Source organism: Klebsiella sp. 28 (assembly GCF_018223905.1).
GTDB classification, from domain to species: Bacteria; Pseudomonadota; Gammaproteobacteria; order Enterobacterales; family Enterobacteriaceae; genus Klebsiella; species Klebsiella pneumoniae.
In genome coordinates this window covers 1-57,671 of the sequence record NZ_JAGRQY010000002.1, presented here as the reverse complement: position 1 = coordinate 57,671, position 57,671 = coordinate 1, and the positions used below count along the sequence as shown (strand labels likewise).

The 57,671-nt window shown below is 56.3% G+C and carries 52 protein-coding genes, 7 tRNA genes and 1 pseudogene (1 of these 60 running past the window's edge); 49 read left to right on the top strand and 11 right to left on the bottom strand.

Translation table 11 applies throughout. The features are described from left to right. On the top strand, positions 1-257 hold the 3' portion of the coding sequence (locus KHQ28_RS00380) for a hypothetical protein (RefSeq protein WP_004176868.1). 52 nt of this gene lie to the left of the window's left edge; only the last 257 of its 309 coding nucleotides appear in the window; its start codon lies beyond the left edge, outside the window; it ends in the stop codon at positions 255-257. Positions 258-311: 54 nt separating this feature from the next. Here the strand turns inward: KHQ28_RS00380 and glnS are convergent, their stop codons facing one another. Both glnS and nagE read right to left on the bottom strand, forming a co-directional pair. Continuing rightward, on the bottom strand, positions 312-1,979 hold the full coding sequence (gene glnS / locus KHQ28_RS00375; protein WP_032419216.1) for a glutamine--tRNA ligase: 1,668 nt from the start codon (positions 1,977-1,979) through the stop codon (positions 312-314). Positions 1,980-2,157: 178 nt separating this feature from the next. Continuing rightward, on the bottom strand, positions 2,158-4,113 hold the full coding sequence (nagE, locus tag KHQ28_RS00370; protein ID WP_004147599.1) for a PTS N-acetyl glucosamine transporter subunit IIABC: 1,956 nt from the start codon (positions 4,111-4,113) through the stop codon (positions 2,158-2,160). 314 nt (positions 4,114-4,427) lie between these two features. Between nagE and nagB the strand changes: the two genes are divergently transcribed. The 12 genes from nagB (at position 4,428) to KHQ28_RS00310 (ending at position 11,519) form a co-directional block, all read left to right on the top strand. Further along, positions 4,428-5,228, top strand: a complete 801-nt coding sequence (nagB, locus tag KHQ28_RS00365; protein WP_002894749.1) for a glucosamine-6-phosphate deaminase — start codon at positions 4,428-4,430, stop codon at positions 5,226-5,228. Positions 5,229-5,341: 113 nt separating this feature from the next. Continuing rightward, on the top strand, positions 5,342-6,490 hold the full coding sequence (gene nagA, locus KHQ28_RS00360; protein ID WP_004223668.1) for an N-acetylglucosamine-6-phosphate deacetylase: 1,149 nt from the start codon (positions 5,342-5,344) through the stop codon (positions 6,488-6,490). 8 nt (positions 6,491-6,498) lie between these two features. Beyond that, positions 6,499-7,719 (top strand): N-acetylglucosamine repressor, encoded by a 1,221-nt coding sequence (locus KHQ28_RS00355; RefSeq protein ID WP_002894742.1) that lies wholly within the window; start codon positions 6,499-6,501, stop codon positions 7,717-7,719. 116 nt (positions 7,720-7,835) lie between these two features. Beyond that, positions 7,836-8,588, top strand: coding sequence for an HAD-IIA family hydrolase (locus tag KHQ28_RS00350; protein WP_002894738.1), 753 nt, complete (start codon positions 7,836-7,838; stop codon positions 8,586-8,588). Positions 8,589-8,866: 278 nt separating this feature from the next. Next, positions 8,867-10,531, top strand: a complete 1,665-nt coding sequence (asnB, locus tag KHQ28_RS00345; protein ID WP_002894734.1) for an asparagine synthase B — start codon at positions 8,867-8,869, stop codon at positions 10,529-10,531. 237 nt (positions 10,532-10,768) lie between these two features. Further along, positions 10,769-10,845, top strand: a tRNA-Met gene (locus KHQ28_RS00340). Positions 10,846-10,853: 8 nt separating this feature from the next. Next, positions 10,854-10,938, top strand: a tRNA-Leu gene (locus KHQ28_RS00335). 23 nt (positions 10,939-10,961) lie between these two features. Further along, positions 10,962-11,033, top strand: a tRNA-Gln gene (locus tag KHQ28_RS00330). 39 nt (positions 11,034-11,072) lie between these two features. Then, positions 11,073-11,147: transfer RNA gene (locus KHQ28_RS00325), tRNA-Gln, on the top strand. A gap of 23 nt (positions 11,148-11,170) precedes the next feature. Next, positions 11,171-11,247: transfer RNA gene (locus KHQ28_RS00320), tRNA-Met, on the top strand. A 47-nt stretch (positions 11,248-11,294) separates the two neighbouring features. After that, positions 11,295-11,369: transfer RNA gene (locus tag KHQ28_RS00315), tRNA-Gln, on the top strand. A 75-nt stretch (positions 11,370-11,444) separates the two neighbouring features. Further along, positions 11,445-11,519: transfer RNA gene (locus KHQ28_RS00310), tRNA-Gln, on the top strand. 119 nt (positions 11,520-11,638) lie between these two features. On the opposite strand, the gene ubiF is transcribed toward KHQ28_RS00310, so the two are convergent. After that, a complete protein-coding gene (gene ubiF, locus KHQ28_RS00305) occupies positions 11,639-12,814 on the bottom strand; it encodes a 3-demethoxyubiquinol 3-hydroxylase (RefSeq protein WP_032419217.1) in 1,176 nt (391 codons plus the stop codon). A gap of 179 nt (positions 12,815-12,993) precedes the next feature. Between ubiF and miaB the strand changes: the two genes are divergently transcribed. The 11 genes from miaB (at position 12,994) to KHQ28_RS00250 (ending at position 26,251) form a co-directional block, all read left to right on the top strand. Then, the gene (miaB, locus tag KHQ28_RS00300; RefSeq protein ID WP_002894730.1) at positions 12,994-14,418 is read left to right on the top strand and encodes a tRNA (N6-isopentenyl adenosine(37)-C2)-methylthiotransferase MiaB; all 1,425 of its coding nucleotides are present in this window, start codon (positions 12,994-12,996) and stop codon (positions 14,416-14,418) included. A 153-nt stretch (positions 14,419-14,571) separates the two neighbouring features. Further along, a complete protein-coding gene (locus KHQ28_RS00295) occupies positions 14,572-15,618 on the top strand; it encodes a PhoH family protein (protein ID WP_004176871.1) in 1,047 nt (348 codons plus the stop codon). After that, the gene (ybeY, locus tag KHQ28_RS00290) at positions 15,615-16,088 is read left to right on the top strand and encodes an rRNA maturation RNase YbeY (RefSeq protein ID WP_002894722.1); all 474 of its coding nucleotides are present in this window, start codon (positions 15,615-15,617) and stop codon (positions 16,086-16,088) included. The genes KHQ28_RS00295 and ybeY overlap by 4 nt, the downstream gene beginning before the upstream one ends. Before the next feature lie 147 nt (positions 16,089-16,235). Continuing rightward, positions 16,236-17,114, top strand: a complete 879-nt coding sequence (gene corC / locus KHQ28_RS00285) for a CNNM family magnesium/cobalt transport protein CorC (RefSeq protein WP_004197606.1) — start codon at positions 16,236-16,238, stop codon at positions 17,112-17,114. Positions 17,115-17,239: 125 nt separating this feature from the next. Next, positions 17,240-18,778, top strand: coding sequence for an apolipoprotein N-acyltransferase (gene lnt, locus KHQ28_RS00280; RefSeq protein WP_004147589.1), 1,539 nt, complete (start codon positions 17,240-17,242; stop codon positions 18,776-18,778). A gap of 354 nt (positions 18,779-19,132) precedes the next feature. Further along, positions 19,133-20,044 (top strand): amino acid ABC transporter substrate-binding protein, encoded by a 912-nt coding sequence (locus KHQ28_RS00275; protein WP_002894712.1) that lies wholly within the window; start codon positions 19,133-19,135, stop codon positions 20,042-20,044. 164 nt (positions 20,045-20,208) lie between these two features. Then, positions 20,209-20,949: an amino acid ABC transporter permease gene (locus tag KHQ28_RS00270; RefSeq protein ID WP_002894709.1), complete on the top strand. Its 741-nt coding sequence runs from the start codon at positions 20,209-20,211 to the stop codon at positions 20,947-20,949. Further along, positions 20,949-21,623: a glutamate/aspartate ABC transporter permease GltK gene (gene gltK, locus KHQ28_RS00265; protein ID WP_002894707.1), complete on the top strand. Its 675-nt coding sequence runs from the start codon at positions 20,949-20,951 to the stop codon at positions 21,621-21,623. Before KHQ28_RS00270 ends, gltK begins: the two co-directional genes overlap by 1 nt. Next, the gene (locus KHQ28_RS00260) at positions 21,623-22,348 is read left to right on the top strand and encodes an amino acid ABC transporter ATP-binding protein (RefSeq protein WP_002894706.1); all 726 of its coding nucleotides are present in this window, start codon (positions 21,623-21,625) and stop codon (positions 22,346-22,348) included. The genes gltK and KHQ28_RS00260 overlap by 1 nt, the downstream gene beginning before the upstream one ends. A 373-nt stretch (positions 22,349-22,721) precedes the next feature. After that, entirely contained in the window at positions 22,722-24,392 is a 1,671-nt protein-coding gene (locus tag KHQ28_RS00255) for a ShlB/FhaC/HecB family hemolysin secretion/activation protein (protein WP_032419218.1), read from the top strand. A 65-nt stretch (positions 24,393-24,457) separates the two neighbouring features. Continuing rightward, positions 24,458-26,251, top strand: a complete 1,794-nt coding sequence (locus KHQ28_RS00250) for a filamentous hemagglutinin N-terminal domain-containing protein (RefSeq protein WP_032419219.1) — start codon at positions 24,458-24,460, stop codon at positions 26,249-26,251. Positions 26,252-26,296: 45 nt separating this feature from the next. On the opposite strand, the gene KHQ28_RS00245 is transcribed toward KHQ28_RS00250, so the two are convergent. Further along, complete coding sequence (locus KHQ28_RS00245; RefSeq protein WP_002894699.1) at positions 26,297-26,779, bottom strand: zinc ribbon-containing protein; 483 nt, start codon at positions 26,777-26,779, stop codon at positions 26,297-26,299. Between the two features lie 226 nt (positions 26,780-27,005). On the opposite strand from KHQ28_RS00245, the gene leuS reads away from it, so the two are divergent. The 15 genes from leuS to lipA all read left to right on the top strand — a co-directional run bounded on the left by leuS (position 27,006) and on the right by lipA (position 42,480). Next, positions 27,006-29,588, top strand: a complete 2,583-nt coding sequence (gene leuS, locus KHQ28_RS00240; RefSeq protein WP_004176877.1) for a leucine--tRNA ligase — start codon at positions 27,006-27,008, stop codon at positions 29,586-29,588. Between the two features lie 14 nt (positions 29,589-29,602). Then, a complete protein-coding gene (gene lptE / locus KHQ28_RS00235) occupies positions 29,603-30,193 on the top strand; it encodes an LPS assembly lipoprotein LptE (protein ID WP_002894693.1) in 591 nt (196 codons plus the stop codon). Then, positions 30,193-31,224, top strand: coding sequence for a DNA polymerase III subunit delta (holA, locus tag KHQ28_RS00230; RefSeq protein WP_002894692.1), 1,032 nt, complete (start codon positions 30,193-30,195; stop codon positions 31,222-31,224). The genes lptE and holA overlap by 1 nt, the downstream gene beginning before the upstream one ends. Continuing rightward, positions 31,217-31,867 (top strand): nicotinate-nucleotide adenylyltransferase, encoded by a 651-nt coding sequence (nadD, locus tag KHQ28_RS00225; RefSeq protein WP_004176879.1) that lies wholly within the window; start codon positions 31,217-31,219, stop codon positions 31,865-31,867. The genes holA and nadD overlap by 8 nt, the downstream gene beginning before the upstream one ends. 72 nt (positions 31,868-31,939) lie before the next feature. Beyond that, positions 31,940-32,569 (top strand): adenosylcobalamin/alpha-ribazole phosphatase, encoded by a 630-nt coding sequence (locus KHQ28_RS00220; protein ID WP_032419220.1) that lies wholly within the window; start codon positions 31,940-31,942, stop codon positions 32,567-32,569. Positions 32,570-32,791: 222 nt separating this feature from the next. Then, a complete protein-coding gene (gene rsfS / locus KHQ28_RS00215; RefSeq protein ID WP_002894623.1) occupies positions 32,792-33,109 on the top strand; it encodes a ribosome silencing factor in 318 nt (105 codons plus the stop codon). 3 nt (positions 33,110-33,112) lie between these two features. Continuing rightward, positions 33,113-33,580 (top strand): 23S rRNA (pseudouridine(1915)-N(3))-methyltransferase RlmH, encoded by a 468-nt coding sequence (gene rlmH, locus KHQ28_RS00210; protein ID WP_002894620.1) that lies wholly within the window; start codon positions 33,113-33,115, stop codon positions 33,578-33,580. Between the two features lie 27 nt (positions 33,581-33,607). Then, positions 33,608-35,509, top strand: coding sequence for a peptidoglycan DD-transpeptidase MrdA (mrdA, locus tag KHQ28_RS00205; protein ID WP_002894617.1), 1,902 nt, complete (start codon positions 33,608-33,610; stop codon positions 35,507-35,509). Continuing rightward, complete coding sequence (gene mrdB / locus KHQ28_RS00200) at positions 35,509-36,621, top strand: peptidoglycan glycosyltransferase MrdB (RefSeq protein WP_002894613.1); 1,113 nt, start codon at positions 35,509-35,511, stop codon at positions 36,619-36,621. Before mrdA ends, mrdB begins: the two co-directional genes overlap by 1 nt. Positions 36,622-36,632: 11 nt before the next feature. Beyond that, positions 36,633-37,781, top strand: coding sequence for an endolytic peptidoglycan transglycosylase RlpA (gene rlpA / locus KHQ28_RS00195; protein WP_004176882.1), 1,149 nt, complete (start codon positions 36,633-36,635; stop codon positions 37,779-37,781). A gap of 138 nt (positions 37,782-37,919) precedes the next feature. Then, positions 37,920-39,119, top strand: coding sequence for a D-alanyl-D-alanine carboxypeptidase DacA (gene dacA / locus KHQ28_RS00190; protein WP_002894539.1), 1,200 nt, complete (start codon positions 37,920-37,922; stop codon positions 39,117-39,119). A 112-nt stretch (positions 39,120-39,231) separates the two neighbouring features. Beyond that, positions 39,232-39,495, top strand: coding sequence for a DUF493 family protein YbeD (gene ybeD / locus KHQ28_RS00185; RefSeq protein WP_002894474.1), 264 nt, complete (start codon positions 39,232-39,234; stop codon positions 39,493-39,495). A gap of 104 nt (positions 39,496-39,599) precedes the next feature. Beyond that, positions 39,600-40,244, top strand: coding sequence for a lipoyl(octanoyl) transferase LipB (gene lipB / locus KHQ28_RS00180; RefSeq protein WP_002894472.1), 645 nt, complete (start codon positions 39,600-39,602; stop codon positions 40,242-40,244). Positions 40,245-40,374: 130 nt separating this feature from the next. Further along, entirely contained in the window at positions 40,375-41,334 is a 960-nt protein-coding gene (locus tag KHQ28_RS00175; protein ID WP_020803604.1) for a YbeF family transcriptional regulator, read from the top strand. 180 nt (positions 41,335-41,514) lie between these two features. Continuing rightward, positions 41,515-42,480, top strand: a complete 966-nt coding sequence (gene lipA / locus KHQ28_RS00170; protein ID WP_002894467.1) for a lipoyl synthase — start codon at positions 41,515-41,517, stop codon at positions 42,478-42,480. 190 nt (positions 42,481-42,670) lie between these two features. Here lipA and tatE read toward each other — a convergent pair whose 3' ends face one another. Next, entirely contained in the window at positions 42,671-42,877 is a 207-nt protein-coding gene (tatE, locus tag KHQ28_RS00165; RefSeq protein WP_002894464.1) for a twin-arginine translocase subunit TatE, read from the bottom strand. A gap of 242 nt (positions 42,878-43,119) precedes the next feature. Then, the gene (locus KHQ28_RS00160) at positions 43,120-43,908 is read right to left on the bottom strand and encodes a deaminated glutathione amidase (protein WP_002894461.1); all 789 of its coding nucleotides are present in this window, start codon (positions 43,906-43,908) and stop codon (positions 43,120-43,122) included. A gap of 89 nt (positions 43,909-43,997) precedes the next feature. Here KHQ28_RS00160 and crcB point away from each other — a divergent pair, with 89 nt between their 5' ends. After that, positions 43,998-44,381 (top strand): fluoride efflux transporter CrcB, encoded by a 384-nt coding sequence (crcB, locus tag KHQ28_RS00155; RefSeq protein ID WP_004223642.1) that lies wholly within the window; start codon positions 43,998-44,000, stop codon positions 44,379-44,381. A 67-nt stretch (positions 44,382-44,448) separates the two neighbouring features. Here crcB and cspE read toward each other — a convergent pair whose 3' ends face one another. Continuing rightward, entirely contained in the window at positions 44,449-44,658 is a 210-nt protein-coding gene (cspE, locus tag KHQ28_RS00150) for a transcription antiterminator/RNA stability regulator CspE (RefSeq protein ID WP_002439184.1), read from the bottom strand. Positions 44,659-44,852: 194 nt separating this feature from the next. Beyond that, positions 44,853-45,371 (bottom strand): lipid IV(A) palmitoyltransferase PagP, encoded by a 519-nt coding sequence (gene pagP / locus KHQ28_RS00145; RefSeq protein ID WP_002894414.1) that lies wholly within the window; start codon positions 45,369-45,371, stop codon positions 44,853-44,855. A 338-nt stretch (positions 45,372-45,709) separates the two neighbouring features. Here pagP and dcuC point away from each other — a divergent pair, with 338 nt between their 5' ends. The 4 genes from dcuC (at position 45,710) to uspG (ending at position 49,177) form a co-directional block, all read left to right on the top strand. After that, positions 45,710-47,083, top strand: a complete 1,374-nt coding sequence (gene dcuC / locus KHQ28_RS00140; RefSeq protein ID WP_032419222.1) for an anaerobic C4-dicarboxylate transporter DcuC — start codon at positions 45,710-45,712, stop codon at positions 47,081-47,083. A gap of 92 nt (positions 47,084-47,175) precedes the next feature. After that, on the top strand, positions 47,176-47,973 hold the full coding sequence (gene rna / locus KHQ28_RS00135) for a ribonuclease I (protein WP_032419224.1): 798 nt from the start codon (positions 47,176-47,178) through the stop codon (positions 47,971-47,973). 178 nt (positions 47,974-48,151) lie between these two features. Further along, a complete protein-coding gene (gene rnk / locus KHQ28_RS00130; RefSeq protein ID WP_002894404.1) occupies positions 48,152-48,562 on the top strand; it encodes a nucleoside diphosphate kinase regulator in 411 nt (136 codons plus the stop codon). A gap of 186 nt (positions 48,563-48,748) precedes the next feature. Then, entirely contained in the window at positions 48,749-49,177 is a 429-nt protein-coding gene (gene uspG / locus KHQ28_RS00125; RefSeq protein WP_002894401.1) for a universal stress protein UspG, read from the top strand. 76 nt (positions 49,178-49,253) lie between these two features. Here the strand turns inward: uspG and ahpF are convergent. Further along, a pseudogene (ahpF, locus tag KHQ28_RS00120) lies at positions 49,254-50,829 on the bottom strand (alkyl hydroperoxide reductase subunit F). Positions 50,830-51,016: 187 nt separating this feature from the next. Then, positions 51,017-51,580: an alkyl hydroperoxide reductase subunit C gene (ahpC, locus tag KHQ28_RS00115; protein ID WP_002894394.1), complete on the bottom strand. Its 564-nt coding sequence runs from the start codon at positions 51,578-51,580 to the stop codon at positions 51,017-51,019. A 411-nt stretch (positions 51,581-51,991) separates the two neighbouring features. On the opposite strand from ahpC, the gene dsbG reads away from it, so the two are divergent. The 4 genes from dsbG to KHQ28_RS00095 all read left to right on the top strand — a co-directional run bounded on the left by dsbG (position 51,992) and on the right by KHQ28_RS00095 (position 55,799). Further along, positions 51,992-52,741, top strand: a complete 750-nt coding sequence (dsbG, locus tag KHQ28_RS00110; RefSeq protein ID WP_002894375.1) for a thiol:disulfide interchange protein DsbG — start codon at positions 51,992-51,994, stop codon at positions 52,739-52,741. Between the two features lie 180 nt (positions 52,742-52,921). Then, positions 52,922-53,854 (top strand): LysR family transcriptional regulator, encoded by a 933-nt coding sequence (locus KHQ28_RS00105; protein ID WP_002894372.1) that lies wholly within the window; start codon positions 52,922-52,924, stop codon positions 53,852-53,854. A 110-nt stretch (positions 53,855-53,964) separates the two neighbouring features. After that, positions 53,965-55,188, top strand: a complete 1,224-nt coding sequence (locus KHQ28_RS00100; RefSeq protein WP_002894369.1) for a phosphoadenosine phosphosulfate reductase — start codon at positions 53,965-53,967, stop codon at positions 55,186-55,188. Further along, a complete protein-coding gene (locus KHQ28_RS00095; protein ID WP_004151651.1) occupies positions 55,173-55,799 on the top strand; it encodes a ParB/RepB/Spo0J family partition protein in 627 nt (208 codons plus the stop codon). The genes KHQ28_RS00100 and KHQ28_RS00095 overlap by 16 nt, the downstream gene beginning before the upstream one ends. Here the strand turns inward: KHQ28_RS00095 and KHQ28_RS00090 are convergent, their stop codons facing one another. Continuing rightward, entirely contained in the window at positions 55,800-56,945 is a 1,146-nt protein-coding gene (locus tag KHQ28_RS00090; protein ID WP_072198273.1) for a pyridoxal phosphate-dependent aminotransferase, read from the bottom strand. 141 nt (positions 56,946-57,086) lie between these two features. On the opposite strand from KHQ28_RS00090, the gene mtnC reads away from it, so the two are divergent. After that, on the top strand, positions 57,087-57,671 hold a 585-nt coding region (gene mtnC, locus KHQ28_RS00085; protein WP_211777544.1), incomplete at its 3' end, for an acireductone synthase.

The window sequence follows — 57,671 nt, the reverse complement described above, 5'->3', positions numbered from 1 at the left end:
TGGCGCGAATTATCAATGTTTTTCGTGAGGCAAAGCTTAAGATTATGACAAAGCGCACATATTTTATGTCGTTTTGTTACAGTCTTATCTCTGATGATTTTGTTATGGAAGTCATTGCAAAATCAGGGAAAAACGCAATCATTGAAAGCGATTACATTGGTTTTTTGTATGTGACAGGAAACATCAGAAGCGCTATTTATTACCACGCAGAAACAGAATTAATTCGCATCGCGAAAATGAAAAGTTTAATTAGCTGATTCTGAAACAAAAAAAAGCGCCGCTGGGAGCGACGCTTTGACAGAAAAGAAATGTTATTCGCCCGCTTTCGCCCAGGTATCACGCAGCCCGACGGTGCGGTTGAACACCAGACTGGTTGCGGTTGCATAGCGGCTGTCGAGGCAGAAATAGCCTTCACGCTCAAACTGGTAAGCTTTACCGGCTTCGGCCTGCGCCAGGCTCGGCTCCGCGTACCCCTGTTTGATCACCAGCGATTCCGGGTTGATCACTGCGAGGAAATCGTCCGCCGCGCCCGGGTTTGGCACGCTGAACAGACGATCGTAGAGACGGATCTCTACCGGCAGCGCATGCGCCGCGCTTACCCAATGGATCACGCCTTTGACCTTGCGGCCGTCGGCCGGGTCTTTGCTCAGGGTGTCGGCATCGTAGGTGCAGAAGATGGTGGTAATATTGCCTTCGGCATCTTTCTCCACGCGTTCCGCTTTGATGACGTAGGCGTTGCGCAGACGCACTTCTTTACCCAGCACCAGACGCTTGTACTGTTTGTTGGCTTCTTCGCGGAAGTCCGCGCGATCGATCCAGATTTCGGCGCTGAACGGCACTTCACGACTGCCCATTTCCGGCTTGTTCGGATGGTTCGGCATCATCACCATTTCGCTTTCGCCCTGCGGATAGTTCTCGATAACCAGTTTCACCGGATCGATCACCGCCATCGCGCGCGGGGCGTTTTCGTTCAGATCTTCACGAATGCAGGACTCCAGCGACGCCATCTCGATGGTGTTGTCCTGCTTGGTCACGCCGATGCGCTTGCAGAACTCGCGGATGGATTCGGCGGTGTAGCCGCGACGACGCAGACCGGAGATGGTCGGCATACGCGGGTCGTCCCAGCCTTCCACGTGCTTCTCAGTCACCAGCTGGTTCAGCTTACGCTTGGACATCACGGTGTATTCGAGATTCAGGCGCGAGAATTCGTACTGACGCGGATGCACCGGGATGCTGATGTTGTCCAGCACCCAATCGTACAGGCGGCGGTTGTCCTGGAACTCCAGGGTACACAGCGAGTGGGTAATGCCTTCCAGCGCATCGCTGATGCAGTGGGTGAAGTCGTACATCGGGTAGATGCACCACTTGTTGCCAGTCTGATGATGCTCAGCGAACTTAATGCGGTACAGCACCGGATCGCGCATCACGATAAACGGCGACGCCATATCGATCTTCGCGCGCAGGCAGGCTTTGCCTTCTTCGAAGCCGCCGCTGCGCATTTTTTCAAACAGCGCCAGGTTCTCTTCCACGCTGCGGTCGCGATACGGGCTGTTTTTACCCGGCGCTTTCAGGGTGCCGCGGTATTCGCGAATTTCATCAGGAGAGAGTTCATCAACATAGGCCAGACCTTTGTTGATCAGCTCAACCGCATACTGATGCAGCTGATCGAAATAATCAGACGAGTAGCATACGTCCCCGGACCAGTGGAAACCTAACCACTGCACGTCGTTTTTAATCGACTCAACGTATTCGATATCTTCTTTCACCGGGTTGGTGTCATCGAAACGCAGGTTGCATTGGCCCTGATAATCCTGGGCGATGCCGAAGTTCAGGCAGATGGATTTTGCATGGCCAATGTGCAGATAACCGTTCGGCTCCGGCGGGAAGCGAGTGTGAACGGTGGTATGTTTACCGGTAGCCAGATCTTCATCAATAATCTGACGGATAAAGTTAGTCGGGCGGGCTTCTGCCTCACTCATCACGGGTTCCTCAAAGCGTAAACAACGTATAACGGCACATGATCTTACAAGCAGGGCGTAGTGACAACTATTAGTTACGTAAAATAGGTATCAGAAGAGGATTATGGGGCCGATTGCTGGAAAAAAAAGCGGCGAAGGTTTCCCTTCGCCGCTGAGGCAAAAACTCGACTCAGGAGCCTTACTTGCCTTTAATCTCATACAGCGGCGTCTGGCCAGCAACGACCTTACCGCTCGCCAGTATCACCAGCGCGCTGTAGTCATCGCTGTTGCTGCAGACGACCGGACTGATCATTGAGCGCGCGTTGGCGTTGAGGAAGTCCAGATCCATTTCCAGAATCGGCTCACCCGCCTTCACGTCCGTGCCCTCTTCAACCAGACGTTTGAAGCCCTTGCCTTCCAGCGCCACGGTGTCGATACCCATGTGAACGACGATTTCCGCACCGTTGTTGGTTTCGAGGCAGAACGCGTGGTTAGTGTTGAAAATTTTCACCACGGTACCGGCGGCCGGGGCCACCACGATGTTGCTGGTCGGTTTCACCGCGATCCCGTCGCCGACGGCTTTGCTGGCGAAGGCTTCGTCCGGCACCTGCTCGAGGGCCACCACGTCACCGGTAATCGGCGAAACCAGCGACTCAACGGTCTTCGCGTTCGCTACCGCCTGCGGTTTAGCCGCAGGCGCTGCGGTGGCGACGTTGCCAGCCGGTGCGGCTGCCGCTGCCGCTACCGGGCCGCGGGTAACCACTTTTTTCATCTCATCGCCGATAGACTCTGCTTTCGCACCGACGATAACCTGAATGGTTTGCTTATTCAGTTTCACCACCCCGGACGCGCCGAGACGTTTACAGGCGGCGTCGTTCACCTTCGCCGAATCGCCCACGGTCAGACGCAGACGGGTGATACAGGCGTCAATGGCTTTCAGGTTGTCCGTTCCGCCCACCGCGGCGATATAGCTGGTCGCCAGCTGGGTCAGCCCCTCTTCAGTGTTGCTGTTGGCTTCTTCCGTTACCACGTCAGCGGCTTTGTCTTCACGACCCGGCGTTTTCAGGTTGAACATGCGGATCACCGCGCTGAACAGCAGGAAGTAGACGAAGAAGAACACCACGCCCATCACCAGCAGCATCCAGACGTTTTTGCTGGCGGCCGGCAGGCTGTACATCAGCACGTAGTCAATTGCACCTGCGGAGAAGGAGAAGCCCGCATGGATCCCGAGCGCCGTTGCGATGAACAGGCTGATACCGGTCAGCACCGCATGCAGGAGGTACAGCAGCGGAGCCAGGAACATGAACAGGAATTCCAGCGGCTCGGTTACCCCGGTCAGGAACGCGGTGATGGCCACGGACAGCAGCATACCGCCTACCATCGGACGACGCGCTTTCGGCGCCGCCAGATACATCGCCAGCGCCGCACCCGGCAGACCAAACATCATGATTGGGAAGAAGCCGGACATGAACATCCCCGCGGTGCCGTCGCCGGCGTAGAAGCGGTTGATGTCGCCGTGGAACACAGCGCCAGCGGCGTTAGTGAACTCACCAATCTGGAACCAGGCGATGGTGTTCAGCACCTGATGCAGACCGGTTGGGATCAGCAGACGGTTGATGAAACCAAAGATACCGGAACCCAGCGCCCCTGCGGAGACGATCCATTCGCCGCCAGAGTGGATAGCGTGCTGCACCGGCGGCCAGACGTAGCCGAAGATCGCCGCGAGGATCAGACAGAAGAAGCCAGTGGCGATCGGCACGAAGCGTTTGCCGCCGAAGAAGCTCAGGAAGTCCGGCAGCTTGATGCCGGCCCAGCGGTTGTATACCGCCCCTGCCACCAGACCGGTAATGATACCGGCCAGCACGCCCATATTGATTTCCGGGTTGATGGTGACCATCGCTTTGGTCATCACGAAATACCCTACCGCACCGGCCAGCGCCGCAGAACCGGCGTTATCCTTGGACCAGCTTGATGCCACACCAATTGCGAAGATCAGCGCCAGATTATCGAAGATCGCCCCACCCGCTTGCGCGATGAAGGGTACATTCAACAGGTCTGGTTGCCCGAAACGCAGCAGCAATGCCGCGACCGGCAGCACTGCGATAGGGAGCTGCAACGCCCTACCCAGTCGCTGAAAGAAACCTAAAATATTCATCTTATTCCCCCTATGAGACCCCGATGAGGCTCATTTCAAAGCCACTTTTTTATTGTGTAACAAGGTCGGTTTTATCACTTACCGGCAAAGTGTGTGAAAAATTAATTCGTATCGCAAATTAAACGGGTATTTTTTGTGATAATTATCACCAAATATCGTATTCCCTCCTCCCTTGCACTGGCTAACAACGAAAACTTATTTTATCATTAAAAAAATCAACACGGATTGACCCCGGTCGGCGCAGTTGCTGCAATACTCTCCTTAGAGTGCTGGCGCCAATCCGCCAGAATCTACTTTGACTATAGAGGTGAAGAATGAGACTGATTCCCCTGGTAACCGCTGAGCAGGTCGGTAAATGGGCTGCCCGCCATATCGTTAACCGCATTAATGCATTTAAACCAACCGCGGACCGTCCGTTCGTCCTGGGTCTGCCAACCGGTGGTACCCCGCTGACCGCCTACAAGGCGTTGGTTGAAATGCATAAAGCAGGCCAGGTTAGCTTCAAGCACGTCGTCACCTTTAACATGGATGAATACGTTGGCCTGCCGAAAGAGCATCCGGAAAGCTATCATAGCTTTATGCACCGTAATTTCTTTGACCACGTTGATATTCCGGCAGAAAATATCAACCTGCTGAATGGTAACGCGCCGGACATCGATGCGGAATGCCGTCGCTATGAAGAAAAAATTCGTTCCTACGGTAAAATCCACCTGTTCATGGGCGGCGTGGGCAACGATGGTCATATCGCGTTTAACGAACCGGCCTCTTCTCTGGCGTCCCGCACCCGTATTAAGACCCTGACCCATGAAACCCGCGTAGCGAACTCCCGCTTCTTCGACGGCGATGTGGATCTGGTGCCGAAATATGCGCTGACCGTCGGCGTGGGCACCCTGCTGGACGCAGAAGAAGTGATGATTCTGGTGCTGGGTCATCAGAAAGCGCTGGCGCTGCAGGCGGCGGTAGAAGGTAACGTCAACCACATGTGGACTATTACCTGTCTGCAGCTGCATCCGAAGGCGGTGATCGTCTGCGACGAACCGTCCACCATGGAGCTGAAAGTGAAGACGCTGAAATATTTCAACGAATTAGAAGCTGAAAATATTAAAGGTCTGTAATGTAGTCCTTCCCGCGCCCTGGCGCGGGATCATCTTTTTCTTTGTACGCACCATCATGCCGGCGGCAAACGAACGAACGCTGACCTGATGAGGCGTATATACCGGGGGTCGTAATGTATGCATTAACCCAGGGCCGGGTTTATACCGGTCATGAAATTCTCGATGACCATGCGGTTGTTATCGCTGATGGCTTTATCGAACGTCTTTGTCCGCTGGCAGATTTGCCGTCTGACATCGAGCAGCGCTCAGTCAACGGCGCAATAATCGCCCCCGGTTTTATCGACGTCCAGCTCAACGGCTGCGGCGGCGTGCAGTTTAACGACAGCCCAGAGGCGGTCACTGTCGAAACGCTGGAGATCATGCAGAAGGCCAACGAACGCTCAGGCTGCACCAGCTTCCTGCCGACGCTGATTACCTCCAGCGACGATCTGATGAAGCAAGGCGTGCGCGTGATGCGCGAATATCTGCAAAAACATCCGAACCAGGCGCTGGGCCTGCATCTCGAAGGGCCGTGGCTGAATATCGTTAAGAAAGGCACCCACAATCCGGACTACGTGCGTAAACCGGACGCGGCGCTGGTCGATTTCCTGTGCGACAACGCCGATGTGATCACCAAAGTGACCCTCGCCCCTGAGCGCGTTGAGCCAGAAGTGATCCGCAAACTGGTCGCCGCCGGGATCGTTGTCTCCGCGGGCCACTCCAACGCCACGCTGAAAGAGGCGAAAGTCGGCTTCCGCGCGGGCATTACCTTCGCCACCCACCTGTATAATGCGATGCCGTACATTACCGGCCGCGAACCGGGTCTTGCCGGGGCGATTTTTGACGAGCCGGATGTCTACTGCGGTATCATCGTCGACGGGATGCACGTCGATTACGCCAACGTGCGCAACGCCAAGCGCCTGAAAGGCGACAAGCTGTGCCTGGTCACCGACGCCACCGCGCCGGCGGGGGCGAATATTGACCAGTTCATTTTTGCCGGGAAAACAATATACTACCGCAATGGGCTGTGCGTAGATGAAAACGGCACCCTCAGCGGATCTTCGCTGACCATGATTGAAGGGGTGCGTAATCTGGTTGAGCATTGCGGCGTGGCACTGGACGAAGTATTGCGCATGGCGACGCTCTATCCTGCGCGCGCTATCGGCGTGGACAAGCAGCTCGGCAGCATTGCGCCGGGCATGGTCGCTAACCTGACCGCCTTTACACGCGATTATAAAATCACCAAGACCATCGTTAATGGTAACGAGGTCGTCACTGAGTAAGTAAAAGTATGACAGCAGGCGGACAAGCTCAAATTGGTAACGTTGACCTCGTAAAACAACTGAACAGCGCGGCCGTGTACCGCCTGATTGACCAGCATGGGCCCATCTCGCGCATTCAGATAGCCGAACAAAGCCAGCTTGCCCCTGCCAGCGTGACCAAAATCACGCGTCAGCTTATTGAGCGCGGCCTGATCAAAGAAGTCGATCAGCAGGCCTCCACCGGTGGCCGCCGCGCTATCTCTATCATTGCAGAAACCCGCAACTTCAACGCCATCGGCGTGCGGCTTGGCCGCTATGACGCCACTCTGACCCTGTATGATTTAAGCAGCAAGACCCTGGAAGAGGAGCACTTCCCGCTGCCCGAGCGCACCCAGGAAACGCTGGAACACGCCCTGCTGAATATCATCGCCACCTTTATCGAAAACTGTCAGCGCAAAATTCGCGAGCTGATCGCTATCTCAGTGATCCTGCCGGGCCTCGTCGACCCGGAAAGCGGCGTGATCCGCTATATGCCGCACATTGCGGTGGAAAACTGGGGCCTGGTCGGGGCGCTGGAGAAACGCTTCAACGTTACCTGCTTTGTTGGCCACGATATCCGCAGCCTGGCGCTGGCCGAGCACTATTTTGGCGCAAGCCAGGATTGCGAAGACTCCATTCTGGTGCGCGTGCACCGCGGTACCGGGGCGGGGATTATCTCCAACGGGCGCATTTTTATCGGCCGCAACGGCAACGTCGGCGAAATTGGCCATATTCAGGTCGACCCGCTGGGCGAACGCTGCCACTGCGGCAACTTCGGCTGTCTGGAGACCGTCGCGGCCAATGCCGCCATTGAACAGCGGGTTCGCCACCTGCTGGAGCAGGGCTACCAGAGCCGTCTGACGCCGGATGACTGCACGATCAAAACTATCTGCAAAGCGGCCAACAAGGGCGATGCCCTGGCCTGCGAGGTGATTGAGTACGTGGGGCGCCACCTCGGGAAAACGATCGCCATCGCCATTAACCTGTTCAACCCACAAAAAATCGTCGTCGCCGGCGAAATAGTGGAAGCTGAAAAGGTCCTTCTTCCGGCCATCGAAGGCTGCATTAACGCCCAGGCGCTTAAGGCGTTTCGTAAGAACCTGCCGGTGGTGCGCTCCACCCTCGATCACCGCTCTGCAATCGGCGCCTTCGCGCTGGTCAAACGCGCCATGCTTAATGGCACGCTGCTGCAGCGTTTGCTTGAGAGCTAATCGCCCCTTTTCTGATAGCGCGTCACCTTGATACGGGCGGGCCTCGCCCGTCAGAGGTGTGAAACCTCATCGATGACGCGTATAGTTTCGTCTTTGTTAATGATTCTGGACCCACCATGACCATTCAAAACATAATTTGTGATATTGACGGCGTACTGATGCACGATAACGTCGCCGTTCCCGGCGCAGCCGAGTTTATCAAGCGCATCCTCGATAAAGGCATGCCGCTGGTAATGCTGACCAACTACCCGTCGCAAACCGGCCAGGATCTGGCGAACCGTTTCGCCACCGCTGGAATTGATGTTCCGGATAGCGCCTTTTACACCTCAGCGATGGCCACCGCCGATTTTCTGCGTCGCCAGGAAGGCAAAAAAGCCTACGTGGTGGGAGAAGGGGCGCTGATCCACGAGCTGTACAAAGCCGGCTTTACCATTACCGATGTGAACCCGGATTTTGTCATCGTCGGAGAAACTCGCTCCTTTAACTGGGAAATGATGCATAAGGCCGCCTTCTTCGTCGCCAACGGCGCCCGCTTCATTGCCACTAACCCGGATACGCACGGTCGCGGCTTCTACCCTGCCTGCGGCGCGCTGTGCGCCGGGATCGAGAAGATCTCCGGCCGTAAGCCGTTTTACGTCGGCAAACCCAGCCCGTGGATCATCCGTTCAGCACTGAATAAAATGCAGGCTCACTCCGAGCAGACGGTGATCGTCGGCGATAACCTGCGCACCGATATACTGGCCGGTTTCCAGGCGGGGCTGGAGACTATTCTGGTGCTCTCCGGCGTCTCCACCCTCGACGATATCGACAGCATGCCGTTCCGCCCGTCGTGGATTTACCCTTCCGTCGCGGAAATCGATATTTTCTGATGCCAACCACGTCGCAGGACGTGGTTTTTCATTTCTAGCGCCCTTCAGAATTACCCCATCTAATAAAAACGGCCTATAAATACGAATTCCTCAATAAAGCCGTTCAAAAGATACTCTTTTTTCACTGTTCAACAATCACGGTTGCGTTTTTTCTTTTTCCGGCCGCAAAACCCTTGCGCCTGCTCCCCCTTTACGGCATTTTCTTAAGCACGCACTCAGGCTTCGCCACGAGACGAAGCCAGCACAACATCAAACACGACAGGGTAATGGAGAAGGCTATGTGTTCTATTTTTGGCGTACTGGATATTAAAACTGACGCAGGCGAGCTGCGTAAAAAGGCGTTGGAGCTTTCCCGCCTGATGCGCCACCGCGGTCCGGACTGGTCTGGCGTATATGCCAGCGACAAAGCGATTCTGGCGCACGAGCGCCTGTCGATTGTCGACGTCAACGCCGGGGCCCAGCCGCTGTACAACGCCGAAAAAACCCATGCGCTGGCCGTTAACGGCGAGATCTACAACCACCAGGCGCTGCGCGCGGAGTATGGCGATCGCTACCAGTTCCAGACCGGTTCCGACTGCGAAGTGATCCTCGCGCTGTATCAGGAAAAAGGCCCGGAGTTCCTCGACGACCTGCAGGGAATGTTCGCCTTCGCCCTGTACGACAGCGAAAAAGACGCGTACTTAATTGGCCGCGACCATATCGGCATTATCCCGCTGTATATGGGCCATGACGAACACGGCAACTTCTATGTCGCCTCCGAAATGAAAGCGCTGGTGCCGGTATGCCGCACCATTAAAGAGTTCCCAGCGGGCAGCTACCTGTGGAGCAAAGACGGCGAAATTCGCCAGTACTATCAGCGCGACTGGTTTGATTACGACGCGGTGAAAGACAACGTTACCGATAAGAACGAGCTGCGCCAGGCGCTGGAAGAGTCGGTGAAAAGCCACCTGATGTCCGACGTGCCTTACGGCGTGCTGCTCTCCGGCGGTCTTGATTCATCGGTCATCTCGGCTATCACCAAGAAATTCGCCGCCCGTCGCGTCGAAGATCAGGAGCGTAGCGAAGCCTGGTGGCCACAGCTGCACTCTTTCGCGGTCGGTCTGGAAGGCTCTCCTGACCTGAAAGCGGCGCAGGAGGTGGCCAACCACCTCGGCACCGTGCACCACGAAATTCACTTTACCGTCCAGGAAGGGCTGGATGCCATCCGCGACGTTATCTATCACATCGAAACCTACGATGTGACCACTATTCGCGCCTCGACGCCGATGTACCTGATGTCGCGGAAAATTAAAGCCATGGGCATCAAAATGGTGCTTTCCGGCGAAGGTTCGGACGAAGTGTTCGGCGGCTACCTCTACTTCCATAAGGCGCCGAACGCCAAAGAACTGCACGAAGAGACGGTGCGTAAGCTGCAGGCGCTGCATATGTTTGACTGCGCCCGCGCCAACAAAGCGATGTCCGCCTGGGGCGTGGAGGCCCGCGTGCCGTTCCTCGACAAGAAGTTCCTCGACGTCGCGATGCGCATTAACCCGCAGGATAAGATGTGCGGCAACGGCAAAATGGAAAAACACATTCTGCGCGAATGCTTTGAATCCTACCTGCCGGCCAGCGTCGCCTGGCGCCAGAAGGAGCAGTTCTCTGACGGCGTCGGCTACAGCTGGATCGATACCCTGAAAGAAGTGGCCGCCAAACAGATCAGCGACCAGCAACTGGAAACCGCAAGCTTCCGCTTCCCGTACAACACGCCGACCTCCAAAGAAGGCTATCTGTACCGCGAGATCTTCGAAGAGCTGTTCCCGTTGCCGAGCGCGGCGGAGTGCGTCCCTGGCGGTCCGTCGGTGGCCTGCTCTTCAGCGAAAGCCATTGAGTGGGATGAAGCGTTCAAAACCATGAACGATCCATCAGGCCGCGCGGTCGGTGTCCACCAGTCGGCCTACAAATAAGCCCAGACGGGCGGTGAAACGCAAAACGGACCCTCCGGGGTCCGTTTTCTTTTTGCCGGATTTATACCGCTGAAAAACGATAAATAACCAATAATTGCCGAATATTCCAGCGAGCTGTTCGCAACCTAACCAAACAGTCACATTACAACGATTTTCCTTGAAAAAGAGGTTGACGCTCGCAGGCCCAATACGCATAATGCGCCCCGCAACGCCGATAAGGTTACGCGAAAAAAAGATGGCTACGTAGCTCAGCTGGTTAGAGCACATCACTCATAATGATGGGGTCACAGGTTCGAATCCCGTCGTAGCCACCATCTTTTTTGCGGGAGTGGCGAAATTGGTAGACGCACCAGATTTAGGTTCTGGCGCCGCAAGGTGTGCGAGTTCAAGTCTCGCCTCCCGCACCATTCACCAGTTAGCGTTGTACGGATGGGGTATCGCCAAGCGGTAAGGCACCGGTTTTTGATACCGGCATTCCCTGGTTCGAATCCAGGTACCCCAGTCATATTTCTTCGATATTTGCGGTTCACCGCGACGGTATTGGGGTATCGCCAAGCGGTAAGGCACCGGTTTTTGATACCGGCATTCCCTGGTTCGAATCCAGGTACCCCAGCCATCGAAGAAGCAGTAAGACAATTAGGCTACGTAGCTCAGCTGGTTAGAGCACATCACTCATAATGATGGGGTCACAGGTTCGAATCCCGTCGTAGCCACCAAATTCTGGACGTATCGATACGCATCGATAAATCCGCAAACAATTTGTTGGGGTATCGCCAAGCGGTAAGGCACCGGATTCTGATTCCGGCATTCCGAGGTTCGAATCCTCGTACCCCAGCCAAATTTAAAAGTCGTTCAGCAGTGAACGCACTGTTGCCCTCAACCGGCGTAGTTACGGTCAAGCGCAACAGACAATTGGGGTATCGCCAAGCGGTAAGGCACCGGATTCTGATTCCGGCATTCCGAGGTTCGAATCCTCGTACCCCAGCCATTTCAATGCAAAAAAGCTCACTTCGGTGGGCTTTTTTGCTATTGGCGTCCTGACATGCTTACTCCGTACTGACTGCCGGGCAGGCGCTCTCCGCTACGCTCCTGCCCGGGAAGCCGGTTTTACAAGCCTAAGGCATACTTCAGCGCCTGACGCTTCAGCACCCCGGCGCGTTCAGCCGCCATCAGGCCAATATTACGCAGCATCCGCACCGGCGCCAGGTCATTGCTGAAACCGGCATAAAAGAGGTCCATCCCCGACTGCATGATAAAATTATCCGCTCGCCGCCACGCCTGGTAGCGCTTCAGCACCGGCAGGCTGGCCCAGTCTTCGCCGCGGCCGCGCGCTTCCGCCAGGATCTCCAGCAGGGCATCGACATCACGATAGCCAAGATTAACCCCCTGCCCCGCCAGTGGATGAATGGTGTGCGCCGCATCGCCCACCAGCGCCAGGCCGGGCTGAACATACTGCAGCGCATGACGCCGGGTGAGCGGGAAGGCGCCGGCCGCCTGCGGCGTCACCCGTCCCAGCCGCGCCGGAAAGTGACTGGCGATCTCCTGCTGGAGCTGCGCCATGGTCATGCTCTGCAGCTGACGGATCCGCGCCGGGGCGTCGTACCAGACCAGCGAGGCCCAGTGGTCGAACAGCGGCAGGAAGGCGCGTGGGCCGCTGGGAGTAAACTGCTGCCAGGTGCTGTCGCCGGGATCGTCGGCGCATTCGACGCTGATCAGCATACAGGACTGCTGATATTGCCAGGCGTGCACGCCGATGCCGGCCATCTCCCGCACCTGGGAGTTAGCGCCGTCGGCGCCGATAACCAGCCGGGCGTGGATCGTCTCCCCCTCGCGCAAATGCAACGCCGTCTGCGTCTCGCCGCGCTGCATCGTTTTCAGTTCGCTACCGACGCGCAGGGTAACCGCCTCATGCGCCGCCAGCGCTTGCCACAGGCCCCATTGCAGAACCTTGTTCTCGACCATATAGCCCAGCTCCGGCAGCTTGAGCTCCGCGGCGTCGAAGGCGACGTGCGCGCTCTCCCACTCCCAGGTCTCCAGACGGCGATAAGCATGGACGCGCATCGCCCGTATGGCATCCCAGACGCCGAGACTCTTCAGCAGGCCGACCGAAGCCGCGCTGATCGCCGAGATCCGCACATCCGGGGCGGATGCCGGATCGAACGCCGGTGGCGCCGCTTTCTCAAGCACCGTCACGGTAAATCCCTGTTGCGCCAGCCCTAACGCCAGGGCGCCGCCGACCATGCCGCCGCCCACGATGGCGACATCTGTTACGTGAATTGTCATGGCTATTATCCTTAAAGCAGAATCCGTTAAGTTTACCGGATTTTTCGCCCTCTTGCGGCGATAACGCTCGCACTGGTCAGGGGGCGACCAAAGCATTACAATACGCGCCCTGGAATGCGAAATTCACCCTGTATATATCCCCGCGTTTTGGATATCTATTACTGAGCATGAGCAAGTCAATGACAAAAAAACTCCATATTAAAACCTGGGGCTGTCAGATGAACGAGTATGATTCATCAAAGATGGCCGATCTGCTGGATGCGACACATGGGTATCAACTGACCGAGGTGGCGGAAGAAGCAGATGTGCTGTTGCTCAATACCTGCTCAATTCGTGAGAAGGCCCAGGAAAAAGTTTTCCATCAGCTTGGCCGCTGGAAGCTGCTGAAAGAGAAGAACCCGGACCTGATTATTGGCGTCGGCGGCTGCGTGGCTTCCCAGGAAGGCGACCATATTCGCCAGCGCGCGCACTATGTCGATATTATTTTCGGGCCGCAAACCCTGCACCGCCTGCCGGAGATGATTAACTCCGTGCGCGGCAACCGCAGTCCGGTAGTTGATATCAGCTTCCCGGAAATTGAAAAATTCGATCGCCTGCCAGAGCCGCGCGCTGAAGGGCCGACCGCCTTTGTCTCGATTATGGAAGGTTGCAATAAATACTGCACCTACTGCGTGGTGCCGTATACCCGCGGAGAAGAAGTTAGCCGTCCGTGCGACGATATCCTGTTTGAAATCGCCCAGCTGGCGGCGCAGGGCGTGCGTGAGGTCAATCTGCTGGGGCAGAACGTTAACGCCTGGCGCGGTGAGAATTACGACGGCACCACCGGCAGCTTTGCCGACCTGCTGCGCCTGGTCGCCGCCATCGACGGCATCGACCGCATTCGCTTCACCACCAGCCACCCGATCGAATTTACCGACGATATCATCGACGTTTATCGCGATACGCCGGAGCTGGTGAGCTTCCTGCACCTGCCGGTGCAGAGTGGCTCCGACCGTGTGCTGAACCTGATGGGACGCACCCATACCGCGCTGGAGTATAAAGCGATTATTCGCAAGCTGCGTGAAGCGCGCCCGGATATTCAGATAAGCTCCGACTTTATCGTCGGCTTCCCGGGCGAAACCACGGAAGATTTCGAAAAGACCATGAAGCTCATCGCCGACGTCAATTTCGATATGAGCTACAGCTTTATCTTCTCCGCTCGCCCGGGCACCCCGGCGGCCGATATGGTCGACGACGTGCCGGAGGCGGACAAAAAACAGCGTCTGTATATCCTGCAGGAACGCATTAACCAGCAGGCGATGGCCTGGAGCCGTCGCATGCTCGGCACGGTACAGCGCATCCTGGTGGAAGGCACCTCGCGTAAGAACATCATGGAACTCTCCGGACGTACGGAGAATAACCGGGTGGTCAACTTCGAAGGTACCCCGGACCTCGTCGGTAAGTTTGTCGATGTCGAAATCGTCGATGTATACACCAACTCGCTGCGCGGTAAAATCGTGCGCACCGAAGCGGAGATGGGTCTGCGTATCGCTGAATCACCCGAATCAGTGATTGCCCGCACCCGTAAAGAGAACGATCTTGGCGTGGGAATTTACCAGCCATGATCCCTTCAGGCCTGTCGGTTCCGGCAGGCCTTGTAATTCCTCTCTCCGTCCCTATATCTACAGCAATGCTTGCGCCATTTTCCTGTGACGTAAATAATTTCCTGATTAGCCGGCCACGCGCCGCGTCCGGCCACCTGCGTAAAGAGGAATAGTTTGAACATAGACACTCGTGAGATTACCCTGGAGCCAGCGGATAACGCACGCCTGTTAGCCCTGTGCGGCCCGTTTGACGACAACATTAAACAGCTGGAGCGTCGGTTAGGCATTGAGATCAACCGCCGTGACAATCACTTTAAGCTGACCGGTCGCGCCCTGTGCGTGCACGCTGCCGCCGATATTCTGCGCAGCCTGTATGTCGACACAGCGCCAATGCGCGGTCAGATTCAGGATATTGAACCAGAGCAGATCCACCTGGCGATCAAGGAAGCGCGCGTACTGGAGCAGAGCGCCGAAAGCGTGCCTGAGTACGGTAAAGCCGTCAATATCAAGACCAAGCGCGGGGTAATCAAACCGCGTACGCCGAACCAGGCGCAGTACATCGCCAATATCCTCGATCACGACATCACTTTCGGCGTGGGTCCGGCGGGTACGGGTAAAACCTATCTGGCGGTGGCGGCGGCGGTCGATGCGCTGGAGCGCCAGGAGATCCGCCGTATTCTGCTGACCCGTCCGGCCGTCGAGGCAGGCGAAAAGCTCGGCTTCCTGCCCGGCGATCTGAGCCAGAAGGTCGACCCGTATCTGCGCCCGCTGTATGACGCGCTGTTTGAGATGCTCGGCTTTGAGAAAGTGGAGAAGCTGATTGAGCGTAACGTCATCGAAGTGGCCCCGCTGGCCTATATGCGCGGACGGACGCTGAATGACGCCTTTATCATTCTTGATGAAAGCCAGAACACCACCATCGAACAGATGAAGATGTTCCTGACCCGCATCGGCTTTAACTCCAAGGCGGTGATCACCGGCGACATCACGCAGATTGACCTGCCACGCAGCACCAAATCCGGTCTGCGCCATGCCATCGAAGTGCTGGCGGAAGTCGATGAGATCAGCTTTAACTTCTTCCATAGCGAAGACGTGGTGCGCCATCCGGTGGTCGCCCGCATCGTGAACGCCTATGAGGCATGGGAAGCCGCAGACCAGAAACGTAAAGCAGAGCTGGCCGCCGAGCGCAAACGCGAAGCCCAGGAACAGGAGCAAAAATGAGTCAGGTGATCCTCGATTTACAGCTGGCCTGCGAAGAGACCAGCGGCCTGCCGGACGAAGCCCTTTTCCAACGCTGGGTCGACGCCGTCATTCCGCCGTTTCAGGAGGAGTCAGAGTTAACGATTCGTCTGGTCGACGTTGCAGAAAGCCATGAGCTGAACCTGACCTATCGCGGCAAGGATAAGCCGACCAACGTCCTCTCCTTCCCGTTTGAAGCGCCGCCGGGAATTGAAATGCCGCTGCTCGGCGATCTGATCATCTGCCGTCAGGTGGTAGAGCAGGAAGCCAGCGAGCAAGGTAAGCCGCTGGAGGCGCACTGGGCGCATATGGTGGTGCACGGTAGCCTGCATCTGCTGGGCTACGATCATATCGAAGACGACGAAGCGGAAGAGATGGAAGGCCTTGAAACAGAGATAATGCTTGCTCTGGGCTATGAGGACCCGTACATTTCCGAGAAGATTGCGGAATAGCGCCCAGCCGGATGGCGGTGCTTGCGCCTCATCCGGCCGCTGTTTCTGCGTTTTACCTGCCAGAAAGTCAGGCAACCCATGCCGTCCGGCGCTGAGTTTACGCGCGACGAGCGACAGTTAAATCAACATGAGAACCCAAACGACGCCATGAGCGACGACAATTCACACAGTAGTGACACAGTAAACAGCAAAAAGGGATTTTTCTCCCTGTTACTCAGCCAGCTTTTTCACGGGGAACCGAAAAACCGCGATGAACTGCTGGCGCTGATCCGTGATTCCGGGCAAAACGACCTTATCGATGAAGATACGCGTGACATGCTCGAAGGGGTAATGGATATCGCCGACCAGCGGGTCCGCGACATTATGATCCCCCGTTCACAAATGATAACCCTGAAACGCAACCAGACGCTGGACGAGTGCCTGGATGTCATCATCGAATCCGCCCACTCGCGTTTCCCGGTCATCAGTGAAGATAAAGATCACATCGAAGGGATTCTGATGGCCAAGGATCTGCTGCCATTTATGCGCAGCGACGCCGAAGCCTTCAGCATGGAAAAAGTGTTACGGCCGGCGGTTGTCGTCCCGGAAAGCAAGCGGGTCGACCGCATGCTGAAAGAGTTTCGCTCACAGCGCTATCATATGGCGATCGTTATTGACGAATTCGGCGGCGTCTCTGGCCTGGTGACCATCGAGGATATCCTTGAGCTCATCGTCGGGGAAATTGAAGACGAGTACGACGAAGAAGAAGATATCGATTTCCGCCAGCTGAGCCGCCACACCTGGACGGTGCGCGCCCTGGCCTCCATCGAAGACTTCAACGACGCCTTCGACACGCACTTTAGCGATGAAGAAGTGGATACCATTGGCGGGCTGGTGATGCAGGCCTTCGGCCATCTGCCGGCCCGCGGCGAATCTATCGACATTGATGGTTACCAATTCAAGGTAGCAATGGCAGATAGTCGTCGTATCATTCAGGTGCATGTAAAGCTGCCCGATGACGCTCCCCAGCCGAAGCTGGAAGAGTAAGCGGTAGCGCTGAAATGGCCAGCCGGGAGACCGCGAGTCATACACGGTTGTAGGTGCCCCGCGTCCGGCTGGCAAAAAGAATAGCCTGTAGCAGCAGGCGTTAATTAACGGGACGATTAACCTAAATGGTATTTGCCTCTCTTCTTGAACGCCAGCGCATACGTCTGTTGCTGGCGCTGTTGTTTGGAGCCAGCGGAACGCTGGCTTTTTCACCTTATGACTTCTGGCCAGCGGCTATCGTTTCGCTGATCGGTCTGCAGGCGTTAACCCTCAACCGACGCCCGCTGCAAAGCGCCGGGATCGGCTATTTCTGGGGACTCGGGCTGTTCGGCACGGGTATCAACTGGGTCTATGTCAGCATCGCGCAGTTTGGCGGAATGCCCGGCCCGGTTAACGTCTTCCTCGTCGTTCTGCTGGCGGCCTATCTCTCGCTCTACACCGGCCTGTTTGCCGGCCTGCTCGCCCGTCTGTGGCCTAAAACTAACTGGATACGGATGGCTATCGCTGCCCCTGTCGTCTGGCAAATCACCGAGTTCCTGCGCGGCTGGGTGCTGACCGGCTTTCCGTGGCTACAGTTCGGCTACAGCCAGATTGACGGCCCGCTGAAAGGCCTCGCGCCGGTGATGGGCGTCGAGGCGATTAACTTCTTGCTGATGGTAGTCAGCGGCCTGCTGGCCCTGGCCCTCGTCCAGCGCAACTGGAAGCCGCTGGCGATTGCCGCGCTGCTGTTCGCCCTGCCGTTCCCGCTGCGCTATATCCAGTGGTATCAGCTGCTGCCGGCGCGCGCGACCCAGGTCTCGCTGGTGCAAGGCGATATCCCACAGGCCATGAAATGGGACGAAAAGCAGCTGGTCAATACCCTGAAAACCTACCTGGCGCTGACCCAGCCGCATATCGGCCACTCGCAGCTGATTATCTGGCCTGAATCGGCGATCCCGGACCTGGAGATCAACCAGCAGCAGTTCCTCAGCATGATGGACGATCTGCTGCGCGCAAAAGACAGCTCGCTGATCACCGGCATTGTCGATGCGCGTCTCAACAAGCAGAACCGTTACGATACCTACAACACCATCATTACTCTCGGCAAAGATAACCCGTACCGCTACGACTCGACCAACCGCTACAACAAGAACCATCTGGTGCCGTTCGGCGAGTTTGTACCGCTGGAGTCGATTCTGCGCCCGCTGGCGCCGTTCTTTGACCTGCCGATGTCCTCCTTCAGCCGCGGTCCCTACGTGCAGCCGCAGCTGATGGCACATAACCTGAAGCTGACCGCGGCCATCTGCTACGAGATAATCCTCGGGGAACAGGTGCGGGATAACTTCCGGCCGGACACCGACTTCCTGCTGACCATCTCCAACGACGCCTGGTTCGGCAAGTCCATCGGCCCGTGGCAACACTTCCAGATGGCGCGAATGCGCGCCCTGGAGCTGGCCCGCCCGCTGCTGCGCAGCACCAACAACGGCATTACTGCGGTGATCGGCCCGCGCGGCGAGATCCAGAAGATGATCCCGCAGTTTACCCGCGAGGTGTTGACCACCACCGTGACCCCCACCAGCGGCTTAACCCCTTACGCCCGCACCGGCAACTGGCCGCTATGGGCGCTGACGGCGCTGTTTGGTTTCGCCGCGCTGCTGATGAGCCTGCGCCAGCGTCGCCGATAAGTTTCTTCGCCGGCGACGCCCGTCGCCGGCTTTTTCTTCCCATCATCTGCCACTCTGGCACAGTCATTGCTTGATTTAACCTGGTAGCGGCATCGTCCGACCCAGTACAACCGGGTTGCACCAGAAACGATCGGTGGTCGCGCTATTTTGGTGCAATGGAAGATATTTGCCTCCGATTGGTGCGGAGCGCTTCGCAAAAATAAACAATAAAGCAGCAAAATCTTTACATTAAGCCAAACTAAATGCTAACAAACACATACAAATGCGGCACGTGGACGCGTGCCCCTAATAACAACACACACAATCACAATGGGTATCAATAGCGTCGCTGACGCTGCGGATAAGGAGTTGGATATGCAATTACGTAAACTGGCCACGGCAATGCTGGTAATGGGAATGACCGCTGGTCTGGCGCAGGCGGAAGATGCTGCCCCGGCGGCTGGCCAGAACACCCTGGATAAGATCGCCAAAAACGGGGTTATCGTTGTCGGCCATCGTGAATCTTCGGTCCCGTTCTCTTACTACGATAACCAGCAGAAGGTTGTGGGCTACTCTCAGGATTATTCCAACGCCATCGTCGATGCCATCAAGAAAAAACTGAACAAACCCGATCTGCAGGTCAAACTGATCCCGGTCACCTCGCAGAACCGTATCCCGTTGCTGCAGAATGGCACCTTTGATTTCGAGTGCGGCTCAACCACCAACAACCTTGAGCGCCAGAAACAGGCGGCCTTCTCCGATACCATCTTCGTGGTCGGTACCCGTCTGCTGGTGAAGAAAGGCGGCCCGATCAAAGATTTCCCGGACCTGAAGGATAAAGCGGTCGTCGTCACCTCCGGAACCACCTCAGAGATCCTGCTGCATAAGCTGAACGATGAGAAAAAAATGAATATGCGCATTATCAGCGCCAAAGATCATGGCGACTCTTTCCGCACCCTGGAGAGCGGACGCGCCGTGGCCTTTATGATGGATGATGCCCTGCTGGCTGGCGAACGCGCCAAGGCGAAGAAACCGGATAACTGGGAAATCGTCGGCACCCCGCAGTCGAAGGAAGCCTATGGCTGCATGCTGCGGAAGGACGATCCGACGTTCAAGGCGCTGGTTGATGAAACCGTCGCCCAGGCTCAGACCTCTGGCGAAGCGGAGAAGTGGTTTGACAAATGGTTCAAAAACCCGATTCCGCCAAAAAATCTTAACCTCAACTTCGAGCTGTCGGACGACATGAAAGCGCTGTTCAAATCACCTAACGACAAAGCACTGAACTAATTATAACAACCAGGGGCGGGATATCCTGCCCTCCCGATGATTGTCACAGCACGGACAGACTATACGGCGGCTGATCGTTCCCCAGCCGCCGCGAATACCGAAACAAGCTGGACAACCGTCTTCGAGGGTAGCACTGGCTACCCTTTTTTTTCCAGGAGTCATGTATGTCAATAGACTGGAACTGGGGGATATTCCTGCAACAGGCCCCCTTCGGCAACACTACCTACCTGGGCTGGCTGTGGAGCGGTTTTCAAATCACCGTCGCCCTCTCCATCTCGGCCTGGATCATCGCTTTTCTCGTCGGCTCACTGTTCGGCATTTTACGCACGGTACCCAATCGCTTCCTCTCGGGCATTGGCACCTGCTATGTCGAACTGTTTCGCAACGTGCCGCTGATCGTGCAGTTCTTTACCTGGTACCTGGTGGTGCCGGAGTTCCTGCCGGAAAATATCGGCATGTGGTTTAAATCGGAGCTGGACCCAAACATTCAATTCTTTGTCTCCTCCATGCTGTGCCTGGGGCTGTTTACCGCCGCTCGCGTCTGCGAGCAGGTACGCGCCGCCATCCAGTCGCTGCCGCGCGGGCAGAAGAACGCCGGCCTGGCGATGGGCCTGACCCTGCCGCAAACCTACCGCTACGTGCTGCTGCCGAACGCCTACCGCGTTATCGTGCCGCCGATGACCTCGGAGATGATGAACCTGGTGAAAAACTCGGCCATCGCCTCCACCATCGGTCTGGCCGATATGGCCGCGCAGGCGGGCAAACTGCTGGACTACTCCGCTCATGCCTGGGAGTCTTTTACCGCCATCACCCTGGCCTATGTTTTCATCAACGCGGTGATTATGCTGATTATGTATGTGGTCGAGCGTAAGGTTCGCCTGCCTGGCAATATGGGAGGCAAATAATGTACGATTTTGACTGGAGTTCGATCGTTCCCTCCATGCCCTATCTGCTGGCAGGGCTGGTGATCACCCTGAAGATTACGGTGATCGCCATCGTGGTCGGCATCGTCTGGGGCACCCTGCTGGCGGTTATGCGCCTGTCCAGCTTTCTGCCGCTGGCCTGGTTTGCTAAATCCTACGTCAACGTATTCCGCTCAATCCCACTGGTGATGGTCCTGCTGTGGTTCTACCTGATTGTCCCGGGCTTCCTGCAGAACGTGCTGGGACTGTCGCCGAAAACGGATATTCGCCTGATCTCGGCGATGGTGGCGTTTTCGATGTTCGAAGCCGCCTACTATTCAGAGATTATCCGCGCCGGCATTCAGAGCATCTCCCGCGGCCAGTCCAGCGCCGCGCTGGCGTTGGGGATGACCCACTGGCAGTCAATGCGGCTGGTGATCCTGCCGCAGGCCTTCCGCGCCATGGTGCCGCTGCTGCTAACCCAGGGGATCGTCCTGTTCCAGGATACCTCGCTGGTGTATGTATTGAGTCTCGCCGACTTCTTCCGTACCGCCTCCACCATTGGCGAGCGTGACGGAACCCAGGTCGAAATGATCCTGTTCGCGGGCGGCGTCTATTTTGTGATTAGCCTCAGCGCCTCGCTGTTGGTCAGCTGGTTGAAGAAAAGGACTGTGTAATGATTACCCTGAAAAACGTTTCAAAATGGTATGGTCACTTTCAGGTGCTGACCGATTGCTCCACGGAAGTGAAAAAAGGCGAAGTCGTGGTGGTCTGCGGGCCGTCAGGCTCCGGTAAATCCACGCTGATTAAGACTGTGAACGGCCTTGAGCCGGTACAGCAGGGGCAGATTATTGTCGATGGCACCGTGGTTAACGATAAAAAGACCAACCTGGCTAAACTGCGCTCGCACGTCGGCATGGTGTTTCAGCATTTTGAACTGTTCCCGCATCTGTCGATTATCGACAACCTGACGCTGGCGCAGGTCAAAGTGCTTAACCGCGATAAAGCCTCAGCGCGCAAGAAAGGCCTCAAGTTGCTGGAGCGCGTTGGCCTGGCGGCGCATGCGGAAAAATACCCGGCGCAACTCTCCGGCGGCCAGCAGCAGCGCGTGGCCATTGCCCGAGCCCTGTGTATGGACCCGATCGCCATGCTGTTTGATGAGCCTACCTCAGCGCTTGACCCGGAGATGATTAACGAGGTGCTGGACGTTATGGTCGAACTGGCCAACGAGGGGATGACCATGATGGTCGTGACCCATGAGATGGGCTTTGCCCGCAAGGTGGCGAACCGGGTGATCTTTATGGATGAAGGGAAGATTGTCGAGGATGCCGATAAAGAGGCCTTCTTTGCCAATCCGCAATCCGAGCGTGCCAAAGATTTCCTCGCCAAAATACTTCATTAATGGTTTTTCTCTGCGCATACCGCCCGGTATGCGCAGTTAATCTTTTCCGCCATATTATTCGCCAATGTTATTTATGCGGTAGATGATCGCTACTATCATTTACGTACCCAATAAACCTGGGCGATAAAAGCTGAACTTATTTATTAAATCGATCAATTCATAAAGAATTCAATAATGAATTCGTGGACCGGCATTGCCACCGCCGCTAGCATATAACGCCTCGTAACAGGTTCGTCGCATGATTATTTTATTAATTGAATATAATATTCTTGCCTGACCTCGCCTGCGCCGAAATAAAGGCCATCAATATTCTCTGCCGCTCGCAGAATAATGGATGCGCCACCAAACCAATGAAACAAATGGATATTGCTTCATGTTAATTCGATCTCGCACGCTCACCGGGCTGCTGTTTATCACGCTGGCGGGCACCTCAGCCGCCGGGGCCGCGCCATTGACCTCTTCTACTCACCAGACGGAGCAGGATAAAGCCCGCCAGGAGGCGCTGGCGCCGCAGCAACAGGATTTTCAGTCTTCACAACAGCGCGTGGCGCCGCAGGGTATCCCTTTTCCTGAGGAAACGCATTGCAAATTGATCAACCGGGTCGATATCGACTCCGATAACCAGGCGCTCACCCGGAAATTACTGGCGAAAACCGCGCGGCAGGCGCAGGGACGCTGCCTGGGCAGCGAAGGCATTCGCCTGCTGGCCTATACCTTGCAAAATGAGCTGATCGCGCAAGGCTACATCACCTCGCTGATTGATGTGCCCTCCCAGTCGCTGGAGCACGGCATACTCAGGTTCACGCTGCACTATGGCAAAGTGGGCGCTATCGACTATGCCGACGGCTCGGACACCACCCGCCTGTGGAATTCCCTGCCCACCTCTTCCGGTACTATCCTGCGCTTAAGCGACCTTGAGCAAGGGATGGCCAACCTGCAGCGTCTGCCCGGCGCCACCGCGCACATGAAACTGCTGCCGGGCCAACACGAGGGAGAAAGCGATATCCAGATCGCCCGCAGCCTGGCGAAAAAATGGCAGCTTGGCGCCTGGCTTGACGACGCCGGCAGCAAAGCCAGCGGACGCTACCAGGCCGGCGGGGCCCTCTATCTCTATGACCTGACCACCCTCAACGATATCCTGTACCTTTCCGGCGGGGGCGATATTGAATTCAATCAGCATAACGACGGCAACCACAACGGCAGCCTGTATTACTCCATTCCCTTTGGCTACTGGACACTAAGCGCCTACGGGGCATACAGCCAGTATCGTCAGCAGTTTAACGGCAACTGGTCGACGATGGATTATAAGAGTAAAAATCGCTACTACAGCGCCACGCTGAGTCGTCTGCTCTCCCACACCCGGCAGCAAAAAACTACCGCCGACCTGCGGATCGCCAAGAGTACCTCGCATTATTACTTCGGCGGCAGTGAGCTACTGGTGATGCGCAAGCAGAACCCCTCATGGGAATTCACCCTCAACCACCAGCACTACTTTAACAAAAAGATTGTTGATGCCAGCATCGGCATCCAGCGCAGCCTGCCGTGGCTCAGCTCGACAGCAACGCCGGAAGAGCAGGCCGGGCTGTATAGCCCGCTGTCGCGGATTGTGCATGGTAATCTGCAGGCAATGATGAAATTTGACGCCACCGGCGACAAATTTACCTGGGCTCCCCGCCTCAGCGCCCAGTTCAGCCCGGACAAACTCGCTTCCGATAATAAATTCAATATTGGCAGCCGCTGGAGCGTGCGCGGTTTTGACGGTGAAAACAGCCTGTCCAGCAATCAGGGATGGTACTGGCGCAACGATTTTATCTGGGATCTGGCCACCCACGAGCGGCAATTCTATTTGGGCGCGGATATAGGCCGCCTTATCGGCGCCGATCTATATCAAAAAGGCAAAGTGCTCTCCGGCGCCGTCAGCGGGCTGCGCGGTCAGCTATGGTCAACGCAGTACGATCTGTTTATTAGTACCCCGCTGAGTAAACCGGATAAGTTTCATAGCGACGCCCTGAATATGGGCTTTTCATTACAGTGGAGGTATTAATTCGCACATTATTGACTCGTCATATTTACATTATTTATTAATCATTATTTAAAGGAATAAAGAAAATGTTTAAGTTCAAGGCTTCTTATGTCGCACTGGCGGCAGTATTAACCTCGTCGGTAGTTTATGCCGACCCCACAAGCTATACGCACTCTTCCGGCGCCACGGTTATCGATATTGAAAAGCCGAACGCCGCCGGTGTCTCCCATAACCTGTACCGCGACTTCAACGTCGGCGCCAATGGCACCATCCTCAATAACAGCGGCGATGATGTCAGCCACAGCACATTTGGCAATATCGCCCGCAACAATAATCTGACCGCCGGCAGCGCTTCGGTGATTTTGAACGAGGTGACCTCCAAAAACGCCAGTAGCCTGAAGGGCTTTATCGAAGTCAACGGTCAGAAAGCGGATGTGGTAATCGCCAACCCGAACGGCATCACCTGTTCCGGCTGTAGCTTTGTTAATACCAACAAGGCTATCCTGACCACCGGCAAGGTTAATATGACCGACGATGGCGCCATCGGCAGCTATACCGTAACGGGCGGCACCCTCACCATCGGCGAAAATGGCATGAATGCCGCCAACGGCTATGCGGTTCTGCTCGCCGACGCGATTAAGATTAACGGTAAAGTGCAGGCCAACAACGCCCTGGTCAGCGCGGGCAACTTCACCATGGATAACAGCTCTGGCTCGGTGACCTCCGCTGGTAAAAAGGCCACCCTGATCCAGATGACGGTTAACCCGCAGTACAGCATCGACGTCAGCAGCCTTGGCGGCATTGAGGCCAACAGCATCAGCATGGTCGGCAATAACATCGGCTTTGGCGTACGCAATAAAGGCTCTATCGTCGCGAATAGTTCGCTGCAGCTCACCAGCAACGGTAATCTGCTGAACAAAGGCACGATCAAAAGCAACGGTCTGCTGAGTCAGGTCGCCACCGCCTCGGGCATCACCAATGACGGTAGCATCGCCGGCGCCTATTATTTAATGCTCTCCAGTGGCGATTATATCGTTAACACCGGTTCTCTCTCCGGCGGCCAGCTGATTGCCACCGCCAACGGCAACATCACCAACGGCGACTCAGGCACGATGACCGGCACCAGTGGATTAAGCCTGACCAGCGGCGGGAAAATCCGCAACGAAGAAAAAGCCTCCCTGCTGTCAAATAACCAGATTGCCGCCACGGCAATCGGTGATTTCCTCAATGAAGGCAAAATCAGCGCCAAAAACACCAGCCTGACGTTTGTCGGCGACAGCTTTAAAAACACCGGCAATATTAACTCTACTGGCCAAACAACCATTCAGTCGCTTAAACAGGACGGCAGCGCCAATACGGGCGAAATCTATAACCTCGGCAATATCACCGGCGAAAATATCAATCTGCAGACCAACGGCACGCTGGCGCAAAGCAGCAGTGGTCATATTGAGGCAACCAACGCCATTACCGCCCACAGCTACTGGCTGAACCAAAATGGTTATATGAAAGCCGCCGATATCACCACCGATCACGGCGTAGTGAATAATTATGGCAATATTACTGCCAAAAATATTTCAATCACGACCTACTCAGATATCACCAACGAAGGGCAGATCAGCAGCACCGGCGACCTGACCTTAAATACCAAAAATAAAGGCGCGATCTACAATTATTCAACCCTCAGCGCGGGCGGCAACATGACGTTAACCGCCACCAAAGTGGTCAATGGTGGTAAAAGTTGCGGCATCCTGGGCCTGGCGAAATGCGGCGTCGGGACGTTAACTGCTGACAAGCTGGTACTGAACTCATCGCAGAAATATGTTAGCGACATGGGTGGAAAACAGTATTTCAAGAGCACCGAAGTCAACACAGTGAAATAAGACAGAACACGATGCGCGAAGCCTCGCGCATCGTTTTTCGCACGCTTAGGGCTCGAAGGGCCGACGCTGGAACTGATCGTGGCCACATTTTGGACAGCGCGGCAGCACGTCCGGGGTGTATACCGCCAGGTGATAGTGGCACTTCTCGCAGACCAGGTTGCCCAGACCGACCACTTCGCCGCTGTGGTACACGCCGTGATGATTCAGATCCTGAAAGACTTCCCGCCACTCGAGCTGGGTTTTGTCGGTGATATCAGCCAGCTCCTGCCACAGGCTCTCTTTGATCACCCGCATAAACACGCTGTCGCTCTCGTCTTCGTGACTCTCTTCGTAGCTGCGGGCAAACTCCTCGAGGTCGCGCTTGACCGCCGCAATCACCGACTCGATCTCGCTCTGCGTCAGATCGCCGGCGCGGACGATTTTTTCCCGCGCCTGCGTCACCAGCGCGTCGATATCGCGCTCTCCATGGCGGAGCCGTTCGCTGAGCGAGGAGACCAGTTCACGGTAATATTGAGCAACCTTGTTCATCATTTCGCCTCCGGTGGGGTTAACGTCTTCTGATAATAGACCTTATTCCTCTCCCGCTGTGTCTGACAAGCCACAGAGTCGCGAAATAATCTGCGCAGCTTTTGCCGATGTTGATGTGCGAAAAGCTGTTTTGACGTGGGCGTTTGGGCTATGCTATGCCGATCTGAAATAACACATCCATTGGCTACACTTTGTAGCTGTATTGAAAACAGGACCACTGGCTGCCATGCAAGAGCAATACCGCCCGGAAGAGATAGAATCGAAAGTCCAGCTTCACTGGGACGAAAATCGTACATTTGAAGTAACTGAAGACGAGAGCAAAGAGAAGTATTACTGCCTGTCGATGCTTCCTTATCCTTCTGGTCGACTACACATGGGTCACGTGCGTAACTACACCATCGGCGACGTGATTGCCCGCTACCAGCGCATGCTGGGCAAAAACGTCCTGCAGCCGATCGGCTGGGATGCGTTCGGTCTGCCGGCAGAAGGGGCGGCGGTGAAAAACAACACCGCGCCAGCGCCGTGGACCTACGACAACATCGCCTACATGAAAAACCAGCTCAAAATGCTGGGCTTCGGCTATGACTGGAGCCGCGAGCTGGCGACCTGCACCCCGGAATACTACCGCTGGGAGCAGAAGTTCTTCACCGAGCTGTACAAAAAAGGCCTGGTGTACAAAAAAACCTCCGCAGTGAACTGGTGCCCGAATGACCAGACCGTGCTGGCCAACGAACAGGTTATCGACGGCTGCTGCTGGCGCTGCGATACCAAGGTCGAGCGTAAAGAGATCCCGCAGTGGTTTATTAAAATCACCGCCTACGCCGATGAACTGCTGAACGATCTGGATAAGCTGGACCACTGGCCGGACACCGTGAAGACCATGCAGCGCAACTGGATCGGCCGTTCGGAAGGGGTAGAAATCTCCTTTGACGTCAACGACTACGCTGACAAACTGACTGTCTACACCACCCGTCCGGACACCTTTATGGGTTGTACCTACCTGGCCGTCGCGGCGGGCCACCCGCTGGCGCAGCAGGCTGCGGCGAACAATCCGGCGCTGGCCGCCTTTATCGACGAGTGCCGCAATACCAAAGTGGCCGAAGCCGACATGGCGACGATGGAGAAAAAAGGCGTCGATACCGGCTTTAAAGCCATTCATCCGCTGACCGGTGAAGAAATTCCAGTCTGGGCGGCAAACTTTGTGCTGATGGAATACGGCACCGGCGCGGTAATGGCCGTTCCGGGTCACGACCAGCGCGACTACGAGTTCGCCAGCAAGTACGGTCTGAACATTAAGCCGGTTATCCTCGCTGCCGACGGCTCCGAGCCGGATCTCTCCGAGCAGGCGCTGACCGAGAAAGGCGTCCTGTTTAACTCCGGCGAGTTCAGCGGTCTTGATTATGAAGCGGGCTTCAACGCCATTGCCGACAAACTGGCTGCCATGGGCGTGGGCGAGCGTAAAGTTAACTACCGTCTGCGCGACTGGGGCGTATCCCGTCAGCGCTACTGGGGCGCGCCGATCCCGATGGTGACCCTGGAAGATGGCACCGTGCTGCCGACTCCGGAAGATCAGCTGCCGGTGATCCTGCCGGAAGACGTGGTCATGGACGGCATCACCAGTCCGATCAAAGCCGATCCTGAATGGGCCAAGACCACCGTCAACGGCCAGCCGGCGCTGCGCGAAACCGACACCTTTGACACCTTTATGGAATCCTCCTGGTACTATGCGCGCTACACCTGCCCGCAGTATCAGGAAGGAATGCTGGATTCGAAAGCGGCCAACTACTGGCTGCCGGTAGATATCTACATCGGCGGTATCGAACACGCCATCATGCACCTGCTCTACTTCCGCTTCTTCCATAAGCTGATGCGCGACGCGGGCATGGTGAACTCCGATGAGCCGGCGAAACAGCTGCTGTGCCAGGGCATGGTGCTGGCTGACGCGTTCTACTATGTGGGCGAAAACGGCGAACGTAACTGGGTTTCCCCGGTTGACGCCATCGTTGAGCGCGACGAAAAAGGCCGCATCGTGAAGGCCAAAGACGCGGCGGGCCACGAGCTGGTGTACACCGGCATGAGCAAGATGTCCAAGTCGAAAAACAACGGCATCGACCCGCAGGTGATGGTTGAGCGCTACGGCGCGGATACCGTGCGTCTGTTCATGATGTTTGCGTCCCCGGCGGATATGACCCTCGAGTGGCAGGAATCTGGCGTTGAAGGGGCGAACCGCTTCCTGAAACGCGTCTGGAAACTGGTCTACGAGCACACCACTAAAGGAGAGGTTGCGGCACTGAACGTGGCGGCTCTGAGCGAAGATCAGAAAGCGCTGCGTCGCGATATCCACAAAACCATCGCCAAAGTGACCGATGACATCGGCCGTCGTCAGACCTTCAACACCGCCATCGCGGCAATCATGGAGCTGATGAACAAGCTGGCGAAAGCGCCGCAGGAAGATGAGCAGGATCGTGCGCTGATGCAGGAAGCTCTGCTGGCGGTGGTGCGTATGCTCAACCCGTTCACTCCGCACGCCAGCTTCACCCTGTGGCGTGAGCTGAACGGCGAAGGCGATATCGACAACGCGCCGTGGCCGGTAGCGGATGAGAGCGCGATGGTGGAAGACAGCACCCTCGTCGTCGTCCAGGTCAATGGCAAAGTTCGTGGTAAAATTACCGTTGCGGTAGATGCAACTGAAGAGCAGGTTCGCGAGCGCGCCGGCCAGGAACATCTGGTGGCGAAATATCTCGACGGTAAAACCGTGCGTAAAGTGATTTACGTTCCGGGTAAACTGCTCAATCTGGTCGTTGGCTAAGCGCGGGAGGAAGCGTGCGATATCTGGTAACAATGTTGTTATCTCTGGCGGTGCTCGTCACCGCCGGCTGTGGCTGGCATTTGCGTAGCACTACCAAGGTGCCCGCCACCATGAAAACCATGATTTTCCAGTCGAGCGATCCGAACGGCCCGTTAAGCCGCGCGGTACGTAATCAGCTGCGTCTTAACGGCGTGGAACTGATCGACGCCAGCACGCTGCGTAAAGATGTCCCTTCTCTGCGCCTCGATGGCTCGTCGATTCAGAAAGATACCGCATCGGTGTTCCAGGATGGTCGTACGGCGGAGTATCAGATGGTCATGACCGTTCATGCCAGCGTCCTGATCCCGGGTCACGATATCTATCCGATTACCACCAAGGTCTATCGGTCGTTCTTTGATAACCCGCAGGCGGCATTAGCGAAAGACGCCGAGCAGGATATGATTATCCAGGAAATGTACGACAAAGCGGCGGAACAGCTGATTCGTAAGCTGCCAAGCGTTCAGGTAGCGGATGTTGAAGCAACCCAGCAGGAAGAGAAACCGGTCGCCAGCAGCGCGGCGCCGGCTTCCTCGGGTAACCGCGTCTCCACCACGCTGGGTCAATGATGATTCGGTTGTACCCGGAACAGCTCCGCGCGCAGCTCACTGAAGGGCTGCGCGCGGCCTATCTGCTGCTTGGCAACGATCCCCTGCTGTTGCAGGAAAGCCAGGACGCCATTCGCGAAGCTGCTGCCGCGCAGGGATTTACCGAGCACCATACTTTTTCAATCGACAACAGCACCGACTGGCAGGCGATTTTCGCCTTAAGCCAGGCGATGAGCCTGTTTGCCAGCCGGCAAACCCTGCTGTTGATCCTACCGGAAAACGGCCCCAACGCGGCGATCAATGAACAGCTCGCCACGCTGGTTGGCCTGCTGCACGACGACCTGCTGCTGATAGTTCGCGGAAATAAGCTGACCAAAGCCCAGGAGAATGCCGCATGGCTCACCGCCCTGGCTCAGCGCGCAGTCCAGGTCAGTTGCCAGACGCCGGAATACGCGCAGCTGCCGCGCTGGCTGGCCGCCCGGGCCAAACAGCATCAGCTGCAGCTCGACGACGCGGCCAGTCAGCTGCTGTGCTACTGTTACGAAGGCAATCTGCTGGCGCTGGCGCAGGCGCTGGAGCGTCTGGCGCTGCTCTGGCCGGACGGTAAGCTAACCCTGCCCCGCGTTGAGCAAGCGGTAAACGATGCCGCGCACTTTACGCCTTACCATTGGGTCGATGCCCTACTGGCAGGCAAAAGTAAGCGCGTGCTGCACGTCCTGCAGCAGTTACGCCTTGAAGGCTGTGAGCCGGCGATCCTGCTGCGTACTCTGCAGCGGGAGCTGCTGCTGCTGGTTACCCTCAAGCGCCAGGCGACGCACACGCCGCTGCGCTCGCTGTTTGATAAACATCGGGTCTGGCAAAACCGCCGTCAGCTGCTCAGCGACGCCCTCACGCGCCTGAGCGGGGAACAGCTGCGCCAGGCGGTGACCCTTCTGACCCGCGCGGAGCTCACCTTTAAACAGGATTACGGGCACGACGTCTGGCCCGAACTGGAAAGTCTTTCGTTGTTGCTCTGCCACAAAGCCCTGGCGGACGTTTTTATTGATGGTTGATATGACTCAGTTACAGGCAATCTATGGCGGCACCTTCGATCCGGTGCATTACGGTCACCTCAAGCCGGTTGAGATCCTGGCGAATCAGATTGGCCTGAGCAAGGTCATCATCATGCCTAACAACGTCCCGCCGCACCGGCCGCAGCCGGAAGCCACCAGCGCCCAGCGCGTGCACATGCTGAAGCTGGCGATTGCCGATAAACCGCTGTTCACGCTCGATGAACGCGAACTGCGGCGCGATACCCCCTCCTGGACGGCGCAAACGCTGCAGGAGTGGCGCCAGGAGCAGGGGCCGCGCAAACCGCTGGCGTTTATCATTGGCCAGGATTCGCTACTGACCTTTCCCACCTGGCACAACTATGAAACCATTCTCGACAATGTCCACCTGATTGTTTGCCGCCGCCCGGGTTACCCGCTGACCATGGCGCAGGAAGCGGATCAGCGCTGGCTGGATCGCCATTTAACCCACGACGTGGAGTCTCTGCATAACCGCCCTTCCGGCGTGATCTACCTGGCTGAGACGCCGTGGTTCGATATTTCCGCGACGATCATCCGCCAGCGCCTTGAGCGCGGCGAGTCCTGCGCCGAGATGCTGCCTGCCGCCGTGCTGGATTACATCCGCGAGCAGGGACTCTATTGCTGACCCCAGGCTGGGCCTGGCGCGAAAAAAGCGCTATCGTAACGCCATCTCTTCATCGCCTGTCAGAGCCTGTTCATGAAATTGTGGTTAGTTCGCCATGGCGAAACCGAAGCCAACGTTGCCGGGTTATACAGCGGCCATGCCCCAACGCCCCTGACGCCGCGCGGCGTCGCTCAGGCGCGCGCGCTCGGCGAACGGCTACGCCTGGCGCCTTTCGATAAAGTATTCTGTAGCGAGCTGGCGCGGACCGGGACAACGGCCGATCTGCTGCTTGGCGACCGCGCTATTCCGCGTGAGCGCCATCCCGCGCTCAATGAGATGTTTTTCGGCGACTGGGAGATGCGTCATCATCGCGACCTCCAGCGAGAAGATGCGGAAAACTATGCCGCCTGGTGTGCCGACTGGCAGCATGCGGCCCCCACCAACGGCGAAAGCTTTCAGAATTTTGCCCACCGCGTCAGCGAGTTTATCCCAACGCTGACCGACTGCCGCCATCTTGACCACCTGCTGATCGTCGGCCATCAGGGCGTCCTGAGCCTGCTGACCGCCCTGCTGCTGCAGATGCCTGCGGCGGCGATGTGGCACTTTCCCATTGCCCATGGCGCCTGGAGCCTCCTCGAAATCCGCGACGATTTCACCACCCTGCGGGTATTAAATAGCCAGGCCGTCTGGCAGCCGCAAGAAGAATTCCCGCCAGACCATTGACAGGCCAGAGCAGGCTGTTATTCTCCGCTGCCAGGCAGCATCCGCCAAAGCCGGTTTGCAGAAATTGTTTTACAAAAATGGCGATGCAATCCGCGGCGAGGGATGGGATGATAGCCCGCCACGAACGCCTGCCGACAGACATTTCACCCGACTTTTTCATCAGTTCAGGTATACTGTCAGGCTCTTTATGATTATCAATCTTCACGCACCCAGGGGGAACACTTGCAGGGTAAAGCACTCCAGGATTTTGTTATCGACAAAATTGATGACCTGAAAGGTCAGGACATCGTTGCCATTGATGTACATGGCAAATCCAGCATCACCGATTGCATGATTATCTGCACCGGCACCTCCACGCGTCATGTGATGTCTATCGCCGACCACGTGGTTCAGGAGTCCCGCGCCGCCGGCATGCTGCCGCTGGGCGTTGAAGGGGAAGCCGCCGCCGACTGGATCGTCGTCGACCTCGGCGACGTGATGGTCCACGTCATGCAGGAAGAGAGCCGTCGTCTGTACGAGCTGGAAAAACTCTGGAGTTAATGCGTGAAGTTGCAGCTGGTGGCCGTTGGCACCAAAATGCCGGACTGGGTACAGACCGGCTTTAGCGAGTATCTGCGCCGTTTTCCCAAAGATATGCCGTTCGAGCTGGTGGAGATCCCTGCCGGTAAGCGCGGTAAGAACGCTGATATCAAACGCATCCTCGAAAAAGAGGGCGAGATGATGTTAGCCGCTGCCGGTAAGAACCGCATCGTGACCCTGGATATTCCGGGTAAACCATGGGATACACCGCAGCTGGCGCGCGAACTGGAACGCTGGAAACAGGACGGGCGCGACGTCAGTTTACTGGTAGGCGGTCCGGAAGGTCTCTCTCCCGCCTGTAAAGCAGCGGCGGAACAGAGTTGGTCGCTCTCCACCCTCACCTTACCTCACCCGCTGGTGCGCGTACTGGTGGCCGAGAGTCTGTACCGGGCGTGGAGCATCACCACCAACCACCCGTACCACCGTGAGTAATGATGATCAGGGTAGACTAAGCAGCGAATGAAATTACAGAATTCTTTCCGCGACTATACGGCTGAATCCTCGCTGTTCGTGCGCCGGGCGCTGGTCGCTTTTTTGGGGATTTTGCTGCTTACCGGCGTTCTGATCGCCAACCTGTACAATGTGCAAATCGTTCGCTTCGACGACTATCAGACGCGCTCGAACGAAAACCGCATCAAGCTGGTGCCGATCCCGCCGAGCCGCGGCATTATTTACGATCGCAACGGCACCCCGCTGGCGCTTAACCGCACCATTTACCAGCTGGAGATGATGCCGGAGAAAGTCGATAACGTACAGCAGACGCTGGATGCACTACGCGACGTCGTCGATTTAACCGACGATGACATCGCCGGTTTCAAAAAGGAGCGCGCCCGCTCCCATCGTTTTACCTCGATTCCGGTAAAGGTCAACCTCAGCGAAGTGCAGGTGGCCCGCTTTGCCGTCAACCAGTACCGCTTTCCCGGCGTGGAAGTCAAAGGCTACAAGCGTCGTTATTACCCCTATAATTCGGCGCTGACTCACGTCATTGGCTATGTCTCAAAAATTAACGATAAAGACGTCGACCGCCTGGATAAAGAGGGCAAGCTGGCCAACTACGCCTCGACGCACGACATTGGGAAGCTGGGTATAGAGCGTTATTACGAGGACGTTCTGCACGGTCAGACCGGCTACGAAGAGGTTGAAGTGAACAACCGCGGCCGCGTCATTCGTCAGCTGAAAGAGGTGCCTCCGCAGGCCGGACGCGACATCTACCTCACCCTCGACCTCAAGCTGCAGCAGTATATTGAAACGCTGCTGGCCGGCAGCCGCGCCGCCGTGGTGGTGACCGACCCGCGTACCGGCGCTATTCTGGCGCTGGTTTCAACCCCGAGCTATGACCCGAACCTGTTCGTCGACGGCATCTCCAGCAAAGATTACTCCGCGCTGCTCAACGACCCGAACACACCGCTGGTCAACCGAGCGACGCAGGGGGTCTATCCGCCGGCGTCGACGGTCAAACCGTACGTCGCCGTCTCGGCGCTGAGCGCCGGGGTGATCACCCGCAACACCAGCCTCTTCGACCCCGGCTGGTGGCAGTTGCCCGGCTCAGAGAAACGCTATCGTGACTGGAAAAAGTGGGGCCACGGCCATCTGAACGTCACCAAAGCGCTCGAGGAGTCTGCAGATACCTATTTCTACCAGGTCGCCTATGACATGGGCATCGACCGTCTCTCAGAGTGGATGAGCAAGTTTGGCTACGGCCACTACACCGGTATCGACCTCTCCGAGGAGCGCTCTGGCAACATGCCGACCCGCGAATGGAAGCTCAAGCGCTTTAAGAAACCCTGGTACCAAGGGGACACTATTCCGGTGGGCATCGGCCAGGGTTACTGGACCGCCACGCCGATCCAGATGAACAAAGCGCTGATGATCCTGATTAACGACGGCGTGGTGAAGGTGCCTCATCTGCTGCAGAGCACCGTGGAAGACGGCAAGCCCGTACCCTGGGTCCAGCCCCATGAGCCGCCGGTAGGCGATATCCATTCCGGCTATTGGGAAATCGCCAAAGACGGCATGTACGGAGTGGCCAACCGCGGCAACGGCACCGCGCACAAATACTTCGCCAGCGCGCCGTATAAAATCGCGGCCAAGTCAGGTACCGCTCAGGTGTTCGGCCTGAAGGCCAACGAAACCTATAACGCGCACCGGATCTCCGAGCGCTTGCGCGACCATAAACTGATGACGGCGTTTGCGCCTTATAACAACCCGCAGGTTGCCGTGGCGATGATTCTGGAAAACGGCGGCGCCGGCCCGGCGGTCGGTACCATTATGCGCCAGATCCTCGATCACATCATGCTGGGCGATAACAACACTACGCTGCCAAGCGAAAACCCGGCGGTAACCGCAGGGGAGGATCAATAATGACGGATAATCCGAACAAAAAATCGCTATGGGATAAAATCCATCTTGACCCCACCATGCTGCTTATCCTGCTGGCGCTGCTGACCTACAGCGCGCTGGTTATCTGGAGCGCCAGCGGTCAGGACGTCGGCATGATGGAGCGTAAAATCGGCCAGATCGCCATGGGCGTGGTGATCATGATCGTCATGGCGCAGATCCCGCCGCGGGTCTATGAAGGCTGGGCGCCCTACCTCTATATTTTCTGTATCATCCTGCTGGTAGCCGTTGACGCCTTCGGCGCCATCTCCAAAGGGGCGCAGCGCTGGCTGGATCTCGGTATTGTGCGCTTTCAGCCGTCGGAGATCGCCAAAATAGCCGTGCCGCTGATGGTGGCGCGGTTTATTAACCGCGATGTCTGTCCACCGTCGCTGAAGAACACCGGCATTGCCCTGGTGCTAATCTTCCTGCCGACGCTGCTGGTGGCGGCGCAGCCTGACCTCGGGACCTCGATCCTGATCGCCCTATCCGGGCTGTTTGTGCTGTTCCTCTCCGGCCTCAGCTGGCGCCTGATTGGTATCGCCGTGGTGCTGGTCGCCGCCTTTATTCCGATCCTGTGGTTCTTCCTGATGCACGACTATCAGCGTCAGCGCGTGATGATGCTCCTCGATCCGGAAACCGACCCGCTGGGCGCCGGCTATCACATTATTCAGTCTAAAATTGCCATTGGCTCCGGCGGTCTGCGCGGCAAAGGCTGGCTGCACGGCACCCAGTCGCAGCTGGAGTTTCTGCCGGAACGCCACACCGACTTTATCTTCGCCGTCCTCGCCGAAGAGCTGGGCCTGATTGGCGTACTGATCCTGCTAGCGCTTTATATTCTGCTGATTATGCGCGGACTGTGGATCGCCGCCCAGGCGCAAACCACCTTTGGCCGGGTCATGGCCGGTGGTTTAATGTTGATTTTATTCGTTTATGTCTTCGTAAATATTGGTATGGTGAGTGGTATTTTACCGGTGGTGGGCGTACCGTTGCCGCTGGTGAGCTACGGGGGCTCCGCCCTGATCGTACTGATGGCCGGGTTTGGTATCGTAATGTCGATCCATACCCACAGAAAAATGTTGTCGAAAAGCGTTTAAAGGGGTTAGCAATGCGTAAGCAATGGCTGGGGATCTGCATAGCAGCGGGGCTGCTGGCGGCATGTTCGAGTGATGACGTGCAACAAAAAACGGTCAGTACTCCACAGCCGGCCGTCTGTAATGGCCCGACGGTTGAGATCAGCGGCGCCGATCCGCAATATGAAACGCCAAACGCCACGGCGAATCAGGATTATGAGCGCGACGGTAAAAGCTACAAAATCGTTCAGGATCCGGCCAACTTTACTCAGGCCGGTTTCGCGGCGATCTATGACGCAGAACCCAACAGCAACCTGACCGCCAGCGGCGAAGCCTTCGATCCGACTCAGTTGACCGCAGCGCACCCGACGCTGCCGATCCCGAGCTACGCGCGGATCACTAACCTTGCCAACGGACGGATGATCGTCGTGCGGATTAACGATCGCGGTCCCTATGGCAACGATCGGGTCATCTCGCTTTCCCGCGCATCCGCTGACCGCCTGAACACCTCCAACAACACCAAAGTGCGCATCGACCCCATCATCGTCGCGCCTGACGGTTCGCTTTCCGGCCCGGGGATGGCCTGTACCACCGTCGCCAAACAGACTTACGCCCTGCCCGCCCGTCCGAATCTGGACGGTGGGGACGCCGCTGGCATGAGCCAACCCGCACCCACTGACGTTCGCCCGATCAGCAACAGCACGCTGACGCCGGCAGACAGCGTGGGCGCGCCGGTGAACAGCGGCGGTTTCCTCGGCGCGCCGACGCCCCTGAACAACGGCGTGCTGGAGAGTAGCGAACCAGCGGCAGCCGCCGCGACGGCTCCTGCCGCCGGCGCCACGCCAACAGCGCCAGTGACCGCGCCTGGCTCCATTCAGGGTAATGTGGCGCCCGCTGCGGCCACCGCCGCAGCCGCTGGCGCCGTGGCGGCCTCGTCCTCCGCGACCTCCAGCGCCAGCGGTAATTTTGTTGTCCAGGTGGGCGCAGTAAGCGACCAGACGCGGGCGCAGCAGTATCAGAAGCGCCTGAGCCAGCAGTTTTCTGTGCCAGGCCGGGTCATGCAAAACGGCGCGGTCTGGCGTATTCAGCTGGGTCCCTTTGCTGATAAAGCACAGGCCAGCGCCGTGCAGCAGCGCCTGCAAAGCGAAGCGCAGCTGCAGTCCTTTATTACTCGCGCCAACTAAACGCCGCGGGCCGCCCGTTCACCTCGCGCATGTAAAAGTCATTAACAAACTCATGCGCAATGTCGGATGCTGGCCCGCAGAGCATTTGCTATAGTAAGGCACTTTTTTAACTCCATCACGGATGCCGTTGTTCTGACCATGAAGACCTCTTTCACCGCTCGTTTACTCATTACGGCGCTCTCCGTTGCAGCGCTCTCCTCCGCTGCCCGCGCCGATGACCTGAATATCAAAACGATGATCCCAGGCGCCCCGCAGATTGACGCCGAATCCTGGATCCTTATCGATTACAACTCTGGCAAGGTACTGGCTGAAAACAATGCCGACTCCCGCCGCGACCCGGCCAGTCTGACCAAAATGATGACCAGCTATGTTATCGGTCAGGCGATGAAAGCGGGCAAATTCAAAGAGTCCGATCTGGTCACCGTCGGCAACGATGCCTGGGCCACCGGCAACCCGGTTTTCAAAGGCTCTTCTCTGATGTTCCTCAAGCCGGGCATGCAGGTGCCGGTTTCTCAGCTGATCCGTGGTATTAACCTGCAGTCCGGTAACGATGCCTGCGTGGCGATGGCCGACTACGTCGCCGGCAGCCAGGACGCCTTCGTCAGCCTGATGAACAACTACGTAAACGCTCTGGGCCTGAAAAACACCCATTTCCAGACCGTTCACGGTCTTGATGCTGACGGACAGTACAGCTCCGCGCGCGACATGGCGCTGATTGGCCAGGCGCTGATCCGCGACGTACCGAACGAGTACTCCATCTATCGTGAGAAAGAGTTCACCTTCAACGGCATCCGCCAGCTGAACCGTAACGGCCTGCTGTGGGATAACAGCCTGAACGTCGACGGCATCAAAACCGGCCATACCGACAAAGCGGGTTACAACCTCGTCGCTTCCGCCACCGAAGGCCAGATGCGCCTGATCTCCGCGGTAATGGGCGGCCGGACGTTCAAAGGCCGTGAGTCAGAAAGCAAAAAACTGCTTACCTGGGGCTTCCGCTTCTTCGAAACCGTCAACCCGATTAAAGCTGGCAAAGAGTTTGCCTCTGAACCGGCCTGGTTCGGCGACAGCGATCGCGCTTCGCTGGGGGTGGATAAAGACGTCTACCTGACCATTCCGCGCGGCCGAATGAAAGATCTGAAAGCCAGCTACGTGCTGAATAACACTGAGCTGCACGCCCCGCTGCAGAAAAACCAGGTTGTCGGCACCATTAACTTCCAGTTGGATGGTAAAACCATCGACCAGCGTCCGCTGGTGGTCCTGCAGGAAATTCCGGAAGGTAATTTCTTCGGCAAAATTATTGATTACATTAAATTAATGTTCCACCACTGGTTTGGTTAAAAATCGAACACTTGAAAGTGTGATTTCCATCCCCATATACTATTCATCCAAGTAACCTGATAACTCCCGCCCTTGGTGGGAGTTATTATTTTGTCGTAACACCGGAGCTGACATGAAAACCAAACTTAACGAACTGCTTGAATTCCCTACGCCATTTACTTACAAAGTAATGGGGCAGGCGTTGCCGGAGCTGGTTGATCAGGTGGTGGAAGTGGTACAGCGCCATGCGCCTGGTGATTACTCGCCGTCAGTAAAACCGAGCAGCAAAGGTAACTACCACTCGGTCTCCATCACCATCAACGCCACCCACATTGAACAAGTGGAAACGCTGTACGAAGAGTTAGGCAATATCGATATCGTTCGGATGGTGCTGTAACCTTTTCCCTGACCCGGCCGCCGTGCCGGGTCTTCTCATTCCCTTCTGCACGGCTGTGATATACTCCCCAACCTGAATTCTCTCTTCCCGGCGGAGATGTTGTTTTGCAGCACAATAAAATTCTTATCCGGCAGCTAGGCCTGCAACCTTACGAACCCGTCTCGCAGGCGATGCATGAATTTACCGACGCCCGTGATGAAGATACCCTCGACGAGATCTGGCTGGTGGAACATCACCCCGTATTCACCCAGGGTCAGGCCGGCAAAGCGGAACACGTGCTGGTGCCCGGCGATATTCCGGTGATCCAGAGCGATCGCGGCGGCCAGGTCACCTATCACGGTCCGGGACAGCAGGTGATGTACGTCCTGTTGGACCTCAAGCGCCGTAAACTGGGCGTGCGGGAGCTGGTGACGCTACTGGAGCAAACGGTCGTCAATACCCTGGCTGAATATAGTATCGAGTCGCACCCCCGCGCCGACGCCCCTGGCGTCTATGTCGGCGAACGCAAAATCTGCTCTCTGGGATTGCGGATCCGTAAAGGTTGTTCTTTCCACGGTCTGGCGCTTAATATCGCCATGGATCTCACACCGTTTTTGCGTATCAACCCCTGCGGCTATGCCGGTATGGAGATGACGCAAATGCGCCAGTGGCAGCCGGCAGCCTCCCCGGAGACGGTCGCTCCGCGACTGGTCGCCAATCTGCTGGCGCTGCTAAATCATCCACCACACGAATATCTTCCCCGGGATTAAGCGGCAGGCCAACGTCCCGCTGTCAGCGGGGCGCTAAACGAGTAACACGTTATTTTTGCAATCAATTGTCACGCACGGCAACGCGGTGGGCCGCTATACTTGGCCTATCATTCCCAACCGGACTCATCGCGTGCCAGAGAATACGCCTCCGTCAGAATCTCCTGACAGACAGGATGAACGTTACGATCGTCAAATGTTTCGCATCCTGCGTAATATTGACCTCAATCTGTTGACGATCTTTGAAGCGGTATACGTACATAAAGGTATCGTCAACGCCGCGAAGATACTCAATATCACACCCTCGGCGATTAGCCAGTCAATTAACAAACTGCGGGCGTTGTTCCCCGATCCGCTATTTATCCGCAAAGGACAGGGCGTCACCCCCACCGCCTATGCCACCCATCTTCATCAATACATCAGCCGCGGCATGGAAGCTTTCCTCAGCGCGCTGGATATCACCGGTAGCCCGCACCAGCAGCGGGTGATCACTATCGCCACTACGCCAGCGATGGGAGCGCTGCTGATGCCTGGCCTGGCCAGCGCGCTGAAGCCGACCTTTCCGCAGATCCTGTTGCACAATATCGCCATCGTCGACGCCGCGCGGCAGCTTGACCAGCGCCAGGTGGATCTGCTCATTGATACCCACCTGCACAGCGGCCAGGCGATAAGCCATCATGTGCTGTATCAGGATCGGGTACAGATGTACTGCCGCGCAGGGCATCCCGCGCTGGACGGTCCGCAGGATGAAACGACCCTCGCGGAGTACGAATTTGCGCTGCTGCTGCCGGAAGGCCAGCGCTACCCCACCCTCCATCGCCGACTACAGGAAGAGATGGGCGAGCGCCGCTGCGGCTTTAGCACCTTTAACCTGATGACCCAGGCGGCGATGATCGCCGGGAGCGATATGCTAGGTCTGACCACCGAACGCCTGTTCGCCATGGTGTCCCGTCTCTGGCCGCTGCAGACCCTGGATTTCCCTTCCCTCGGTGGAGAGCAGATTGACGTTGCGCTGCACTTTAATAAGCTGAGCGGGAAAGAGCCATTGCTGAAAGAGATCATCGAGACGGTGATCCGCTCGTTTAAGGCGTAGCGCACGGAAGGGAAAAGGATAAAACAACAACTATTTTACAATTTGCCGGGCAGGCAGGCTGCTTTCTGCCCCTTTTCAATGGTATACTGCCTGCTCTTGATTCAAAAATAGTTGATAATTGCAACATTTCATTGAATTAATTCGCTTTCCTTCGTGACTCGCAACTGGAACACGCACGCTATGAGTAAACCCATTGTGATGGAACGCGGTGTTAAGTACCGCGACGCCGATAAAATGGCCCTTATCCCGGTGAAAAACGTGGCAACTGAGCGTGAAGCTCTGCTCAGAAAACCGGAATGGATGAAAATCAAACTTCCGGCAGACTCGTCCCGTATCCAGGGAATCAAAGCAGCGATGCGTAAGAACGGCCTGCACTCTGTGTGCGAAGAGGCCTCCTGCCCGAACCTTGCAGAATGCTTCAACCACGGTACCGCGACCTTTATGATCCTCGGCGCGATCTGTACCCGCCGTTGCCCGTTCTGCGACGTCGCGCATGGACGCCCGGTCGCGCCAGATGCAAACGAGCCACAAAAGCTGGCGCAAACTATCGCCGATATGGGTCTGCGCTATGTCGTAGTCACCTCGGTAGACCGTGACGACCTGCGTGATGGCGGCGCACAGCATTTTGCCGACTGCATCAGCGCCATTCGCGAGAAAAACCCGTCGATTAAGATCGAAACGCTGGTTCCGGATTTCCGCGGCCGCATGGATCGCGCACTTGATATTCTGACGGTGACCCCGCCGGATGTCTTCAACCATAACCTCGAAAACGTGCCCCGTCTTTATCGTCAGGTACGTCCGGGCGCGGATTACAACTGGTCGCTGAAGCTGCTGGAGCGTTTTAAAGAAGCGCACCCGGAGATCCCGACGAAATCCGGCCTGATGGTAGGTCTGGGCGAAACCAACGACGAGATCATCGAAGTGATGCGCGACCTGCGTCGCCATGGCGTCACCATGCTGACGTTAGGCCAGTATCTGCAGCCGAGCCGTCACCACCTGCCGGTGCAGCGCTACGTCAGCCCGGAAGAGTTTGAAGAGATGAAAGCGGAAGCGATGGCGATGGGCTTCACCCACGCCGCCTGCGGTCCCTTCGTCCGCTCTTCCTATCATGCCGACCTGCAGGCTAAAGGGATGGAAGTTAAATAACCCACCACTTCCGCCGCTGCGCGCCTTTTCGGCGCAGCGGCTCTCTCCGCTTCATCCGTTTCGCCTGTCCGTAACAGTTAGTTGCATCTTTTCTCCGCGGCGTCGACAAAAACGACAAAGGCCGCAACGATAAACGTCGCGGCCTCTTCGCCGTACCGCCAGCATCCCGTCAGGAGACGCAGCCGGAGAATTACTCTTTATGAGAGAGCTTCTGCGCCGGCGCTTCTTCTTCTGCGGTGGTTTTCTTCGCGCTATCGTCATCTTCGTTCATGGCTTTTTTAAAGCCCTTGATAGCCGACCCCAGGTCGCCGCCCAGCGTACGTAATTTCTTGGTACCAAACACTAAGATAATCAGTGCTGCGACTACCAGCAGTTTGGTAATACTAATCTCACCCATAGCTAACCTTCTTCTCTATACAAGCTGCGAATACGCCATCATACACGCATTTATCCGTCCTATTGTAATCCACCTGTGCGTGGGCTGCGTGTTTCGGCCCATAGCCTCCCCTCCGGGAGTGAGCGCTGAGATGTCCATCCTGACGTGCACAGCGAATTATTGGGATAAACAATACGGGTATTTGACGCGCGGACACAATAGCAATCTGTAACAAGGTGAATCAAGCCTTGTTTAAAAAAACGTCATAATAATTGCGGTGGCGCAAATCGTCGGTTCCGTAGCACTGGCAAACGCTCGCGAACGCGCGCAAGGTCATCCGCTGAGAGATCGGCAAAGATCAGCTGCGGCTCGCTCCCGGCCCCCGCCAGAGTGGTCCCCAGCGGATCGACGATGCGGCTCAGCCCGATATTGCGCGTTCCGCATTCGCCTGCCGCCACGATATAGCAGGTAGTATCGAGAGCGCGTGCCGCCAGCAGCGTCGCCCAGTGATGCTCTTTCTGCGGCCCTTTCACCCATGCAGCGGGCAGCACCAGCAGCTGTGCCCCATTCAGGGCCAACGAAAGCGCCAGTTCCGGAAAGCGAAGATCGTAGCAGGTCATCAGGCCAACGCGTAATCCCGCCACCTCAATCACCGGCGGGATCTGCTGACCGGGATCCACCCGCCGGGACTCCTGCATCGCGAAGGCGTCATATAGATGAAGTTTATGATAATGGGCGATCACTGCGCCTTCCCGCAATACCACCAACGTGTTGGTCGCTCTCCCCTCCCCTGACGGCACATGGAGCGTCAGGACCGTGGTCAGGCTATTACGCCTGCTCTCGGCCAACAGCGGCTGCAAAAATGCGCCATCCAGCGGCTGGGCCGATTTAACTGACAGATCCGGGTCGTTGTCATCCCGCGCCAGCAACGCCTCCGGCAGCACCAGCAGCGCCGCCCCTTCTCGCTCCGCCTGCTGCATCATCGCCACACAGGTTTGCGCATTCGTCCGCCATACTGGCGTGACGGCAAATTGTCCTGCCGCTACCCGCATGTTCTTCTCCCGTCAGGTTATGGATAGCCAATCGCGCCCGATGCGCGCTACACTTGACACTCTCTTACATCAAATAGCAGGAAACGACCGTGTTTCAACTTCTTTGCGCCGTTTTTATTGGCGGCGGCACCGGCAGCGTATTGCGCTGGTGGCTCGGCATGAAGCTCAATCCTGTGCACCATGCTATCCCGATTGGGACTCTAACGGCCAACCTGTTAGGCGCCTTTGTGATTGGCGCCGGGCTGGCGTGGTTTAATCGTCTGACCGGTATTGACCCGATGTGGAAACTGCTGATTACCACCGGTTTCTGCGGCGGCCTGACCACGTTCTCCACCTTTTCTGCGGAAGTGGTGTTTCTCCTGCAGCAGGGCCGGGTAAGCTGGGCGCTGCTCAACGTCGCGGTGAATTTGCTGGGTTCGTTTGCGATGACGGCGCTCGCCTTCTGGCTTTTCTCGCAGGCGGCCAGCCGCTAAAAGCGAAGGAGACAGGCAAAAAAAAACCCGCTTATTAGCGGGTTTTTATATTCTACTGACGCGTTGCTTACAGAGCGATGACGTTTGCAGCAGAAGGGCCTTTGGCACCGTTAGTGATTTCGAACTCTACGCGCTGACCTTCAGCCAGAGTTTTGAAACCGTTGGACTGGATTGCAGAGAAGTGTACGAATACATCTTTGCTGCCATCTTCCGGAGTAATGAAACCGAATCCTTTGGACTCATTAAACCACTTAACGTTACCTTTAATCTTAGACATCAAAATTACCTTTATATGAAAAATCGACACTAATGCTGTGTCGGGTATCAGTACACCAATTGTGGTACCTTTTGTCCAGTGCAACTTTGCTAAAAAGTGATAAAAGTCGCTATCTTTTTTAGTGGGTAACGCTTTAGTCCTTGTTTTTGCACAAGACCTTCCGCTTATCTCATTTATTGCTAAGACTTAGCGAATTAAAACTGGATGCGCGCCCAGGCGAAGTAAACGTTACCGTTATTGTAGGTGCCGGGAATATAGGTCATCTGGAAAGTTGCCGGACCGTAACCTATTGACGCCAATGGCAAGATCACCGGGATCGGGATGTAGTTCCAGTTATCGCGCGCCGTGACGCCGAGGGTATAGCCAAGGCCGAGGTGGAAATTCTGGTCCGTCAGCGGGCGCCAGGTTTTCTCCCAGCCGTAGCCGCCGATGGGCTCCCACTTATTAAAAGAGTCTTTAAACGCCATCAGGTACAGGCCATGCCAGTTCCCTTTCTCATCCCAGCGCGAGACGCCGAAACCTGCCCCCCACGGACGTTCGTTATACTTATCGGTTTTTTCCTTGTCATAGGCAAAGCGCGCATGCCAGGTGATGGCTGGAACGTACAAATCATAGTGCTCCGGCTCATTCCAGGTCTGCGCTACGTTATTACTTAAGGTATGGTAACCTTCGCTAAGGGTCGATGAAAACGACGCGCTGGCGTTTCCGGACACCAATAACCATCCTAAAAAACCAAGAGAAAACAATGAAAAACGACGTAACATCAACACTTTTCTATTACCACTTTGATTTAAAAGCCACCTAAAATAGCAAAGATAATCTCAATACAGGTTGAACGAAATAAGGCAAACTCCTGATTTTCGCCCGCTGTCCATCAGAACGGCTTAACTATCCATCTGGTGATTATATCCAGGCGTGACGGGGGACGTGTAGTTCTTATCGCTTTATTGATTTGCATCAGCGAGTTTTGTCCGTTTTTTCGGCACATTCGCACATTAAAATTTGGTGTGGTGCTTTTTATCTACATATTCTTTGGGTTTAGGGGTAATAAATGCTGACGTTTATTGAGATCCTGATAGGGATCGTGGTCATTGTGGGCGTAGCCCGCTATATCATTAAAGGCTACTCGGCCACCGGGGTGCTGTTCGTCGGAGGCTTAATCTTACTGATCGTCAGCGCCCTGCTGGGACATAAAGTGTTACCGGGTAATACCGCGAGCACCGGCTATTCCGCTACCGATATTATTGAATACATTAAGATTCTACTCATGAGCCGCGGCGGCGATTTGGGTATGATGATCATGATGCTATGCGGCTTCGCCACCTATATGACCCATATTGGCGCTAATGATATGGTGGTCAAATTAGCGTCGAAGCCGTTGCGCTATATTAATTCGCCCTATCTGCTGATGATTGCCGCCTATTTTGTCGCCTGCCTGATGTCGCTGGCCGTCTCCTCCGCGACCGGCCTTGGCGTACTGCTGATGGCGACGCTGTTCCCGGTAATGGTGAATGTCGGTATCAGCCGCGGGGCCGCCGCCGCCATCTGCGCCTCACCGGCGGCGATTATCCTCTCGCCAACCTCGGGTGACGTCGTCCTGGCTGCCAAAGCCGCTGAAATGCCGCTGATCGACTTTGCTTTTAAAACCACGCTGCCGATCTCCATCGCGGCTATTATCTGCATGGCGATCGCCCACTTTTTCTGGCAGCGCTATCTGGATAAAAAAGAGCACATTTCTCACGAGATGCTCGATGTCAACGACATCACCACCACCGCCCCGGCGCTGTATGCCATTCTGCCGTTTACCCCGATCATCGGCGTGCTGATCTTTGAGGGTAAATGGGGGCCGGAGCTGCACATTATCACCATCCTCGTTGGCTGCATACTGCTGGCGGCGATCCTCGAGTTCCTGCGCGGTTTCAACACCAAAAACGTCTTTAGCGGGCTGGAAGTCGCCTACCGTGGAATGGCCGACGCCTTCGCCGGCGTAGTGATGCTGTTGGTTGCCGCCGGCGTCTTTGCCCAGGGGTTAAGCACTATCGGCTTTATCAACGGTCTGATCTCAATCGCCACCTCCTTCGGCTCGGCCAGTATTATTCTGATGCTGGTGCTGGTGATCCTGACCATGCTGGCGGCGATGACCACCGGTTCCGGTAATGCCCCGTTCTACGCCTTCGTTGAGATGATCCCCAAGCTGGCGCACTCCTCCGGCATCAATCCGGCCTACCTGTCGATTCCGATGCTGCAGGCTTCTAACCTCGGCCGCACGATATCGCCCGTCTCCGGGGTGGTGGTCGCCGTTGCCGGGATGGCGAAGATTTCCCCATTCGAAGTGGTCAAGCGCACCTCAGTGCCGGTGCTCGTTGGCCTGCTGGTGGTGATCGTTGCTACTGAAATCCTGGTGCCCGGCAGCGCGCTCCACTAATGGTCTAACCACGCGAAAAGGCGCCAGCGGGCGCCTTTTTTATGCTTTAATAACTCCCCGTTATCTTTTGCCATCCATAATCAGGAATAAAAATGTTCAGGAAGGATTTCGCCGCGATTGCCCTTGTGCTTACCGCCACTCAGGCCGGTGCTGAACCGCTCACCGCGACGCGATACGCTGATTTTGACCGCTACGTCCTTGCCCTCTCCTGGCAAACCGGATTCTGTCAGAGCATGTATGACCGCAATCGCAACGAACCGGAAGAGTGTCGCCTGCAGCAGGACACCGCGAATAAAGCCGACTTTCTGACCGTGCATGGCCTGTGGCCCGGGCTGCCAAAGTCCATTGCCACGCGCGGAGTGGATGAACGTCGCTGGATGCGCTACGGCTGCGCCACGCGTCCGGTGCCCAACATGCCGGAGGTAAAAGCGAACCGCAAATGCCAGGCGGCGGAGACCGGACTGTCGTTGGAGATGGCCAATAAACTTAATAATGTGATGCCGGGATCGGGCGGCACCTCCTGTCTGGAACGCTACGAATATGCCAAACATGGCGTCTGCTTCGGCTTCGATCCCGACAGCTACTTTGGCGCCATGGTGCGACTAAACGGTGAAATTAAGCGCAGCCCGGTGGGGGATTTTCTCGCGAAGCACTATGGCCAAACGGTCAGCCGCGCCGACTTCGACGCCGCCGTGGCCCGCGCCTGGGGTCCGCAGAGCGTGAAGGCGTTTAAGCTAACCTGCAACGGTAATCCGGCCTATCTGACGGAGATGCAAATCTCGCTCAACGCCGCGACCATCAACGCCCCGCTGGCCACTTCCGCTTTTCTGCCCCAGCCTCACCCGGGTAACTGCGGCGCACAGTTTATCCTCGATAAGGTTGGCCACTAGCGCAAAGCGGGATGCTGATTGGAAAACACCGTCCGCCGGATGGTGTTGCACGCTGAATGTGCGTTTCATCACTTCAAACTGCCGGCAACTCTCAGTATGATGGTAGGACCTTAACCCTTGCCCCTTTCGGCGAGGGTTTTCTTTTACGGACAGGTTCCTGGATAACATGGAGTATGCAATGACCAGACCCGCAATCATCATTAATGAACTGGATGCCGAACGTATCGACAGGCTGCTGGAGCAGCCGGCTTTCGCCAACTCACCGGTTGCCGATGCCCTGAATGAGGAACTCGACCGCGCGCAAATGCTGGCCCCGGAAGCGATGCCGCATGATGTCGTCACCATGAATAGCAGGGTAAAATTCCGCGATTTAACCAGCGGCGAAGAGCGCGTGCGGACGCTGGTGTTTCCGTCACAGGTGACCGACAGCGCCAGCCAGCTCTCCGTCCTCGCGCCGGTGGGCGCCGCGCTGCTGGGCCTGAAAGTCGGCAGCACCATTCACTGGGAGCTGCCGGGCGGCGCATCGACGCACCTGGAAGTGCTGGAGCTATTGTACCAGCCGGAAGCCGCTGGCGAATTCCACCGCTAATCCCGCTGCCTGAGGCGTTTCGCGCTTTATTCAGAGGATGTCCGCACATCCTCTTTCTGCTGTTTTCCCGCCGCTTACCCTTTTTTACGCTTTGCGCCTGCCTGGCTGACAGTTTTGCGACCTGAATGACACAATATCCGCATATAATATGTTGATATAGACGCAAACGAACAAGGAGGATTGCATATGTATAAGACTATCATTATGCCGGTTGATGTCTTTGAGATGGCGCTGAGCGATAAAGCCGTCCGGCACGCGGAGTTTCTGGCCCAGCAGGACGGAGTGATCCATCTGCTCCACGTCTTACCGGGTTCCGCGAGCTTTACCATGAGCCGTTTTACCGCCGACCTGCGGCGGTTTGAGGAACATCTGCAGCATGAGGCGGAGACTCGCCTGCAGACGATGGTCAGCCACTTCAGCATTGACCCGTCTCGTATCAAGCTACATGTCCGTTTTGGCAGCGTGCGCGATATGGTCAACGAGCTGGCCAGCGAAATTAACGCCGACGTGGTAGTTATTGGCTCACGCAATCCCTCCATCAGTACCCACCTGCTCGGCTCCAATGCCTCGAGCGTGATCCGCCATGCCCATATCCCGGTAATGGTCGTCAGGTAAGAATGACGAAAAGAGTATAAAAAAAGAGGCTACCCCTGGGTAGCCTCTTTGTTATGCAGGTCTATTGTCTGACTTGTTATGCGGTTTTCGTGCGGATCAGGTAGTCGAAAGCGCTCAGCGACGCTTTTGCCCCTTCCCCTGCCGCGATAATAATCTGTTTGTACGGCACGGTGGTGCAATCGCCCGCGGCGAACACGCCTTTGACGTTGGTTTCGCACTTCGCATCGATGATGATCTCGCCCATGCGGTTGCGCTCAACGGCGCCTTCCAGCCAGGTGGTGTTAGGCAGCAGGCCAATCTGGACGAAGATCCCCGCCAGCGCGACATGATGCTCATCGCCGCTCACCCGGTCACGATACTGCAGACCGGTGACTTTGCTGCCATCGCCTTTCACTTCCGTGGTCTGCGCATTAAGAATGATGTCGACATTCTTCAGGCTGCGGACTTTATCCTGCAACACCTGGTCGGCTTTCATCTCTGGGGCAAACTCCAGCAGGGTTACGTGCTCTACGACGCCCGCCAGGTCAATGGCGGCTTCCACGCCGGAGTTCCCGCCGCCGATTACCGCTACGCGTTTGCCCTTAAACAGCGGACCATCGCAGTGAGGGCAGTAGGTCACGCCCTTGGTGCGATACTGATCTTCGCCCGGCACGTTCATATTGCGCCATTTCGCCCCGGTGGCGATGATGACGCTACGCGCCTTGAGCACCGCGCCGGAGGCGGTTTCGATCTGATGCAGGCCGCCCTCTGTCGCCGCCGGCGTCAGTTTGGNNCAGTTTGGTCGCACTCTGGGAGTCGATCACGTCGACGTTATAGTCATTGACGTGCGCTTTCAGCGCGCCTGCCAGCTTCTGGCCTTCGGTTTTCGGCACCGAAATATAGTTTTCGATATCCACGGTATCCAGCACCTGACCGCCGAAGCGTTCGCCCATCAGGCCGGTACGAATCCCTTTACGTGCAGAGTAGACCGCCGCCGCCGCGCCGGACGGGCCGGAGCCAACGATCAGTACATCGTAAGCGTCACGCTGATTCAGCTCTTCCGCTGCGCGTTTTTCCGCACCGGTATCCACTTTGGCGACGATTTCAGTCAGCGTCATCCGTCCCTGACCAAACTCCTGACCGTTCATGAACACCGCTGGCACGCCCATGACGTTACGCTCGGTGATCTCATTCTGGAAGGTCCCGCCGTCAATCGCCGTGTGTTTGATGCGCGGGTTGAGCACCGCCATCAGGTTCAGGGCCTGGACCACGTCCGGGCAGTTATGACAGGAGAGCGAATAGTAGGTTTCGAATTCGAAATCGCCATCAATATCGCGGATCTGCTCCAGCAGCGACTGGGCCTCTTTCGACGGATGACCGCCGGTCCACAGCAGCGCCAGCACCAGCGAGGTAAACTCGTGGCCCAGCGGCGAGCCCGCAAAACGCGGCCCCTGGTCGGAACCTGGGTTAGTAATCAGGAACGAGGGCTTACGTACCGCGAGCGTGTTGTCTTCTTTAAAGGTGACTTTGTCTGACAGTTCAGCGATTTCAGCCAACAGTTCCTTGATTTCTGCCGATTTAGCGCTGTCATCCAGCGTGGCAATCAGCTCAACAGGCTTGGTCAGCTTCTCAAGGTAGGCCTTGAGCTGGGTTTTCATGTTGGTGTCGAGCATTGTTATCTCCTGGGCTTAAAACATCATCATGCAAGCGGCCTCGTCAGGCTGCCTGAATGCGCTTGCATCATGGTGTTGGAATAAAATGGGCGCGAAAGCGCCCATTGATTGCCGGGTGGCACGCCGTTTACCCGGCCTACGATGTTGTAGGCCCGTGCAAGCGTAGCGCCGCCGGGCACAAACAGACTTAAATCTTACCAACCAGATCTAAAGAAGGAGCCAGCGTCGCTTCGCCTTCTTTCCATTTCGCCGGGCAGACTTCGCCTGGGTGAGAAGCAACGTACTGCGCCGCTTTGATTTTACGCAGCAGGTCAGACGCATCACGGCCGATACCTTCAGCGGTAACTTCGATCGCCTGGATGATACCCTGCGGGTCAACGACGAAGGTAGCGCGGTCAGCCAGACCTTCATCTTCACGCATGTTGTCGAAGTTACGGGTCAGGGCGCCAGTCGGGTCGCCGATCATCGCATATTTGATTTTGGCGATGGTTTCAGAGCTGCTGTGCCACGCTTTGTGGGTGAAGTGGGTATCGGTAGACACAGAGTAAACGTCTACGCCCAGCTTCTGCAGTTCTTCGTAATGGTCAGCCACGTCGCCCAGTTCGGTCGGGCAGACGAAGGTGAAGTCAGCCGGATAGAAGAAGAAGACGCTCCAGCGGCCTTCGGTGTCTTTCTCGGTGACTTCGATGAATTCACCATTTTTGAATGCCTGGTTTTTGAACGGTTTGATTTTGGTGTTAATTAAGGACATCTATACTTCCTCCGTGTTTTCGTTGAGGTCTAAGTTAACGAATTTTTCCTGACCCGACCAATGCGTTTACATTATCGAATCAATAAGCGTTATCTAACAACCGGAACAAGACAACTCTGTGAACCTGTCGACGCGTTCAGCGCTAATCGCTGTTTTTCGCATCATTTGCCGCGACAAAAGTAAAAAGGCCACCTTTTCAGGCGGCCCCGTTACCTGAAATACCCGAGGGTAGGTTCAGCGCCAGTCAGACTGGCTATGTGTTGCGCTCTACATTACCTTAATGTAACAGCATCCAGGATTACATCACCCACGCCAGCAAAGGGCAATCCGTCATTCTGCTGATCTTGCCTATGACTGTGATAGGTTCGACAATCGTTTTGCCCTTTCCTGCTGATTTTACAAGGAATACTTATGTTAAAGCGTCTGCTGTTACTCAGCCTTTTGCCGTTATGCAGCCATGCGGAGGAACTCCCCGCTCCGGTAAAAGCGATTGAAAAACAGGGCATTACCATTATAAAGCCCTTTGAGGCGCCGGGGGGAATGAAAGGCTGGCTGGGCAAATACCAGGACATGGGGGTCGCCATCTACCTAACGCCGGATGGTAAACACGCGATCTCCGGCTATATGTATGATGAGAACGGCAGCAACCTCAGCGAGCAGCTGTTTCAGAAAGAACTCTATACCCCGGCGGGACAAGAGATGTGGAAGAAGATGGCCAGCGCACACTGGCTGCAGGATGGTCGCAAGGACGCCCCTATCGTGCTGTATGTCTTTGCCGATCCCTTCTGTCCCTACTGCAAGCAGTTCTGGCAGCAATCCCGCCCCTGGGTAGAGGCCGGTAAAGTGCAGATCCGCACTCTGCTGGTGGGGGTGATTAAGCCGGAGAGCCCGGCCACCGCCGCGGCGATTCTCGCCAGCAGCGATCCGGCGAAAACCTGGCATGATTACGAGCAATCGAATGGGAAAATGGCTCTGACGATCCCGAAAGCAATTCCGCCGGAGAAAATGAAAATGCTCAACGTCAACCAGCAGCTGATGGACGATCTGGGAGCCAACGTGACGCCGGCGATTTATTATATGAATAAAGATAATATGCTGCAGCAGGTGGTCGGCCTACCGGATAAAGAGAAACTGCATATTATGATGGGTGAAAAAGAGTAATTCCATCCCGCAATGGCGCCTGGCGGAAGCGACCGCTGGCGCCACCGTCGACGATAAGATATATTAAGCAGAACTTAACTGTATTTGCCAATAATTAAATTCACACCGCAAATATTAAGCCACAAAACATTATCATTAAGAATATTATAATCCGCACCGGTAATAAACAGGACTGCATTAATGGCAAATCTTTACGATCTGAAAAAGTTCGATTTGAATTTATTGGTTATTTTCGAATGTATCTATCAACATTTGAGTATCAGCAAAGCGGCGGCGATGTTATTTATCACCCCCTCAGCGGTGAGTCAGTCGTTGCAGCGTCTGCGCCAGCAGTTAAACGATCCGCTATTTGTTCGTGTTGGCAAAGGAATGACGCCCACCACCGCCTGCGTCAATCTTCATTATCATCTACAGCAAAATCTGGAGCAACTGGAAAAAACCATCAATCTTAATAATCGCTCAGAACTGCGTAAACGTATTGTGATATATGGCCCCCCGCTGTTCTGTTCAGTCAATAGCCACGTTATGATTAACCAGCTCTGTCATCAGGCGAACTTGCAAATTGAGCACCATAACCTGACCACCACCGAATCGGCTGAGGAGCTGCTGGCGTATCGCCAGGCGGACCTGGTGTTCACCCGCATGCCCATTACCAACCGCGCCACGATCTGTCAGCCCTATCAGACGGTGCAGACGCTGGCGGTTTGCCGGGCGGGCCATCCGCGACGCGAAACGCTTACCTCGGTAGAGTCACTGGCGCAGGAGTTTTTCACTCACTATATTACCAACGATCCCGTTATTCAGCGCGTGCAGCAAAGCAGCATCGCCTGGCTGAATCCGCGCAATATTGCCTTTCGCAGCGACTCTTTTATGACCATTCTTAACATGATTAATAAAACCGACTTAATTGGCTTTTTGCCTTCCTATTTATATGACTTTATCTCACCCACTATGCAGCTTCACGCCATCAACATAGATAATCTTTTTCCGGATATCACGATCTACATTAATTACCACCATGCATCTTCGCAAAATCATTTTTTAACTGAATTAATCACCATATTAATGAATGATCGAGAGGCATCACGGCCCAAATTTAATCACAGCGAATAACGCCCTTCTGTCCCCCCCCTGCCAGAAACAATAATCGACCATTAATTTCCTACCCCTCATCGTTTATACTGAGCTAACGGGAATTTTCTACTATTAAAGGATTAATGGTCATGTCGTTTATTAAATATCCCTTACCGGAATCGGTGCTGCAGGCAACTGAGCAGCGGATCCAGTGGGTCATGGATAATTTTTCGCGCATCTGTGTCTCTTTTTCCGGGGGAAAAGACTCCACCGTTATGCTGCATTTAACCGCCCAGGCGGCGCGGTTACAGGGGAAAAAAATCTGCGTGTTGTTTATTGACTGGGAAGCGCAGTTCTCCTGCACCATCGCCCACTGTGAAAAACTGCGTGCGCTGTATGCGGATGTCATCGAAACCTTTTACTGGGTCGCCCTGCCGCTCACCACCCAAAATGCCCTGACGCAGTATAAGCCGCAATGGCAATGCTGGGAGCCCGGAACCGAGTGGGTACGCCAGCCGCCGCCCTGGGCCATTACCCACCCGGGCTATTTTTCATTTTATCAACCCGGAATGAGCTTTGAAGCCTTCGTCAGCCACTTCGCCGAGTGGTTTTCGCAGCGTCGTCCCGCCGCCGTGCTGGTGGGCATTCGCGCCGACGAATCGCTAAATCGCTTTATGACGATTTCTTCACAGCGTAAACAGCGCTTCGCCGACGATAAACCATGGACCACTTCAGCGCCGGGCGGCCATGCCTGGTACATCTACCCGCTCTATGACTGGAAAACCGCCGATATCTGGACCTGGTTTGCCAAAAGCGGCGAGCCCTATAACCCGTTGTACGATCTGATGTATCAGGCCGGGGTGCCGCTGCGCTATATGCGCATTTGCGAACCGTTTGGTCCCGAGCAGCGCCAGGGGCTGTGGCTGTATCACGTGCTGGAACCTGAGCGCTGGGCCGCGATGTGCCAGCGAGTGAGCGGCGCGCACAGCGGCGGGGTCTATGCCGGGCATGATAACCAGTTCTACGGTCATCGGAAAATCGACAAGCCCGACCACCTGACGTGGAAAAGCTACGCCCTGTTCCTGCTCGACAGCATGCCGGAAACCACCGCCGAGCACTACCGCAATAAAATCGCCGTCTACCTGCGCTGGTACCAGAAAAAAGGTATGGAGGATATTCCGGATACCCAACCTGCGGACATTGGCACCAAAGATATCCCATCCTGGCGGCGAGTCTGCAAAGTACTGCTCAATAACGATTACTGGTGCCGTCAGCTTTCGTTTAGCCCAACCAAAAGCAGCCACTATCAGCGCTACCGTAAACGCATGGAAAAACATCGCCAACAATGGGGGATATTATGCAACAACAACTGACGCAGGCGCTGGAAGCTTACCTGCAAAAGCTGGATGACGAGGCGCGCATTGAGGCTATCAACGCGTTTCGCCAGGTGCTCCACCACTACAGCCCCTTCCGCTCGCAGCCCGTCGATTGCGTGCTGTGGGTCAAACAGGAGCTGGTCGCCCCCAACGATTACAACCCGAATAACGTGGCGCCGCCGGAGAAGCGTCTGCTGCAAACGTCGCTGGAGGCCGACGGCTTTACCCAGCCGGTCGTCGTCATCCAGCAACGCCCACAGGCGTATACGATTGTCGATGGTTTTCACCGCCATGAGCTGGCCTGCAGCAAAGCCGCGCTGAAAAAAACGCTGAAAGGCTATTTGCCGGTGACCTGCCTGACGAGTGAAGCTGCCTCGCGTGACGGGCTGATGGCAGCGACCATACGCCATAACCGGGCGCGCGGTCGCCACCAAATCCACGCCATGTCAGAGATCGTCCGCGAGCTGACCCAGCTCGGCTGGACGCCGCAGAAAATCGGCAAAGAGCTGGGGATGGATGCCGATGAAGTGCTGCGTCTGAAGCAAATTAGCGGCCTGACAGAGATGTTCGCCGGCCGCCAGTTCTCCCAGGCGTGGACGATTAAGTAACTACAGCTGGCACAAACGCGTCGCCGCAGCCAGCAGAGTCGCCGGCTGTTTGGCGAAGCACAAGCGGATCAGCTTGTGCGGGAACGGATCGGCGCAGAAGACGGAGAGCGGGATCGCCGCTACCCCGACTTCGGTCGTCAGCCAGCGGCAGAAGCTGACATCGTCTAGATCGGAGATGGCGCTGTAGTCCGCCAGCAGGAAATAGGTCCCTTCACAGGGCAGGATTTCCAGCCGGCTTGGGCGCAGCGCTTCAATAAACAGATCGCGACGTTCCCGATAAAACGCCGGCAGCTCACAATAATGCTCCCGCGCTTCGCGCAGCATGTCGGCGATCGCCAGCTGCGCCGGGGTATTCACCGAGAAGGTCAGATACTGATGCACCTTGCGCAGTTCGGCGCTGATGGCCGCCGGGGCCACGCAGTAGCCGACCTTCCAGCCGGTCATATGAAAGGTTTTGCCAAACGAAGAGACCGCCACCGCCCGCTCGCGCAGCTGTGGATGCGCCAGTACGCTGGCGTGGCCGCCCTCAGCAAAGCAGATATGCTCATAGACTTCATCGCTCAGGACATAGATCTCGCGTTCGGCGATCGCCTGCCACAGGGCGGCAAAATCCTCGCGCTGCCAGACGGTGGCCGAAGGGTTGTGCGGGGTGTTGAGGATCACCAGCCGGGTTTTCTCGCTCAGGGCGGCGGCAAATTGCCGCCAGTCGACGCGAAAATGCGGCGGCTGCAGCGCAATACGACGTAACTCGCCGCCGGCCAGCGCCACCGCGGGGGCGTAGCTGTCATAGCTGGGATCGAAACAGATCACCTCGTCGCCGCGGCGCACCAGGGCGGTGATCGCCGCATACAGGGCCTCCGTCGCGCCGGCGGTGACCGTGATCTCGCTGTTAACGTCGGGCTGGTAACCATACAGCTCCGCCGTCTTCCCGGCGATCGCCTCGCGCAGCGCCGGCACGCCGGTCATCGGGGCGTACTGATTCGCCCCCTGCGCCACGTGGTACGCCAGACGCTCCTGCAGATAGCGCGGGCCGTCAAAATCGGGAAAGCCCTGGGACAGGTTTATGGCCTGATGCTGCTGGGCCAGGGCGCTCATCTGGGTAAAAATCGTGGTGCCGAGCGCAGGAAGTTTACTCTCTGGAATCAAGGGGTTATTGTTCATTCTTTTTATACCGATTGTAATGCTGTTGTTGAAGCCACTATAACACGATGTTAATATTTGGCAATCAAGACGCTTAGACGTCTAAATGCTAATGTTATTCCACGCTACGCCCACTCTGGAGAAACCATGATCCGCGCCATCGTGACCGACATAGAAGGCACCACCAGCGATATCCGCTTCGTGCATAACGTGCTGTTCCCCTACGCCCGCGAACGACTGGCCGGCTTTGTGACCGCTCAGCAGCACGCTGAACCGGTCAAAACCATTCTCGACAACCTGCGCCGCGAAACAGACGCCCCCGCCGCCAGCACCGCCGACCTTATCACTACCCTCTTCACCTTTATGGATGAAGACCGTAAATCCACGGCGCTGAAGGCGCTGCAGGGGATCATCTGGCGCGACGGCTATCTCAACGGCGACTTTACCGGCCATCTCTACCCGGACGTACTGCCGGCGCTGGAGCAATGGAAAGCGCAGGGTATTGATCTGTATGTATATTCCTCAGGCTCGGTGGCTGCGCAGAAATTGTTATTTGGCTACAGCGATGAAGGTGATATTACTCATCTGTTCACGGGCTATTTCGATACCCTGGTAGGCGCCAAACGTGAGGTGCAGTCCTACCGTAACATTGCTGAACACCTGGGCCATGCCCCTGGCACCATCCTGTTCCTGTCGGATATCCATCAGGAACTTGATGCCGCCGAGGCCGCG

Bases quoted from the DNA above. Each gene is read 5' to 3' on its own strand.
- KHQ28_RS00105 (WP_002894372.1), top strand. From the start codon at position 52,922: ATGGCAAATCTTTACGATCTGAAAAAGTTCGATTTGAATTTATTGGTT.
- corC (WP_004197606.1), top strand. From the start codon at position 16,236: ATGAGCGACGACAATTCACACAGTAGTGACACAGTAAACAGCAAAAAG.
- KHQ28_RS00255 (WP_032419218.1), top strand. From the start codon at position 22,722: ATGTTAATTCGATCTCGCACGCTCACCGGGCTGCTGTTTATCACGCTG.
- ybeY (WP_002894722.1), top strand. From the start codon at position 15,615: ATGAGTCAGGTGATCCTCGATTTACAGCTGGCCTGCGAAGAGACCAGC.
- uspG (WP_002894401.1), top strand. From the start codon at position 48,749: ATGTATAAGACTATCATTATGCCGGTTGATGTCTTTGAGATGGCGCTG.
- KHQ28_RS00270 (WP_002894709.1), top strand. From the start codon at position 20,209: ATGTCAATAGACTGGAACTGGGGGATATTCCTGCAACAGGCCCCCTTC.
- asnB (WP_002894734.1), top strand. From the start codon at position 8,867: ATGTGTTCTATTTTTGGCGTACTGGATATTAAAACTGACGCAGGCGAG.
- nagE (WP_004147599.1), bottom strand. From the start codon at position 4,113: ATGAATATTTTAGGTTTCTTTCAGCGACTGGGTAGGGCGTTGCAGCTC.
- mrdA (WP_002894617.1), top strand. From the start codon at position 33,608: ATGAAATTACAGAATTCTTTCCGCGACTATACGGCTGAATCCTCGCTG.
- ahpC (WP_002894394.1), bottom strand. From the start codon at position 51,580: ATGTCCTTAATTAACACCAAAATCAAACCGTTCAAAAACCAGGCATTC.
- KHQ28_RS00220 (WP_032419220.1), top strand. From the start codon at position 31,940: ATGAAATTGTGGTTAGTTCGCCATGGCGAAACCGAAGCCAACGTTGCC.
- dcuC (WP_032419222.1), top strand. From the start codon at position 45,710: ATGCTGACGTTTATTGAGATCCTGATAGGGATCGTGGTCATTGTGGGC.
- KHQ28_RS00275 (WP_002894712.1), top strand. From the start codon at position 19,133: ATGCAATTACGTAAACTGGCCACGGCAATGCTGGTAATGGGAATGACC.
- nagA (WP_004223668.1), top strand. From the start codon at position 5,342: ATGTATGCATTAACCCAGGGCCGGGTTTATACCGGTCATGAAATTCTC.
- KHQ28_RS00245 (WP_002894699.1), bottom strand. From the start codon at position 26,779: ATGAACAAGGTTGCTCAATATTACCGTGAACTGGTCTCCTCGCTCAGC.
- miaB (WP_002894730.1), top strand. From the start codon at position 12,994: ATGACAAAAAAACTCCATATTAAAACCTGGGGCTGTCAGATGAACGAG.
- ybeD (WP_002894474.1), top strand. From the start codon at position 39,232: ATGAAAACCAAACTTAACGAACTGCTTGAATTCCCTACGCCATTTACT.
- rna (WP_032419224.1), top strand. From the start codon at position 47,176: ATGTTCAGGAAGGATTTCGCCGCGATTGCCCTTGTGCTTACCGCCACT.
- rnk (WP_002894404.1), top strand. From the start codon at position 48,152: ATGACCAGACCCGCAATCATCATTAATGAACTGGATGCCGAACGTATC.
- lnt (WP_004147589.1), top strand. From the start codon at position 17,240: ATGGTATTTGCCTCTCTTCTTGAACGCCAGCGCATACGTCTGTTGCTG.
- KHQ28_RS00260 (WP_002894706.1), top strand. From the start codon at position 21,623: ATGATTACCCTGAAAAACGTTTCAAAATGGTATGGTCACTTTCAGGTG.
- mrdB (WP_002894613.1), top strand. From the start codon at position 35,509: ATGACGGATAATCCGAACAAAAAATCGCTATGGGATAAAATCCATCTT.
- gltK (WP_002894707.1), top strand. From the start codon at position 20,949: ATGTACGATTTTGACTGGAGTTCGATCGTTCCCTCCATGCCCTATCTG.
- KHQ28_RS00160 (WP_002894461.1), bottom strand. From the start codon at position 43,908: ATGCGGGTAGCGGCAGGACAATTTGCCGTCACGCCAGTATGGCGGACG.
- cspE (WP_002439184.1), bottom strand. From the start codon at position 44,658: ATGTCTAAGATTAAAGGTAACGTTAAGTGGTTTAATGAGTCCAAAGGA.
- KHQ28_RS00250 (WP_032419219.1), top strand. From the start codon at position 24,458: ATGTTTAAGTTCAAGGCTTCTTATGTCGCACTGGCGGCAGTATTAACC.
- ubiF (WP_032419217.1), bottom strand. From the start codon at position 12,814: ATGACAATTCACGTAACAGATGTCGCCATCGTGGGCGGCGGCATGGTC.
- holA (WP_002894692.1), top strand. From the start codon at position 30,193: ATGATTCGGTTGTACCCGGAACAGCTCCGCGCGCAGCTCACTGAAGGG.
- rlpA (WP_004176882.1), top strand. From the start codon at position 36,633: ATGCGTAAGCAATGGCTGGGGATCTGCATAGCAGCGGGGCTGCTGGCG.
- tatE (WP_002894464.1), bottom strand. From the start codon at position 42,877: ATGGGTGAGATTAGTATTACCAAACTGCTGGTAGTCGCAGCACTGATT.
- nagB (WP_002894749.1), top strand. From the start codon at position 4,428: ATGAGACTGATTCCCCTGGTAACCGCTGAGCAGGTCGGTAAATGGGCT.
- nadD (WP_004176879.1), top strand. From the start codon at position 31,217: ATGGTTGATATGACTCAGTTACAGGCAATCTATGGCGGCACCTTCGAT.
- KHQ28_RS00355 (WP_002894742.1), top strand. From the start codon at position 6,499: ATGACAGCAGGCGGACAAGCTCAAATTGGTAACGTTGACCTCGTAAAA.
- dacA (WP_002894539.1), top strand. From the start codon at position 37,920: ATGAAGACCTCTTTCACCGCTCGTTTACTCATTACGGCGCTCTCCGTT.
- leuS (WP_004176877.1), top strand. From the start codon at position 27,006: ATGCAAGAGCAATACCGCCCGGAAGAGATAGAATCGAAAGTCCAGCTT.
- KHQ28_RS00095 (WP_004151651.1), top strand. From the start codon at position 55,173: ATGCAACAACAACTGACGCAGGCGCTGGAAGCTTACCTGCAAAAGCTG.
- dsbG (WP_002894375.1), top strand. From the start codon at position 51,992: ATGTTAAAGCGTCTGCTGTTACTCAGCCTTTTGCCGTTATGCAGCCAT.
- glnS (WP_032419216.1), bottom strand. From the start codon at position 1,979: ATGAGTGAGGCAGAAGCCCGCCCGACTAACTTTATCCGTCAGATTATT.
- KHQ28_RS00100 (WP_002894369.1), top strand. From the start codon at position 53,965: ATGTCGTTTATTAAATATCCCTTACCGGAATCGGTGCTGCAGGCAACT.
- lipA (WP_002894467.1), top strand. From the start codon at position 41,515: ATGAGTAAACCCATTGTGATGGAACGCGGTGTTAAGTACCGCGACGCC.
- KHQ28_RS00350 (WP_002894738.1), top strand. From the start codon at position 7,836: ATGACCATTCAAAACATAATTTGTGATATTGACGGCGTACTGATGCAC.